This window comes from Pseudomonas sp. GW821-FHT09E12 (assembly GCF_059416085.1).
In genome coordinates this window covers 55,568-109,195 of record NZ_JBWKOM010000013.1, presented here as the reverse complement: position 1 = coordinate 109,195, position 53,628 = coordinate 55,568, and the positions used below count along the sequence as shown (strand labels likewise).

58 protein-coding genes (2 of these 58 only partly in view) are annotated in these 53,628 nt (G+C 63.7%); 32 read left to right on the top strand and 26 right to left on the bottom strand.

All coding sequences use genetic code 11. The features are described 5' to 3' along the window. The 4 genes from AC07PQ_RS29760 to glyQ form a co-directional block, all read right to left on the bottom strand. Positions 1-361: the beginning of a lysophospholipid acyltransferase family protein gene (locus tag AC07PQ_RS29760; RefSeq protein WP_493186714.1), read on the bottom strand. The gene continues 410 nt to the left of window position 1, outside the view; the window shows 361 of its 771 coding nt (coding positions 1-361); its start codon is at positions 359-361; its stop codon lies beyond the left edge, outside the window. An 83-nt stretch (positions 362-444) separates the two neighbouring features. Beyond that, entirely contained in the window at positions 445-978 is a 534-nt protein-coding gene (gene gmhB / locus AC07PQ_RS29755; protein ID WP_493186704.1) for a D-glycero-beta-D-manno-heptose 1,7-bisphosphate 7-phosphatase, read from the bottom strand. 8 nt (positions 979-986) lie between these two features. After that, the gene (gene glyS / locus AC07PQ_RS29750) at positions 987-3,041 is read right to left on the bottom strand and encodes a glycine--tRNA ligase subunit beta (RefSeq protein ID WP_007921024.1); all 2,055 of its coding nucleotides are present in this window, start codon (positions 3,039-3,041) and stop codon (positions 987-989) included. Then, positions 3,038-3,991: a glycine--tRNA ligase subunit alpha gene (gene glyQ, locus AC07PQ_RS29745; protein WP_003177094.1), complete on the bottom strand. Its 954-nt coding sequence runs from the start codon at positions 3,989-3,991 to the stop codon at positions 3,038-3,040. Before glyQ ends, glyS begins: the two co-directional genes overlap by 4 nt. Before the next feature lie 81 nt (positions 3,992-4,072). Between glyQ and tag the strand changes: the two genes are divergently transcribed. The 3 genes from tag (at position 4,073) to AC07PQ_RS29730 (ending at position 5,878) form a co-directional block, all read left to right on the top strand. Then, positions 4,073-4,636 (top strand): DNA-3-methyladenine glycosylase I, encoded by a 564-nt coding sequence (tag, locus tag AC07PQ_RS29740; RefSeq protein ID WP_007921021.1) that lies wholly within the window; start codon positions 4,073-4,075, stop codon positions 4,634-4,636. 44 nt (positions 4,637-4,680) lie between these two features. Next, a complete protein-coding gene (locus tag AC07PQ_RS29735) occupies positions 4,681-5,568 on the top strand; it encodes a lysophospholipid acyltransferase (RefSeq protein ID WP_007921020.1) in 888 nt (295 codons plus the stop codon). A 70-nt stretch (positions 5,569-5,638) separates the two neighbouring features. Further along, positions 5,639-5,878 (top strand): PilZ domain-containing protein, encoded by a 240-nt coding sequence (locus tag AC07PQ_RS29730; protein ID WP_007921019.1) that lies wholly within the window; start codon positions 5,639-5,641, stop codon positions 5,876-5,878. Between the two features lie 151 nt (positions 5,879-6,029). Here the strand turns inward: AC07PQ_RS29730 and AC07PQ_RS29725 are convergent, their stop codons facing one another. The 5 genes from AC07PQ_RS29725 to def all read right to left on the bottom strand — a co-directional run bounded on the left by AC07PQ_RS29725 (position 6,030) and on the right by def (position 10,673). Next, a complete protein-coding gene (locus AC07PQ_RS29725; protein ID WP_007921017.1) occupies positions 6,030-6,353 on the bottom strand; it encodes a tetratricopeptide repeat protein in 324 nt (107 codons plus the stop codon). Positions 6,354-6,417: 64 nt separating this feature from the next. Next, positions 6,418-7,791: a Trk system potassium transporter TrkA gene (gene trkA / locus AC07PQ_RS29720; protein ID WP_007932603.1), complete on the bottom strand. Its 1,374-nt coding sequence runs from the start codon at positions 7,789-7,791 to the stop codon at positions 6,418-6,420. A 24-nt stretch (positions 7,792-7,815) separates the two neighbouring features. Continuing rightward, a complete protein-coding gene (gene rsmB, locus AC07PQ_RS29715; RefSeq protein ID WP_493186703.1) occupies positions 7,816-9,141 on the bottom strand; it encodes a 16S rRNA (cytosine(967)-C(5))-methyltransferase RsmB in 1,326 nt (441 codons plus the stop codon). Then, positions 9,138-10,097, bottom strand: coding sequence for a methionyl-tRNA formyltransferase (gene fmt, locus AC07PQ_RS29710; protein ID WP_493186702.1), 960 nt, complete (start codon positions 10,095-10,097; stop codon positions 9,138-9,140). The genes rsmB and fmt overlap by 4 nt, the downstream gene beginning before the upstream one ends. A 69-nt stretch (positions 10,098-10,166) precedes the next feature. Next, positions 10,167-10,673, bottom strand: coding sequence for a peptide deformylase (def, locus tag AC07PQ_RS29705; protein ID WP_009041482.1), 507 nt, complete (start codon positions 10,671-10,673; stop codon positions 10,167-10,169). A 152-nt stretch (positions 10,674-10,825) separates the two neighbouring features. Here def and AC07PQ_RS29700 point away from each other — a divergent pair, with 152 nt between their 5' ends. The 3 genes from AC07PQ_RS29700 to tsaC all read left to right on the top strand — a co-directional run bounded on the left by AC07PQ_RS29700 (position 10,826) and on the right by tsaC (position 13,797). Then, entirely contained in the window at positions 10,826-11,851 is a 1,026-nt protein-coding gene (locus tag AC07PQ_RS29700) for a LysM peptidoglycan-binding domain-containing protein (RefSeq protein ID WP_493186701.1), read from the top strand. 81 nt (positions 11,852-11,932) lie between these two features. Next, a complete protein-coding gene (gene dprA / locus AC07PQ_RS29695; protein WP_493186700.1) occupies positions 11,933-13,042 on the top strand; it encodes a DNA-processing protein DprA in 1,110 nt (369 codons plus the stop codon). 197 nt (positions 13,043-13,239) lie between these two features. Further along, positions 13,240-13,797: an L-threonylcarbamoyladenylate synthase type 1 TsaC gene (gene tsaC, locus AC07PQ_RS29690; RefSeq protein ID WP_007926207.1), complete on the top strand. Its 558-nt coding sequence runs from the start codon at positions 13,240-13,242 to the stop codon at positions 13,795-13,797. Between the two features lie 80 nt (positions 13,798-13,877). Here the strand turns inward: tsaC and AC07PQ_RS29685 are convergent, their stop codons facing one another. Continuing rightward, positions 13,878-14,855 (bottom strand): NADPH:quinone reductase, encoded by a 978-nt coding sequence (locus tag AC07PQ_RS29685; RefSeq protein ID WP_101336377.1) that lies wholly within the window; start codon positions 14,853-14,855, stop codon positions 13,878-13,880. A gap of 168 nt (positions 14,856-15,023) precedes the next feature. Between AC07PQ_RS29685 and hemF the strand changes: the two genes are divergently transcribed. Further along, on the top strand, positions 15,024-15,941 hold the full coding sequence (hemF, locus tag AC07PQ_RS29680) for an oxygen-dependent coproporphyrinogen oxidase (RefSeq protein ID WP_009041486.1): 918 nt from the start codon (positions 15,024-15,026) through the stop codon (positions 15,939-15,941). Between the two features lie 115 nt (positions 15,942-16,056). Next, positions 16,057-16,878, top strand: coding sequence for a shikimate dehydrogenase (aroE, locus tag AC07PQ_RS29675; protein WP_007926203.1), 822 nt, complete (start codon positions 16,057-16,059; stop codon positions 16,876-16,878). 116 nt (positions 16,879-16,994) lie between these two features. Here the strand turns inward: aroE and AC07PQ_RS29670 are convergent, their stop codons facing one another. The 3 genes from AC07PQ_RS29670 to betC all read right to left on the bottom strand — a co-directional run bounded on the left by AC07PQ_RS29670 (position 16,995) and on the right by betC (position 21,207). Beyond that, positions 16,995-18,563, bottom strand: a complete 1,569-nt coding sequence (locus AC07PQ_RS29670; protein ID WP_493186699.1) for a SulP family inorganic anion transporter — start codon at positions 18,561-18,563, stop codon at positions 16,995-16,997. Between the two features lie 181 nt (positions 18,564-18,744). Next, complete coding sequence (gene choX, locus AC07PQ_RS29665) at positions 18,745-19,677, bottom strand: choline ABC transporter substrate-binding protein (RefSeq protein WP_493186698.1); 933 nt, start codon at positions 19,675-19,677, stop codon at positions 18,745-18,747. A 15-nt stretch (positions 19,678-19,692) separates the two neighbouring features. After that, positions 19,693-21,207, bottom strand: a complete 1,515-nt coding sequence (betC, locus tag AC07PQ_RS29660; protein ID WP_493186697.1) for a choline-sulfatase — start codon at positions 21,205-21,207, stop codon at positions 19,693-19,695. Positions 21,208-21,321: 114 nt separating this feature from the next. Between betC and AC07PQ_RS29655 the strand changes: the two genes are divergently transcribed. After that, complete coding sequence (locus AC07PQ_RS29655; protein ID WP_493186696.1) at positions 21,322-22,272, top strand: choline sulfate utilization transcriptional regulator; 951 nt, start codon at positions 21,322-21,324, stop codon at positions 22,270-22,272. Between the two features lie 95 nt (positions 22,273-22,367). On the opposite strand, the gene AC07PQ_RS29650 is transcribed toward AC07PQ_RS29655, so the two are convergent. After that, positions 22,368-23,018: an NAD(P)-dependent oxidoreductase gene (locus AC07PQ_RS29650; RefSeq protein ID WP_493186695.1), complete on the bottom strand. Its 651-nt coding sequence runs from the start codon at positions 23,016-23,018 to the stop codon at positions 22,368-22,370. Between the two features lie 80 nt (positions 23,019-23,098). On the opposite strand from AC07PQ_RS29650, the gene AC07PQ_RS29645 reads away from it, so the two are divergent. Next, the gene (locus AC07PQ_RS29645; RefSeq protein ID WP_009046239.1) at positions 23,099-23,425 is read left to right on the top strand and encodes a DOPA 4,5-dioxygenase family protein; all 327 of its coding nucleotides are present in this window, start codon (positions 23,099-23,101) and stop codon (positions 23,423-23,425) included. Positions 23,426-23,562: 137 nt separating this feature from the next. Here the strand turns inward: AC07PQ_RS29645 and AC07PQ_RS29640 are convergent, their stop codons facing one another. The 3 genes from AC07PQ_RS29640 to trpB all read right to left on the bottom strand — a co-directional run bounded on the left by AC07PQ_RS29640 (position 23,563) and on the right by trpB (position 26,198). Next, positions 23,563-24,030 (bottom strand): anti-virulence regulator CigR family protein, encoded by a 468-nt coding sequence (locus tag AC07PQ_RS29640; protein WP_053263229.1) that lies wholly within the window; start codon positions 24,028-24,030, stop codon positions 23,563-23,565. Between the two features lie 114 nt (positions 24,031-24,144). Further along, positions 24,145-24,963 (bottom strand): tryptophan synthase subunit alpha, encoded by an 819-nt coding sequence (gene trpA / locus AC07PQ_RS29635; RefSeq protein ID WP_007926182.1) that lies wholly within the window; start codon positions 24,961-24,963, stop codon positions 24,145-24,147. Next, positions 24,963-26,198 (bottom strand): tryptophan synthase subunit beta, encoded by a 1,236-nt coding sequence (gene trpB / locus AC07PQ_RS29630; RefSeq protein ID WP_009041495.1) that lies wholly within the window; start codon positions 26,196-26,198, stop codon positions 24,963-24,965. Before trpB ends, trpA begins: the two co-directional genes overlap by 1 nt. 128 nt (positions 26,199-26,326) lie before the next feature. On the opposite strand from trpB, the gene AC07PQ_RS29625 reads away from it, so the two are divergent. After that, positions 26,327-27,220 (top strand): LysR family transcriptional regulator, encoded by an 894-nt coding sequence (locus tag AC07PQ_RS29625; protein WP_124337469.1) that lies wholly within the window; start codon positions 26,327-26,329, stop codon positions 27,218-27,220. On the opposite strand, the gene AC07PQ_RS29620 is transcribed toward AC07PQ_RS29625, so the two are convergent. Continuing rightward, the gene (locus AC07PQ_RS29620) at positions 27,217-27,543 is read right to left on the bottom strand and encodes an ElaB/YgaM/YqjD family protein (protein ID WP_007926179.1); all 327 of its coding nucleotides are present in this window, start codon (positions 27,541-27,543) and stop codon (positions 27,217-27,219) included. The two genes, AC07PQ_RS29625 and AC07PQ_RS29620, sit on opposite strands and share 4 nt — an antisense overlap. 156 nt (positions 27,544-27,699) lie before the next feature. Between AC07PQ_RS29620 and AC07PQ_RS29615 the strand changes: the two genes are divergently transcribed. Together AC07PQ_RS29615 and AC07PQ_RS29610 are read left to right on the top strand one after the other, a co-directional pair. Further along, a complete protein-coding gene (locus AC07PQ_RS29615; protein WP_007926178.1) occupies positions 27,700-27,915 on the top strand; it encodes a dodecin in 216 nt (71 codons plus the stop codon). Positions 27,916-28,043: 128 nt separating this feature from the next. Beyond that, complete coding sequence (locus AC07PQ_RS29610; RefSeq protein WP_053263232.1) at positions 28,044-28,268, top strand: DUF1161 domain-containing protein; 225 nt, start codon at positions 28,044-28,046, stop codon at positions 28,266-28,268. 164 nt (positions 28,269-28,432) lie between these two features. Here AC07PQ_RS29610 and AC07PQ_RS29605 read toward each other — a convergent pair whose 3' ends face one another. Next, positions 28,433-29,434, bottom strand: coding sequence for an LLM class flavin-dependent oxidoreductase (locus AC07PQ_RS29605; RefSeq protein ID WP_009041499.1), 1,002 nt, complete (start codon positions 29,432-29,434; stop codon positions 28,433-28,435). Positions 29,435-29,676: 242 nt separating this feature from the next. Here AC07PQ_RS29605 and AC07PQ_RS29600 point away from each other — a divergent pair, with 242 nt between their 5' ends. Together AC07PQ_RS29600 and AC07PQ_RS29595 are read left to right on the top strand one after the other, a co-directional pair. Further along, positions 29,677-30,108, top strand: a complete 432-nt coding sequence (locus AC07PQ_RS29600; protein WP_007926175.1) for an OsmC family protein — start codon at positions 29,677-29,679, stop codon at positions 30,106-30,108. A 210-nt stretch (positions 30,109-30,318) separates the two neighbouring features. Then, positions 30,319-30,558, top strand: coding sequence for a DUF1161 domain-containing protein (locus AC07PQ_RS29595; protein ID WP_007926174.1), 240 nt, complete (start codon positions 30,319-30,321; stop codon positions 30,556-30,558). 4 nt (positions 30,559-30,562) lie between these two features. Here AC07PQ_RS29595 and AC07PQ_RS29590 read toward each other — a convergent pair whose 3' ends face one another. Both AC07PQ_RS29590 and AC07PQ_RS29585 read right to left on the bottom strand, forming a co-directional pair. Continuing rightward, positions 30,563-30,982, bottom strand: a complete 420-nt coding sequence (locus tag AC07PQ_RS29590; protein ID WP_007926173.1) for a PA0061/PA0062 family lipoprotein — start codon at positions 30,980-30,982, stop codon at positions 30,563-30,565. Between the two features lie 42 nt (positions 30,983-31,024). Then, positions 31,025-31,438, bottom strand: coding sequence for a PA0061/PA0062 family lipoprotein (locus tag AC07PQ_RS29585; protein ID WP_493186694.1), 414 nt, complete (start codon positions 31,436-31,438; stop codon positions 31,025-31,027). Positions 31,439-31,497: 59 nt separating this feature from the next. On the opposite strand from AC07PQ_RS29585, the gene AC07PQ_RS29580 reads away from it, so the two are divergent. Beyond that, positions 31,498-32,577, top strand: a complete 1,080-nt coding sequence (locus tag AC07PQ_RS29580) for an aminopeptidase (protein WP_493186693.1) — start codon at positions 31,498-31,500, stop codon at positions 32,575-32,577. A gap of 169 nt (positions 32,578-32,746) precedes the next feature. Beyond that, positions 32,747-33,205, top strand: coding sequence for an REP-associated tyrosine transposase (locus AC07PQ_RS29575; protein WP_087092823.1), 459 nt, complete (start codon positions 32,747-32,749; stop codon positions 33,203-33,205). A 65-nt stretch (positions 33,206-33,270) separates the two neighbouring features. On the opposite strand, the gene AC07PQ_RS29570 is transcribed toward AC07PQ_RS29575, so the two are convergent. Next, positions 33,271-33,921: an HAD family hydrolase gene (locus tag AC07PQ_RS29570; protein WP_150053049.1), complete on the bottom strand. Its 651-nt coding sequence runs from the start codon at positions 33,919-33,921 to the stop codon at positions 33,271-33,273. Between the two features lie 27 nt (positions 33,922-33,948). Then, positions 33,949-34,494: a gamma carbonic anhydrase family protein gene (locus AC07PQ_RS29565; RefSeq protein ID WP_037034753.1), complete on the bottom strand. Its 546-nt coding sequence runs from the start codon at positions 34,492-34,494 to the stop codon at positions 33,949-33,951. 102 nt (positions 34,495-34,596) lie between these two features. On the opposite strand from AC07PQ_RS29565, the gene prlC reads away from it, so the two are divergent. Together prlC and AC07PQ_RS29555 are read left to right on the top strand one after the other, a co-directional pair. After that, on the top strand, positions 34,597-36,648 hold the full coding sequence (prlC, locus tag AC07PQ_RS29560) for an oligopeptidase A (protein ID WP_493186692.1): 2,052 nt from the start codon (positions 34,597-34,599) through the stop codon (positions 36,646-36,648). Continuing rightward, on the top strand, positions 36,645-36,932 hold the full coding sequence (locus tag AC07PQ_RS29555; protein ID WP_007926162.1) for a YheV family putative zinc ribbon protein: 288 nt from the start codon (positions 36,645-36,647) through the stop codon (positions 36,930-36,932). The genes prlC and AC07PQ_RS29555 overlap by 4 nt, the downstream gene beginning before the upstream one ends. 135 nt (positions 36,933-37,067) lie before the next feature. Here the strand turns inward: AC07PQ_RS29555 and AC07PQ_RS29550 are convergent, their stop codons facing one another. After that, positions 37,068-37,724: a phosphatase domain-containing protein gene (locus tag AC07PQ_RS29550; RefSeq protein ID WP_007924331.1), complete on the bottom strand. Its 657-nt coding sequence runs from the start codon at positions 37,722-37,724 to the stop codon at positions 37,068-37,070. A 297-nt stretch (positions 37,725-38,021) separates the two neighbouring features. Between AC07PQ_RS29550 and AC07PQ_RS29545 the strand changes: the two genes are divergently transcribed. The 6 genes from AC07PQ_RS29545 (at position 38,022) to AC07PQ_RS29520 (ending at position 45,692) form a co-directional block, all read left to right on the top strand. Further along, the gene (locus tag AC07PQ_RS29545; RefSeq protein ID WP_009041509.1) at positions 38,022-38,765 is read left to right on the top strand and encodes a gluconate 2-dehydrogenase subunit 3 family protein; all 744 of its coding nucleotides are present in this window, start codon (positions 38,022-38,024) and stop codon (positions 38,763-38,765) included. A gap of 2 nt (positions 38,766-38,767) precedes the next feature. Next, a complete protein-coding gene (locus AC07PQ_RS29540; RefSeq protein WP_150053044.1) occupies positions 38,768-40,552 on the top strand; it encodes a GMC family oxidoreductase in 1,785 nt (594 codons plus the stop codon). Positions 40,553-40,564: 12 nt separating this feature from the next. Continuing rightward, positions 40,565-41,890 (top strand): c-type cytochrome, encoded by a 1,326-nt coding sequence (locus AC07PQ_RS29535; protein WP_493186691.1) that lies wholly within the window; start codon positions 40,565-40,567, stop codon positions 41,888-41,890. 106 nt (positions 41,891-41,996) lie between these two features. Beyond that, entirely contained in the window at positions 41,997-43,055 is a 1,059-nt protein-coding gene (locus tag AC07PQ_RS29530) for a PA0069 family radical SAM protein (RefSeq protein ID WP_053263239.1), read from the top strand. A gap of 243 nt (positions 43,056-43,298) precedes the next feature. Next, a complete protein-coding gene (locus AC07PQ_RS29525) occupies positions 43,299-44,033 on the top strand; it encodes a carbonic anhydrase (RefSeq protein WP_007924326.1) in 735 nt (244 codons plus the stop codon). Between the two features lie 90 nt (positions 44,034-44,123). Next, a complete protein-coding gene (locus tag AC07PQ_RS29520; RefSeq protein WP_493186690.1) occupies positions 44,124-45,692 on the top strand; it encodes a SulP family inorganic anion transporter in 1,569 nt (522 codons plus the stop codon). A gap of 124 nt (positions 45,693-45,816) precedes the next feature. On the opposite strand, the gene AC07PQ_RS29515 is transcribed toward AC07PQ_RS29520, so the two are convergent. Then, a complete protein-coding gene (locus AC07PQ_RS29515; protein WP_007924324.1) occupies positions 45,817-46,467 on the bottom strand; it encodes a hypothetical protein in 651 nt (216 codons plus the stop codon). Between the two features lie 372 nt (positions 46,468-46,839). Here AC07PQ_RS29515 and coxB point away from each other — a divergent pair, with 372 nt between their 5' ends. From coxB to AC07PQ_RS29495, 4 genes are all read left to right on the top strand, one after another. Then, positions 46,840-47,967 (top strand): cytochrome c oxidase subunit II, encoded by a 1,128-nt coding sequence (gene coxB / locus AC07PQ_RS29510; protein ID WP_053263243.1) that lies wholly within the window; start codon positions 46,840-46,842, stop codon positions 47,965-47,967. A gap of 82 nt (positions 47,968-48,049) precedes the next feature. Next, the gene (gene ctaD / locus AC07PQ_RS29505) at positions 48,050-49,651 is read left to right on the top strand and encodes a cytochrome c oxidase subunit I (protein ID WP_007924322.1); all 1,602 of its coding nucleotides are present in this window, start codon (positions 48,050-48,052) and stop codon (positions 49,649-49,651) included. Positions 49,652-49,700: 49 nt separating this feature from the next. Next, the gene (locus AC07PQ_RS29500) at positions 49,701-50,255 is read left to right on the top strand and encodes a cytochrome c oxidase assembly protein (protein ID WP_007924321.1); all 555 of its coding nucleotides are present in this window, start codon (positions 49,701-49,703) and stop codon (positions 50,253-50,255) included. 27 nt (positions 50,256-50,282) lie between these two features. Next, complete coding sequence (locus AC07PQ_RS29495) at positions 50,283-51,170, top strand: cytochrome c oxidase subunit 3 (protein ID WP_007924319.1); 888 nt, start codon at positions 50,283-50,285, stop codon at positions 51,168-51,170. Between the two features lie 8 nt (positions 51,171-51,178). On the opposite strand, the gene AC07PQ_RS29490 is transcribed toward AC07PQ_RS29495, so the two are convergent. Next, positions 51,179-51,382 carry a twin transmembrane helix small protein gene (locus tag AC07PQ_RS29490; RefSeq protein WP_007924318.1) on the bottom strand — a complete coding sequence of 68 codons (204 nt, stop codon included), beginning with the start codon at positions 51,380-51,382 and terminating at the stop codon, positions 51,179-51,181. Positions 51,383-51,451: 69 nt separating this feature from the next. Between AC07PQ_RS29490 and AC07PQ_RS29485 the strand changes: the two genes are divergently transcribed. The 3 genes in view from AC07PQ_RS29485 to AC07PQ_RS29475 are tightly spaced (at most 10 nt apart) and all read left to right on the top strand, a layout consistent with a single transcriptional unit that may run on beyond the window. After that, positions 51,452-52,192: an SURF1 family protein gene (locus AC07PQ_RS29485; RefSeq protein WP_493186689.1), complete on the top strand. Its 741-nt coding sequence runs from the start codon at positions 51,452-51,454 to the stop codon at positions 52,190-52,192. Further along, the gene (locus tag AC07PQ_RS29480; protein ID WP_493186688.1) at positions 52,158-52,751 is read left to right on the top strand and encodes a PA_0111/PP_0108 family redox-active disulfide protein; all 594 of its coding nucleotides are present in this window, start codon (positions 52,158-52,160) and stop codon (positions 52,749-52,751) included. Before AC07PQ_RS29485 ends, AC07PQ_RS29480 begins: the two co-directional genes overlap by 35 nt. Before the next feature lie 10 nt (positions 52,752-52,761). Beyond that, positions 52,762-53,628 carry the 5' portion of a COX15/CtaA family protein gene (locus AC07PQ_RS29475; protein ID WP_007924313.1) on the top strand. Its footprint extends 213 nt past the window's final position, so only the first 867 of its 1,080 coding nucleotides appear in the window; its start codon is at positions 52,762-52,764; its stop codon lies off the right edge, out of view.

Sequence of the window (53,628 nt, the reverse complement as noted above, 5' to 3'; positions counted from 1 at the left end):
GACGCAGCATGGCCATGGCCCAGCCGAAGAACGGCACATACAGCAGTTCACGCTTGAGCACCTGGCTCAGCGGTTCGAAATAGGCCGAGAGAAAGAACGTCTCCCAGGTGCTCTGGTGGTTCGAGACAATCACGCAAGGACGCTCGGGGATATTTTCCGCGCCCTTCACTTCTACGTTGATCTTGAGAAACACCTTGGTCAGCCACAATGCGCAGCGGCACCAATAGACGTTGATAAAGCGATAGCGCGCCTTGAACGGCAGGAAGGGCGCGATAAAAAAGCTCAGGGAGCACCACAGCAACGAACTGGTGCCCAGCAGCAGGTAAAAGAAGAAGGTTCTGATTGCCTGCAGGATCGACATAGCGGCGTTTACCGTTGCGGGCATTGCCCGCCTCTAAAAAAGCACACTCCCGAACAACCCTTGGTCAGGATCTCAGAAGGACTCTAATTGTGGATAAGTTCAGCGGCAACTGCCGCCAGGTCGTCAAAAATCAAGGTGCCTACCGGTAGGGTTTTCCCCAGGGTCTTTTCGCCTTTCCCGGTCTTTACCAAAACTGGCTGAGAGTCGACGGCTTTTGCGGCTTCCAGGTCACCGAGACTGTCGCCCACAAACCATAGACCAGCCAGATCCACTGCGTAGTGCCAGGCAATGGTCTGCAACATGCCGGGCTTGGGTTTGCGGCAGGCGCAACCTTCGTCCGGGCCATGGGGGCAGTACACGATGAGACCGAGTTCGCCGCCCTGCTCGGCCACCAGAGCGCGCAGGCGCTCGTGCATGGCGTCGAGGGTGGCGACATCGTAGTAACCGCGAGCGATGCCCGACTGGTTGGTAGCGACTGCTACCGTCCAGCCGGCCTTGCTCAACTGCGCGATGGCTTCGACCGAGCCGGGGAGCGGAATCCACTCCTCCACCGATTTGATGTAAGCGTCGGAGTCGTAATTGATCACTCCGTCCCGATCGAGAATCAGCAGCTTCACGGTACGCCTTACCCCAGCAACGAGATGTCGGCGACACCGAGGAACAGACCCCGCAGACGTGCCAGCAGCGCGTAGCGGTTGGCCCGCACGTTGGCGTCTTCGGCGTTGACCATCACCTTCTCGAAGAAGGCGTCGACCGGCTCGCGCAGGGCGGCCAGGCGGGCCAGGGTCTCGCTGTACTGACGCGCCGCGGCCATTGGCTGCACGGCCTGGTCCGCTTGCTGGATCGCCGAGTACAGGGAGAACTCGTTGGCGTTGTCGAAGTACTTGGCCTCCACGGTGGTCGGCACGCTGCCTTCGACCTTGCTCAGCAGGTTCGAGACGCGCTTGTTCACCGCGGCCAATGCGGCGGCTTCCGGCAGCTTGCGGAAGGCCTGCACGGCCTGCACGCGCTGGTCGAAGTCCAGGGCCGAACCCGGCTTCAGGGCACGGACCGACAGGTAGGTGGCGACATCCACGCCTTCGTCTTCGTAACGGGCACGCAGACGGTCGAAGATGAACTCCAGGACCTGATCGGCCAGGCCGGCGCTCTTGACCTTGCTGCCGAACGCGCTGACGGCGAACGCCACGGCTTCGGTCAGGTCCAGGTCGAGCTTCTTGTCGATCAGGATGCGCAGCACGCCCAGCGCGGCACGACGCAGCGCGTACGGGTCCTTGCTGCCGGTTGGCAGCATGCCGATGCCGAAGATGCCGACCAGGGTGTCGAGCTTGTCGGCGATGGCCACGGCGGCACCGGTGACGGTGCTTGGCAGCTCGGCGCCGGCGCCACGCGGCATGTATTGCTCGTTCAGCGCCAGGGCGACGTCTTCCGGCTCGCCGTCATTGAGGGCGTAGTAGTAACCGGCGATGCCTTGCATTTCCGGGAACTCGCCGACCATTTCGGTGGCCAGGTCGCACTTCGACAGCAGGCCCGCACGCGCGGCACGCTGGGCGTCGCCGCCGATGCGCGGGGCGATGAACGCGGCCAGTTTCGAGACGCGCTCGGCCTTGTCGTAGACGCTGCCCAGCTTCTCCTGGAACACCACGTTCTGCAGGCGCTGGTTGAAGTCTTCGAGCTTCTGTTTCTTGTCCTGCTTGAAGAAGAACTCGGCGTCGGTCAGGCGTGGGCGAACGACTTTCTCGTTGCCCTCGATGATCTGGCGCGGGTCCTTGCTTTCGATGTTGGCCACGGTAATGAAACGCGGCAGCAGCTTGCCGTCGACGTCCAGCAGGCAGAAGTACTTCTGGTTGTCCTGCATGGTGGTGATCAGGGCTTCCTGCGGCACTTCGAGGAAACGCTCCTCGAACGAGCACACCAGCGGCACCGGCCATTCCACCAGGGCGGTCACTTCGTCCAGCAAATCGGCTGGAACGATGGCGGTGCCTTCCTGCAGGCGCGCCAGTTCTTCGGTGCGCTTGCTGATCAGCTCGCGACGCTCGTTGGCATCGGCCAGCACATAGGCGGCACGCAGGTCGTCCAGGTAGTTGGCCGGCGAGGTGATGCGCACGCTTTGCGGATGATGGAAGCGGTGGCCACGGGAGTCGCGACCGGCTTTCTGGGCGAGGATGGTGCAGTCGATGACCTGGTCACCCAGCAGCATCACCAGCCATTGGGTCGGACGCACGAACTCTTCCTTGCGCGCGGCCCAACGCATGCGTTTCGGAATCGGCAGGTCGTTCAGCGAGTCTTCGACGATGGTCGGCAGCAGGCTGGCGGTCGGCTTGCCCTTGATGCTCTGGCTGTAGCGCAGCTTCGGCCCGCTCTGGTCGATTTCGCTCAGGTCCACGCCACATTTCTTGGCGAAGCCCAGGGCGGCCTGGGTCGGGTTGCCTTCGGCGTCGAAGGCGGCCTGGCGCGGTGGGCCGTCGAGGTTGATGCTGCGGTCCGGCTGCTGGGTGGCCAGGCCGCTGATCAGCACCGCCAGGCGGCGTGGCGCGGCGTAGACATGTTTGGTTTCGAAGTTCAGGCCGGCGGCCTGCAGGCCTTTTTCGATACCGCCCAGGAAGGCTTCGGCCAGGGTGTTCAGGGCTTTGGGTGGCAGTTCTTCAGTGCCCAGTTCAACCAGAAAATCTTGCGCACTCATTGTGCCGCCTCCAACTTAGCCAACACTTCATCACGCAGGTCCGGAGTCGCCATCGGGAAGCCCAGCTTGGCGCGGGCCAGCAGGTAGGCTTGCGCGACGGAACGCGCCAGGGTGCGCACACGCAGGATGTACTGCTGACGCGCGGTCACGGAGATCGCGCGACGGGCATCCAGCAGGTTGAAGGTGTGCGAGGCCTTGAGGACCATTTCATAGCTCGGCAACGGCAGCGGCTGATCCAGCTCGATCAGGCGCTTGGCTTCGCTTTCGTAGAAATCGAACAGTTCGAACAGCTTCTCGACGTTGGCGTGTTCGAAGTTGTAGGTCGACTGCTCCACTTCGTTCTGGTGGAACACGTCGCCGTAGGTCACCTTGCCGAACGGACCGTCGGCCCAGACCAGGTCGTAGACCGAATCCACGCCCTGCAGGTACATGGCCAGGCGTTCCAGGCCGTAGGTGATCTCGCCGGTCACCGGGTAGCACTCGATGCCACCGGCTTGCTGGAAGTAGGTGAACTGAGTCACTTCCATGCCGTTGAGCCAGACTTCCCAGCCCAGGCCCCAGGCGCCGAGGGTTGGTGATTCCCAGTTGTCTTCGACGAAACGGATGTCGTGCACCAGCGGGTCGAGGCCGACGTGTTTGAGCGAGCCCAGGTACAGCTCCTGGAAGTTTTCCGGGTTCGGCTTCAAGACCACCTGGAACTGGTAGTAGTGCTGCAGACGGTTCGGGTTTTCGCCGTAGCGGCCGTCAGTCGGGCGACGACTGGGCTGCACATAAGCGGCGTTCCAGGTTTCCGGGCCGATGGCGCGCAGGAACGTGGCGGTATGGAAAGTGCCGGCGCCTACTTCCATATCGTAGGGCTGAAGTACCACACAACCTTGCTCGGCCCAGTATTGCTGGAGGGCGAGGATCAAGTCTTGGAAGGTACGCACGGCTGGCGTAGGCTGGCTCACGAAATTCACCTGTTACTTGGGCTGCGATTTAAAGAGCGGGAGTATACCCGATTCAGTTGTGCGCACGCCCACTGGAGCCTTATGCCACGCTGCTTTTGGTGCAACGAAGATCCCCTGTACATGGCGTACCACGATCAGGAGTGGGGCGTGCCGCTACGCGACGCGCAGCGTTTGTTCGAGTTGTTATTGCTCGAAGGGTTCCAGGCCGGCCTGTCCTGGATCACCGTCCTGAAGAAGCGCGAGCGTTATCGCCAGGTGCTGTTCGGCTTCGATGTGCAGCGCGTGGCGCAGATGAGCGATGCACAAATCGATGAGTTGATGCTCGATCCCGGGATTATCCGCAACCGCCTGAAACTCTCTGCCGCCCGGCGCAACGCCCAGGCCTGGATGGCGCTGGAAGACCCAGTGGAATTCCTCTGGTCGTTCGTCGGCGGGGTGTCGAAAATCAATCATTTCAAAGATCGCAGCGAAGTCCCGGCGGTTACCCCAGAGGCCGAAGCGATGAGCCGCGGCTTGAAAAAGGCCGGCTTCACCTTTGTCGGGCCGACCATCTGTTATGCGCTGATGCAGGCTTCGGGCATGGTGATGGATCACACCCGCGACTGCGATCGCTACGCCATCCTGACAAACGGCCGGTTAGAATAGCCCGCTTGCGACAAGGTTCATGACCCGGATATCAGGAGTCACCTGTGGATAAGTTTAAAGGCGCCCTGCTGGTAGGCGCTCTGCGATTGTTTGCCCTGCTGCCCTGGCGCGCGGTGCAGGCGGTCGGTTCGGCCATCGGCTGGATCATGTGGAAGACCCCCAACCGTTCCCGCGATGTGGTACGGATCAACCTGGCCAAGTGCTTTCCGCAGATGGACGCTGCCGAACGCGAGCGTTTAGTGGGGCAGAGCCTGAAAGACATCGGCAAGTCCCTGACTGAAAGCGCCTGCGCCTGGATCTGGCCGGCCGAGCGCTCGATCGCCCTGGTGCGTGAAGTCGAGGGCCTCGAGGTGCTGCAAGAAGCGCTGGCGTCGGGCAAGGGCGTGGTCGGCATCACCAGCCACCTGGGCAACTGGGAAGTGCTCAACCACTTCTATTGCAGCCAGTGCAAACCGATCATTTTCTACCGCCCGCCGAAGCTCAAGGCGGTGGACGAACTGCTGCGCAAGCAGCGGGTCCAGCTGGGCAACCGGGTGGCGGCTTCGACCAAGGAAGGCATCCTCAGCGTTATCAAGGAAGTGCGCAAAGGGGGGGCGGTGGGCATTCCCGCCGACCCGGAACCGGCCGAATCCGCCGGGATCTTCGTGCCCTTCTTCGCCACCCGGGCGCTGACCAGCAAGTTCGTGCCGAACATGCTCGCCGGCGGCAAGGCGGTCGGGGTGTTCCTGCACGCGCTGCGCCTGCCCGACGGTTCGGGCTACAAGGTGATCCTCGAAGCCGCGCCGGACGCGATGTACAGCACCGACACCGAGACTTCCTGCGCGGCGATGAGCCAAGTGGTCGAGCGCTATGTGCGGGCTTATCCGAGCCAGTACATGTGGAGCATGAAGCGTTTCAAGAAACGTCCGCCCGGCGAAGAACGCTGGTACTGACCGCCTGGCACGATCTGTGGATAACCTTTCGCCCAAGGTTATCCACAAAGGCTGAAGCAGAGCACAGCATATGCCCGATTCGCGCAAATCCCTGAGGATCAAGATCCAGCACGAAAGCTTCGGCGAGTGCCTGGGCCAGACGCACAACCTGTCCGCCAGCGGGGTGTACGTCAAGCACCCGGCATTGGCGGCGCTGCCCAAGGGCGCGGTGGTCTACGGCCAGGTGCAAGGCCTGCCGATGAACGCGCCGCGGGTGAAGATGGAGGTGGTGCTGGTGGACGCCGAGGGCATCGGCCTGCGTTACCTGTGAAGCGTCCGGACATCGCCTCTGTAGCCGCTGCCGAGCTTGCGAGGCTGCGAAGCGGTCGCAAGACCAGGCGCTGCGATTCTCCTGACAATCCCGGTGTTCAGGTTTAGCGAGGACTACGTCCTCGTACGCAGCCTCGCAAGCTCGGCAGCGGCTACAGTGCGCCTTTGCCCTGGCGCTCGAGCTTCTTGAGGAACACCGTCATTTCCTTTTCCGCCTGCTTGTCGCCATGTCCGCGGGCTGCTTCCAGGCCCTGCTCCCAGGCCTGGCGCGCCGCCGCATAGTCCTCCAGGCCTTGATAGGCCTTGCCCAGCAGCTTCCACGCCGCCGAATACTTGGGGTCGAAACCGACGCAGCGCTGCAGGTGCTCGGCGGCCTTGGCGTATTCGTGCAGATCCAGATAACCCTTGCCCAGGCCGAAGCGCAGCAGCGAGTTATCCATGCCCTTGGCGAGCATTTTTTCCAGGGATTCGAGCATCGTTGTCACTCCTGTGGACTCTTGTAGCCGCAGCCTGCGGCAGCGGCTACAGGACGGCGTTGGATCAGAAAAAGCTCAAGCCCACGTGGAACAGCTTCTCCACATCGCGGATATGTTTTTTATCCACCAGGAACAGAATCACATGGTCGCCGGCTTCGATCACCGTGTCGTCGTGGGCGATCAGCACTTCCTCGTCGCGGATGATCGCGCCGATGGTGGTGCCTGGCGGCAGCGCGATGTCCTCGATGGCGCGGCCGATCACCTTGCTCGATTTGGCATCGCCATGGGCGATCGCCTCGATGGCTTCCGCCGCGCCACGGCGCAGCGAGTGCACGCTGACGATATCGCCACGGCGCACGTGGGCCAGCAGGGTACCGATGGTGGCCAGCTGCGGGCTGATGGCGATGTCGATATCGCCGCCCTGGATCAGGTCGACATAGGCCGGGTTGTTGATGATGGTCATCACCTTCTTCGCCCCCAGGCGCTTGGCCAGGAGCGAGGACATGATGTTGGCCTCGTCATCGTTGGTCAGGGCCAGGAAGATATCGGCGTCGGCGATGTTTTCCTCCATCAGCAGGTCGCGGTCCGAGGCGCTGCCTTGCAGGACCACGGTGCTGTCGAGGTTATCCGAGAGGTAGCGGCAACGCGCCGGATTCATCTCGATGATCTTCACCTGGTAACGGCTTTCGATGGCTTCGGCCAGGCGTTCGCCGATCTGCCCGCCGCCGGCGATGACGATGCGCTTGTAGGACTCGTCGAGGCGACGCATCTCGCTCATCACCGCACGGATGTTGGCCTTGGCGGCGATGAAGAACACTTCGTCGTCGGCCTCGATCACCGTATCGCCCTGGGGCAGGATCGGCCGGTCACGGCGGAAGATCGCCGCCACACGGGTGTCGACGTTGGGCATGTGCTCGCGCAGCTGGCGCAGTTGCTGCCCCACCAGCGGCCCGCCGTAATAGGCCCTGACCGCCACCAGTTGGGCCTTGCCTTCGGCGAAGTCGATCACCTGCAGGGCGCCGGGGTGTTCGATCAGGCGCTTGATGTAGTTGGTCACCACCTGTTCCGGGCTGATCAGCACGTCGACCGGAATCGCCTCGTTGTCGAACAGGCCGGCGCGGGTCAGGTAGGCCGCTTCGCGGACCCGGGCGATCTTGGTCGGGGTGTGGAACAGGGTGTGGGCGACCTGGCAGGCGACCATATTGGTTTCGTCGCTGTTGGTCACCGCGACCAGCATGTCGGCATCGTCGGCGCCGGCCTGGCGCAGTACCGTGGGGAACGAACCGCGGCCCTGTACGGTGCGGATGTCCAGGCGGTCGCCGAGATCGCGCAGGCGTTCGCCGTCGGTGTCGACCACCGTGATGTCGTTGGCTTCGCTGGCCAGATGCTCTGCCAGCGTGCCGCCCACCTGCCCTGCTCCGAGGATGATGATCTTCATCCAGTCACTCCCTTAGAACCTTTCTTAACCGCGCGCGGCGGCAATCTTGATCAGCTTGGCGTAGTAGAACCCGTCGTGGCCGCCCTCTTGCGCCAGTAGCTGGCGACCGTGGGGCTGCTTCAGGCCGGCCGGAGGCTGACCCAGTTGCCCGGCGATGTCCAGTTCGCGAGCACCCGGGGTACGGGCCAGGAAAGCCTCGATGACCTCGGTGTTTTCGGTCGGCAAGGTCGAGCAGGTGGCGTACAGCAGGATGCCGCCGACTTCCAGGGTCGACCACATGGCGTCCAGCAGTTCGCCTTGCAGGCTGGCCAGGGCGGCGATGTCGTCGGCCTGACGGGTGAGCTTGATATCCGGGTGGCGGCGGATTACCCCGGTGGCCGAGCATGGCGCGTCCAGCAGGATGCGCTGGAACGGCTTGCCGTCCCACCAGGCGGCGGTGTCGCGGCCGTCGGCGGCGATCAGCTCGGCGCTCAGGCCCAGGCGGTCGAGGTTTTCCTGGACGCGCACCAGGCGCTTGGCTTCCAGGTCCACCGCGACCACGCCGACCAGCGCGGGCTCGACTTCGAGGATGTGGCAGGTCTTGCCGCCGGGCGCGCAGCAGGCGTCCAGCACCCGTTGTCCCGGCGCCAGTTCCAGCAGCTCGGCGGCCAGTTGCGCGGCTTCGTCCTGCACGCTGATCCAGCCTTCGGCGAAGCCCGGCAGGGCGCGCACGTCGGCGGCTTCATCGAGCACGATGCCGTCCTGGCTATAGACGCAAGGCTTGGCGGCAACGCCGGCCTCGCTCAGCAGCTGGAGATAGGCGGCGCGGGAATGATGGCGGCGGTTGACCCGCAGGATCATCGGCGGGTGGGCGTTGTTGGCGGCGCAGATGGCTTCCCACTGCTCGGGCCAGAACGCCTTGAGGGACTTTTGCAGCCAGCGCGGATGGGCGGTACGCACCACCGGGTCGCGTTCCAGCTCGGCGAACAGTGCTTCGCTCTCACGTTGGGCGCGGCGCAGCACGGCATTGATCAGTGCCTTGGCCCAGGGCTTTTTCAGCTTGTCGGCGCAGCCCACGGTTTCGCCGATGGCGGCGTGCGCCGGGACGCGGGTGTAGAGCAATTGATAAAGGCCTACCAGCAGCAGCGCCTCGACGTCGGCATCGGCCGCCTTGAACGGCTTCTGCAACAGTTTGGCGGCCAGCGCCGCCAGCCGTGGCTGCCAGCGCGCGGTGCCGAAAGCCAGGTCCTGGGTGAAGCCGCGATCGCGCGCTTCGACCTTGTCCAGCAGGGTTGGCAGCGAGCTGTTGAGCGAGGCTTTGCCGTTGAGGACCGAGGTCAGGGCCTTGGCGGCGGCCAGACGCGGGTTCATTGGGCGTCCGCCGCTTGTCCGAGCACGGTGCCGGTGGCGAATTTCTCGCGACGGCTGTTGAACAGGTCGCTGAAGTTCAGCGCCTTGCCGCCGGGCAATTGCAGGCGGGTCAGGCACAGCGCCTGCTCACCGCAGGCGACGAGCAGGCCGTCCTTGCTGGCGCCGAGGATGGTGCCCGGCACGCCCTTGCCTTCGGCGAGGCTGGCGGCCAGCACCTTCAGCGCTTCGCCGTTCAGCGTGCTGTGGCAGATCGGCCAGGGGTTGAAGGCTCGCACCAGACGCTCCAGCTCCAGCGCCGGGCGGCTCCAGTCGATCCGCGCTTCGTCCTTGTTCAGTTTGTGGGCGTAGGTGGCCAGGCTGTCGTCCTGCACTTCGCCTTGCAGGGTTGCGGCGGTGAGGCCGGCGATGGCCTGCACCACGGCGGGCGGGCCCATTTCGGCGAGACGGTCATGCAGGCTGCCGCCAGTGTCGGTGGCGCTGATCGGGGTGCTGACCTTGAGCAGCATCGGCCCGGTGTCCAGGCCGGCTTCCATGCGCATCACGGTCACGCCGCTCAGCGCGTCGCCGGCTTCCACGGCGCGCTGGATCGGCGCCGCCCCGCGCCAGCGTGGCAGCAGCGAGGCGTGGCTGTTGATGCAGCCCAGGCGCGGAATATCCAGTACCGCCTGCGGCAGGATCAGGCCGTAGGCGACCACCACCATCAGGTCCGGCGCGAGGGCCGCCAGTTCGGCCTGGGCCTGCGGGTCGCGCAGGGTCGGCGGTTGCAGCACGGGGATGTCGTGCTCCAGCGCCAGCTGCTTGACCGGGCTCGGCATCAGCTTTTGCCCGCGCCCGGCCGGGCGGTCCGGCTGGGTGTAGACCGCGACGATCTCGTAAGGGCTGTCGAGCAGGGCCTTGAGGTGTTCGGCGGCGAATTCCGGGGTGCCGGCAAAGACGATGCGCAGTGGCTCAGTCATGGGAGTTCTCGGTAATAAACACGCGGAAAAGAAAAAGGCTTGCCGCTGCAAGCCTTTGGAAGAAGGGAATCAAGCTTGCTGACGATGCTGCTTTTCCAGCTTCTTCTTGATCCGGTCGCGTTTGAGCGTGGACAGGTAATCGACGAACAATTTGCCGTTGAGGTGGTCGCATTCGTGCTGGATGCACACCGCGAGCAGGCCTTCGGCGATCAGTTCGTAAGGTTGGCCGTCACGGTCCAGGGCCTTGATTTTCACGCGTTGCGGACGATCGACGTTCTCGTAGAAGCCCGGTACCGACAGGCAGCCTTCCTGGTACTGGCCCATTTCGTCGGTGAGCGCTTCGAACTCGGGGTTGATGAACACCCGTGGCTCGCTGCGGTCTTCGGACAGGTCCATGACCACGATGCGCTTGTGCACGTTGACCTGGGTAGCGGCCAGGCCGATGCCGGGCGCCTCATACATTGTTTCAAACATGTCGTCGACCAACTGACGCACTTCGTCGTCCACTACGGCCACTGGTTTGGCGATAGTGCGCAGGCGCGAGTCGGGGAATTCGAGGATGTTTAAAATGGCCATAAGCGTAATTGCTACACGTGTGAAGTAAATTCGGAGTCGGAGGCCTTGCGGGTTCTGGAAGGGCAACCGTTGTAAAACGTGCTCGGTCAGGAGCAGGGAGCGCACAGGCGCTGGCGTTTCACGCGAATACACATAATAAAGGGATTCACCGCATGAGGAAATCACTACTCGCCTTGCTGCTCGTGGGCTGGGCCGGTTTCGGCCAGGCGCAGGTGCCGCTCCGGGAGGGTTATCCACAGCGCTACACCGTAGTGGCGGGCGATACCTTGTGGAGCATCGCCAATCGCTTCCTGCGCGATCCCTGGCAATGGCCGGCGCTCTGGCAGGCCAATTCCAGCCTCGCCGACCCCGATTTGATCTACCCCGGCGACTCCCTGGCGCTGGTCCGGGTCGATGGCGAACCACGCCTGACCCTGGAGCGCGGCGCTTCCCGGGGCACCGTCAAGCTCTCGCCCCAGGTGCGTCGCACGCCACTGGTCGAGGCGATCCCGAGCATTCCACTGCAGGCCATCGACAGCTTTCTGCTGAGCAACCGCATCCTCGACCGGGCCGACGCCTTCGACAGCGCGCCCTACATAGTCGCCGGCGATGCCGAACGGGTACTCAGCGGCACCGGCGATCGGATCTTCGCGCGCGGCCGCTTCGACCCGGAGCAATCGGTCTTCGGCATCTTCCGCCAGGGCAAGACCTACACCGACCCGCAGAGCGGCGAAGTGCTGGGAGTCAACGCCGACGAAATCGGCGGCGGCGAGGTGGTTGCGGTCGAGGGCGATATCGCCACCCTGCAATTGCAGCGCACCACCCAGGAAGTGCGTCTGGGCGACCGTTTGTTCAGCGGCGAGCTACGGACCATCAACTCGACCTTTGTCCCCAGCGCGCCGAGCCGGGCGGTCGAGGGCCTGATCATCGACGTGCCACGGGGTGTCACCCAGATCGGTGCGCTGGATGTGGTGACGTTGAACAAGGGACGGCGCGATGGCCTGGCTGAAGGCAACGTGCTGGCGGTAATGAAAACCGGCGAAACCGTGCGCGACCGGGTGGCCGGTGGACAGGTGAAAATGCCGGATGAGCGGGCCGGTCTGCTGATGGTTTTTCGCACCTACGACAAGCTCAGTTACGGCCTGGTGCTCAACGCTTCCCGTTCCCTGGCGATCATGGACAAAGTCCGTAACCCGTAAAAACCCTCAACAAGTTACCAACAGAGTTATCCACAGCTTATTCTTGCTACGACCGGGCTTATAACGATCAAGGATGATCCCATGTCACTGTCTGTCCAGGCTCCGGTTTCCCCCGCGGAACTGGAAGCCCGCCTACGTTTGCACCGCTTGCCCGACCTCGGCCCGAAGCGTTTTCAGCTGCTTCTCGAAGCCTTCGGTTCGGCCTCCAAGGCCATCAGCGCACCGGCCAGTGCCTGGCGCGCGCTGGGCCTGCCGGCGAGCGCGGCCGAGGCCCGGCGCAATGCCGAAGTGCGTGATGGCGCCAGCCATGCATTGGCTTGGCTGGAGCGTCCGGGCCAGCATTTACTGATGTGGGACCAGCCTGACTACCCGCCGCTGTTGAATGAAATTGCCGATGCGCCGCCGCTGCTGTTTGTTGCCGGCGACCCACGCATCCTGGAAAAACCGCAGTTGGCGGTGGTCGGCAGCCGTCGTGCTTCGCGGCCCGGGATGGACACCGCCGCGGCCTTTTCCCGCAGCCTGGCCGCGGCCGGTTTTGTCATCACCAGCGGCCTGGCACTGGGGATCGATGGCGCGGCGCACCAGGCCGCCCTGGAGGTCGGCGGGCAGACTGTCGGCGTGCTCGGCACCGGCCTGGAAAAATTTTATCCACAGCGCAACCGGCGCCTGGCCGATGCCATGATCGCCCAGGGCAGCGCGCTGGTTTCCGAGTTCCCGCTGGAGACCCGGCCCCACGCCAGCCACTTTCCCCGGCGCAACCGGATCATCAGCGGCCTGTCCCTTGGCGTGCTGGTGGTGGAGGCCAGCGTCGCCAGCGGTTCGCTGATCACCGCCCGGCTCGCCGCCGAGCAAGGCCGCGAGGTGTATGCGATACCCGGGTCGATCCATCATCCGGGAGCCCGGGGTTGTCATCAGCTGATTCGCGATGGCGCGGTGCTGGTGGAAACCATCGAACATATCCTCGAAGCCCTGCGTGGCTGGCAACGGCTGCCGTTATCCACGGCCCCGCCAACAGCCGCGCCCGCTCACCCGTTGCTGGCGCTGTTGCATGCCGCGCCGCAGACCAGCGAGGGCCTGGTGCAGACCAGTGGCTGGAGCCTGCCCAGGGTGCTGGCGGCGCTCACCGAACTGGAGCTGGAGGGCCATGCGACGTGTGAAGGCGGTTGCTGGTTTGCCCGGGCAAAAGGCTAAGGCTCTGTACGAAAAGTGGCTGCGCTCGGCCATGCTGCGTTAAAAACAGGCTCGGAATGCTCATTTAGGCCCCTAAACTCCGCTTCCTCGCCTGTTTTTGCCTTGCCTGACCTTCGCTCGCCGACTTTTCGTACAGACCCTAGGCTTTATAGGCAGGATCGGTAAACTGCGCACAGCCTTAATCCGGAGAGTCAGCAATGGTCAGCAGTTGGCGTGTGCAACAAGCCGCACGAGAAATTCGCGCAGGGGCGGTGATTGCCTATCCAACCGAAGCAGTCTGGGGGTTGGGTTGCGACCCGTGGAACGAAGAGGCGGTGGACCGGTTGCTGGCCATCAAGTCGCGCTCCGTGGACAAGGGCCTGATCCTGATCGCCGACAACATCCGCCAGTTCGATTTTCTCTTCGAGGATTTTCCCCAGGAATGGCTCGATCGCATGGCCAGCACCTGGCCGGGCCCGAACACCTGGCTGGTACCCCATCAGAATCTGTTGCCGGAATGGGTCACCGGGGTCCACGACACCGTGGCCCTGCGAGTCAGCGATCATCCACTGGTGCGTGAGTTGTGCGCCTTGGTGGGGCCGCTGATTTCCACCTCGGCCAACCCCCAGGGGCGCCCTGCGGCCCGCACGCGGATTCGCGTCGAGCAGTATTTCCGCGGGCAGTTGGACATGGTTCTGGGCGGCAGCCTGGGCGGGCGCAAGAACCCGAGCCTGATCCGCGACCTGGTGACCGGCAAGATCGTGCGTCCGGCCTGACACCGCGTCGTCGTTTATCGCGGGCAAGCCTCGCTCCTACGACCCACATCCGTAGGAGCGAGGCTTGCCCGCGAAGTATTTCAAGGCAACAGAATGGTCGAACCCGTCGTGCGTCGCGCCGACAGCTCGGTCTGCGCCTTCGCCGCTTCCGCCAGCGGATAACGCTGGCCGATCTCGATCTTCAGCTTGCCGCTGGCGATCATGGCGAACAGGTCGTCGGCCATGGCCTGCAGGTTCTCGGCGTTGTTGGCGTAGGTGCCCAGGGTCGGACGGGTGACGTACAGCGAGCCCTTGGCCGCCAGGATGCCCAGGTTGACCCCCTCCACTGCTCCCGAGGCATTGCCGAAGCTGACCATCAGGCCCCGTGGCTGCAGGCAGTCCAGCGAAGTCAGCCAGGTGTCCTTGCCCACGCCGTCGTAGACCACCGGGCATTTCTTGCCGTCGGTCAGCTCCAGCACGCGCTTGGCCACGTCTTCATGGCTGTAGTCGATGGTTTCCCAGGCACCGAGGGATTTCGCCAGCGCGGCTTTCTGCGGCGAGCTGACGGTACCGATCAGCTTCACCCCCAGGGCCTTGGCCCACTGGCAGGCGAGCAGCCCGACCCCGCCGGCGGCGGCGTGGAACAGCACGGTCTCGCCGCCCTTGAGCTCGTAGGTCTGGCGCAGGAGGTACTGCACAGTCAGGCCCTTGAGCATCACCCCGGCCGCCTGTTCGAAGCTGATGCTGTCCGGCAGGTGCACCAGGTTGTCCGCGGGCAGTACATGCACTTCGCTGTAGGCACCCAGCGGGCCGCTGCCATAGGCCACGCGATCGCCGACCTTGAAGCGGGTCACGGCGCTGCCCACCGCCTCGACCACCCCGGCCCCTTCGGCGCCCAGGCCTGATGGCAAGGCCGGTGGCGCGTAGAGGCCGCTGCGGTAGTAGGTGTCGATGAAGTTCAGGCCGATGGCCTTGTTACTCACGCGGACCTGTTGCGGGCCCGGTTCGGCGGGTTGGTAATCCACATACTCAAGCACTTCCGGGCCGCCATGGGCCCGGAACTGGATACGTTTGGCCATCTGCACTCTCTCCTCGGTCGTGTCGCGAAAGTGCCTTATCGGACTCCTATGCTTGACCGCCGTCAACTGCGGCCGGCCCCTGTGCGGTGTTATGCTACGCGCCCATTTGCGCAGGCCCCCCGCTGTATCCCTGGCGCCGCGTAGCTTTGCCCGATTCAAGGTGATGCCATGACTACCCGCACCGAGGCCGTAAAAGCCTACCTGCTCGACCTGCAAGACCGTATTTGCGCCGCCCTGGAAGCCGAAGACGGCGGTACGCGCTTCGTCGAAGACGCCTGGACCCGACCGGCCGGCGGTGGCGGGCGCACCCGGGTGATTGCCGACGGCACAGTGATCGAGAAAGGCGGCGTCAACTTCTCCCACGTGTTCGGCAGCGGCTTGCCGCCGTCCGCCAGCGCCCACCGGCCGGAACTGGCCGGTCGTGGTTTCGAGGCACTGGGCGTGTCGCTGGTGATCCACCCGCACAACCCGCATGTGCCGACTTCCCATGCCAACGTACGGTTCTTCATCGCCGAAAAGGCAGGCGAAGAGCCGGTCTGGTGGTTCGGCGGCGGTTTCGACCTGACCCCCTACTACGCCAACGAGGAAGACTGCGTGCACTGGCACCGCGTCGCACAAAAGGCCTGCGCGCCCTTCGGCCCGGACGTCTACCCGCGCTACAAGGCCTGGTGCGACAGCTACTTCCACATCAAGCATCGCAATGAACCGCGCGGCATCGGCGGCCTGTTCTTCGACGACCTCAACGAGTGGGACTTCGACACCAGCTTCGCCTTCATGCGCGCCATCGGCGACGCCTACCTCGAGGCCTACCTGCCGATCGTCCAGCGCCGCAAGGCCCTGGGCTATACCGAGAAGCAGCGCGAGTTCCAGGAATACCGTCGCGGCCGTTATGTCGAGTTCAACCTGGTCTACGATCGAGGCACCCTGTTCGGCCTGCAATCGGGCGGGCGTACCGAGTCGATCCTCATGTCCCTGCCGCCGCAGGTGCGCTGGGGCTACGACTGGAAAGCCGAGCCGGGCAGCGAAGAAGCGCGCCTGACCGAATACTTCCTGCAAGACCGCGACTGGCTGGCGGGCTCGGCGTAAAGCGTTGCAGCCGGCTGGCCGGCGCTGGACGATAATGCGATTGAACAGAACAGCGCAGCGTCCCTGTCGCCAGCAAGCTGGTTCCTTACAGGGATGTGCATGAGGGTTTTATTGGATGGATCAGTACGTCGTTTTTGGTAACCCGATCGGCCACAGCAAATCGCCGCTGATTCATCGGCTGTTCGCCGAGCAGACGGCGCAGCGGCTGGTCTACACCACCTTGCTGGCGCCCCTCGACGATTTCGCCGGCTGTGCCCGCGGGTTCTTCGTGGACGGGCGTGGCGCCAATGTCACGGTGCCGTTCAAGGAGGAGGCCTACCGCCTGGCCGACAGCCTGACTGCCCGCGCCCAGCGCGCCGGCGCGGTGAATACCTTGAGCAAGCTCGCCGATGGCAGCCTGTTGGGCGACAACACCGACGGCGCCGGCCTGGTGCGCGACCTGACGGTCAACGCCGGCTTCAGCCTCAAGGGCAAACGCATTCTGCTGCTGGGGGCCGGCGGTGCGGTGCGTGGCGCGCTGGAGCCGCTGCTGGCGGAGCAGCCGGCATCGGTGATCATCGCCAACCGCACGGTGGAAAAGGCCGAGCTGCTGGCCGAGCTGTTCAGCGACCTGGGGCCGGTGTCGGCCAGTGGTTTCGACTGGTTGCGCGAGCCGGTGGACCTGATCATCAACGCCACCTCGGCCAGCCTCACCGGCGACGTGCCGCCGATCGCCGCCAGCCTGATCGAGCCGGGCCAGACGGTGTGCTACGACATGATGTATGGCAAGGAGCCGACCGCCTTCTGTCGCTGGGCCAGCCAATACGGTGCGGCGATTTCCATGGATGGCCTGGGCATGCTCGCCGAGCAGGCGGCGGAAGCCTTCTTCCTGTGGCGCGGCGTGCGTCCGGACACCGCGCCGGTGCTGGCGGAGCTGCGGCGCCAGCTGGCGCTCTGACAGATCGCGTCATCGTTGATCGCGGGCAAGCCTCGCTCCTACAGAAACGCTTGCTTGCGTAGGAGCGAGGCTTGCCCGCGAACGCTTCGCCGCTATAACCGCGCTGCAACCGGCAATCAATCCTCAAACCGGATCGGGCATTTCTCCACGCCTTCGAGCTTTCTCAACTCTTCGATCACCGAGGCCCGCGCGCGACGCAAGGTCAGGCTGCGGTTCTGCCGCAGCAGGCGGCGGGCTTCCTGGTGCAGCATGGCCACCCCGGAATAGTCGATGAAGTTGATCTGCCGGGCGTCGATCACCAGGCGCGGCGCATGGCAGCGTTGCATGCGCACTTGCAGGTAATGGCTGGCGCCGAAAAAGATCGAGCCGCCGACCCGCAGGATGTCCTCGTCGCCTTCGCGTCCGTGCTGCACGCGCGGTTGCGAGGTGCGCTTGAGGTAGAAGAACAGCGACGCCAGGACCCCGGCGTAGATCGCCGTCTGCAACTCCAACAGCAAGGTGGCGACACAGGTCAGGCCCATCACCACGAACTCGGCGCGGCTGACCCGGAACAGCGCGCGAATGCCGCGGTGGTCCACCAGGCCCCAGCAGATCAGCAGAATGCTCCCGGCCATGGCCGGGATCGGGATGTGCGCGATCAGTGCCGCGCCGGCCACGGCGAACAGGGCCACCCACAATGCTGAGAACACTCCGGCCAGCGGCGAACAGGCGCCGGCCTCGTAGCTCAGGCCGGAGCGGGTAAAAGAGCCGGACGACAGATAGCCGGAGAAAAACGCGCCGACGATATTCGACAGGCCCTGGGCGCGGACTTCCTGGTTGGCATCGAGCAACTGTTCGGAGCGTGCCGACAGCGAGCGGGCGATCGACAGGCTGGTCACCAGCCCCAGCATGCCCACCGCCACGGCGCTGGGCAGCAGGCGCAGGATCATGTCCAGGTCCAGCGGCAGCGGGCTGAACGGCGGCAGCCGGCCGGTAAAGGCGCTGACCAGTTTTACCTGGCCGAACAGCGCCGGCCACAGCCACACCACCAGAGCACTGAGGATCAGGCTGATCAGCAGCGAGGGCCAGCGCGGCACCAGCAGCTTCAGGGCCAGGCCGACGACCAGCGTGCCCAGGCCGAGGATCAGCGAGGGTTTATCCACGGCATCGAGATGGGTGAACAGCGAGGTCAGGCTGTTCAGCGCGGTGGCTTCGCTCGGCAAGTCCAGGCCCAGCAGGTTGGGCAACTGCCCCAGGGCGATCACCACCGCGGCGCCGAGGGTGAAGCCGAGCACCACCGAATGGGACACGAAGTTCACCAGCGCACCGAAGCGCAACAACCCCAGCAGCCACTGGAACAGGCCGGCGAGCAAGGTCAGCAGCAGAATCAGGGTGATGTAGTCCTGGGACGCCGGCACCGCCAGGGGGCTGACGCTGGCGTAGAGGACGATGGAAATCGCCGCGGTCGGGCCACAGATCAGGTGCCAGGAAGAACCCCACAGGCAAGCGATCAGCACCGGGACGACGGCGGCATACAGGCCGTATTCCGGTGGCAGGCCGGCGATCAGGGCATAGGCGATCGATTGCGGCAGCGCGAGGATGGCGCCGCTCAGGCCCACCAGCAGGTCGCGCCCGACGCTGGCGCGGGTCTGCCGGGGCAGCCAGCTCAGGAAGGGCAAGAGTGAATGGCGATTGGGCCAGGCCATGGGTCCTCGCGGTCGGGATGGGGCGAAAGGCGTCAGGGTAAAGCATTGCCGGCAAGCTTACCTGTAGGAGCGAAGCTTGCTCGCGATGCCGGCGACTCGGTTTTCCAGATGGACCGCGTGCACAGGTTTTTGGGGCTACTGCGTAGCCCATCGCGGGCAAGCCTCGCTCCTACCATGGGTATTACAGCTTGGCCTGCACCGCCGGCAGCGCATCCTTGCCGTCGAGGGTCTTCACTCCGTCCAGCCACTTGCCCAGCACTGCCGGATTGGCCTTGATCCAGGCCTTGGCTGCGTCAAAGTTGCTGACCTTCTTGTTGGCCACCTCGGCCATGATGCTGTTCTCCATTTCCTGGGTGAAGCTCAGGTTGCTCAGCAGTTTGCCGACGTTCGGGCAGGCCTGTGCATACCCCTTGCGGGTCAGGGTGTAGACGCTGCCGGTGTCGCCGAAGTACTTCTCGCCGCCCTTGAGGTAATGCATTTTCAGCTGCACGTTCATCGGGTGCGGGGTCCAGCCGAGGAAGGTGACGAACTTCTGCCGTTTCACCGCCCGCGAGACTTCGGCGAGCATCGCCTGTTCGCTGGACTCGATCAGTTTCCACTGGCCAAGGTCGAAGTCGTTCTTCTTGATGATCTCCTGCAACGACAGGTTGGCCGGGGCCCCGGAGCCGATGCCGTAGAGCTTCTTATCGAACTTGTCTGCATACTTATTCAGGTCGTTGAAGTCATGCACGCCGGCGTCCCAGACATAATCCGGCACCGCCAGGGTGAACTCGGTGCCGTCCAGGTTCTTCGCCAGCTGGATGACCTCGTCATTGGCCACGAACTTGTCGTAGAAGCCCTGCTGCGCCGGCATCCAGTTGCCCAGGAACACATCCACCTGGCCGTCCTTGAGCCCGCCGAAGGTGATCGGTACCGCCAGGGTGTCGATCTTGGCCTTGTAGCCCATGCCGTCCAGCAGGAAACCGGCGATGGCGTTGGTGGCGGCGATGTCGCTCCAGCCCGGGTCGGCCATCTTCACCGTCTCGCAACCCTGTTCGGCCCAGGCCAGGGCCGGGACCGAAACACTGCCCAGCGCCAGAAGCACGGCCGTCACTGCTGTGGATAACCTTTGCATGCTCTTCCCCTTACGTTATTGGTTTTGGCAGGGTTGTGGATAACGAGCCTTGCGCTCCAGATCGTCGAGGTCGATGTGGTTGCGCATGTATTGCGCACTGGCGTCGACCAGTGGCTGGTGGTCCCAGCTCTTCAGTTTGCCGAGGCTCAAGGCGCCCGCGACGAAGCGACGGCGGCGCTGGCTGGCGAGTACCTGTTGATGGATGGCCGGGATATCCCACTTGGCCCGCGCCTCGCGGAGAAAATCCTCGAATAGCGGGCGATGTTGCGGCGATTGGCTGAGTTCTTCCTGCTCGCGCGGGTCGTTGGCCACATCGAACAGCAGGCACGGGTCGTCTTCGCTGTAGATGAACTTGTAGCGGCCGCGGCGAATCATCATCAGCGGGCTGATGGTGCCTTCGGCCATGTACTCGCCGAAGACTTCGTCATGCCCGCCCTGCCCTTGCAGGTGCGGCACCAGGGAGCGGCCATCCAGCGCCAGGCCAGGTTGCAGTTGGCCTCCGGCCAGTTCCACCAGGGTCGGCAGCAGGTCGGCGGTCGAGACCGCCTGGCTTACCCGGCCGGCGGCGAACTGCCCCGGCGCGCTGACCAGCAGCGGCACCCGCGCGGCCATTTCGAACCAATGCATTTTGTACCAGAGGCCGCGCTCGCCGAGCATGTCGCCGTGGTCGCCGGAGAAGACAATGATGGTGTCGTCGCTCAGCCCGGTTTCCTCCAGGGTTTCCAGGAGTTTGCCGACGTTGCTGTCGATATAGCTGCACGCACCGAAATAGGCACGACGCGCATCGCGGATCTTATCCACAGGCAGCGGCTTGTCCCACAGGTCATAAACCTTGAGCAGGCGCTGGGAGTGCGGGTCGAGCGCGTCCTGGGCCGGGGTCTGTGGCAGCGGAATATCTTCGTCGCGGTACAGGTCCCAGAAGGCCTTGGGAATGGTGTACGGGTCGTGCGGGTGGGTCATCGACACGGTCAGGCAGAACGGTTGGTCGCCGTCTTCGCGAACGTGATCGAACAGGTACTGGCGGGCCTTGAACACCACCTCTTCGTCGAAATCCAGCTGGTTGGTGCGCACGCATGGCCCGGCCTGCAGTACCGAGGACATGTTGTGGTACCAGCTCGGGCGCACGTCCGGTTCGTCCCAGTTCACCGCCCAGCCATAGTCGGCCGGGTAGATATCGCTGGTCAGGCGTTCTTCGTAGCCGTGCAGTTGGTCCGGGCCGCAGAAATGCATCTTGCCTGACAGCGCGGTGCGGTAGCCCAGGCGGCGCAGGTAATGGGCGTAGGTCGGGACGTCGGCGGGGAAGTCGGCGGCGTTGTCATAGGCGCCGATCTTGCTCGGCAACTGGCCGCTGACCAGGGTGAAACGCGAGGGCGCGCACAACGGGCTGTTGCAGTAGGCGGCGTCGAATACCACGCCCTGGGCGGCGAGACGGCTCAGATGCGGCAGCTTGATGGGCGATTGACCGTAGAACGGCAACATTGGCGCGGCCATTTGATCGGCCATGATGAAAAGAATGTTCTTGCGCTTCATGTATTCGCGGCATTCCATAGTGGGCAGTTATGCGAAAGTGCTGCGATCGAGGATGTAACCCGTGGCTTTCACGGTAAAGCCCCTGTACGGCAATGACTAGGATAAGCACAGCTTATGTATGAAGCGCTTGGCGATCTATCCCTGGACCTGTTCCGCGTCTTCGAGGTGGCGGCGCGCCAGCGCAGCTTTACCGCGGCGGCGGTGGAGCTGGGCACCACCCAACCGGCTATCAGCCAGCAGATCAAGCGGCTGGAGGACCAGCTCGGTACCCGGCTGTTCGACCGCATCTACCGGGGCATCGAACTGACCGAGGCCGGCAGCCAGTTGTTCGAACAGGTGCAGGCTGGCTTGCAGAGCATCGACAGCGGCCTGAGCGCCATCACTGCCCAGCACCAGCACGAGGTGTTGCAGGTGGCCACCGATTTCGCCTTCGCCGCCTACTGGCTGATGCCGCGCCTGCATCGCTTCCACGCCGCCAATCCACAGGTGGATGTGAGCCTGGTCACCAGCGAGCGCAGCCACAACATGCTGCGCACCGATATCGACGTTGCCGTGCTGTTTGGCGATGGGCGTTTCAAGCAGGGTGAAAGCCATTGGCTGTTCAATGAGGAAGTGTTTCCGGTGTGCAGCCCGCTCTTGCTCAAGGAGCGGCCGCTGCCTCTCGGCGCCCAGTCGCTGCTGGAGTTTCCGCTGCTGCATTTGAAGGGGGAAAACAGCAGCCACTGGTTCGACTGGAGCGGCGTGTTCCGCGAATTGGGGATCGCCACCCCGCCGGCGCCGGGGCAGCTGCGTTTCGACAACTACACCCTGCTGATCCAGGCGGCGATCGGTGGCCAGGGCGTGGGCATTGGCTGGCGCCACCTTGTGGATAACTTGCTGGCGCAAGGTCTGTTGTGCCGACCGATCAGCGAAACGCTGATCTCCCGCTACGGCTATTACGTGGTCCTGCCCCAGCGCAAACGTCGCGGGGCGCTGATCCAGCGGTTTTTCGACTGGCTGATGGCCGAGCAGGCCGACAGTGCGCAATCTTTGACCGGGCTGGGCCTGCCGTCGATTGCCATCTGAGGTTTGGGGTTGGCGTGGAAGCCATCGCGAGCAAGCTCGCTCCTACATGGGATCGCATAACCTTCTGTAGGAGCGAGCTTGCTCGCGATAAGGATTCAACATACGAAGTTCACATGTTCGCCCACGTGCAGGTTCAGCTGCTGTTCATCGGCAATGCCGGCAGCCACCCGGGCGAGTCGCTGCACTGGCTCGTCCAGCTTCGGCGGGAGGCTGCCGGCGGGCTGGCTGAAATGCTCCAGGGTCAGCCCGGGCGTGCTTTGCGGTGCATTCACCAGGGTCCAGCGCAAGGTGTTGCCTTGCAGCGCGTCGAGGATGGCTTCGGCCGTCTGGCGGTGTGGGTAGCCTTCCATCTCCGGCTGGTCCAGCACCTCGAAATGCCCCACCAGGAACAGGCGCCGGACGCCCGCGGCCTGCATGCCAGCGATCAGCGCTTCGACCGCGCGAAGTTGCTCCCGGGGTTCGAGCAGCAGGTTTTCCTGCTGTTCAAGGCCCATGGGCAGCCCCGGAGCATCCAGCAGGCAGGCCACCACGTCGCCTCCGGCCACGCTTTGCCTGACCCGTTCGGCATCGAACAGGTCACCGCATTTGGTGCGCAAACCGGGAAGGGGGGCGAGGGCCGTCAGGTCGTCGAGAATGGCGATGACTTCATACTGGCGTCGCAGGAATTCCGCCATCAGCGCGCTGCCCAGGCTGCTCATGGCACCGTAGAGCACCAGTTTGACCACCGGGGTTTCGGCATTTTTCATGGCGCGGCTCGTTTCTTTACACTGGTAAGGTTATGACCTGTGGGCTGTCGCCAGGGTTCGACTTTGTCATGAGAGGTTCCATGCAACGCATCAAGGGCTATCACGCCCATGTCTATTTCGACGCCAGCACCATCGACCAGGCGCGGGCCCTGTGCGAGCAGGCGGCGCAATTGTTTCCGTTGAAGATGGGGCGGGTGCATGAACGGCCGGTCGGCCCGCACCCGGACTGGAGCTGCCAGCTGGCGTTCGAGCCGCAATACCTGGGCGAGGTGTTGCCGTGGCTGGCGCTCAATCGCAACGGGCTGGTGGTATTCCTGCACCCCGATACCGGCGACGACCTGAAGGATCACACGGAGCATGCGGTCTGGATGGGGGCGATCCGGCCGCTGGACCTGTCGATTTTTTGAGTTTTTTCGCGAGCAAGCTTGTTTCCCGTAGGAGCGAGCGGGCGGCGATCCGACTTGCCCGCGATGAACGCTGATGCGGTCCGGGGGGCTGCATCGTCTCCTTCGCACGCAAGCTGTGCTCCTACATCATGGCGTGATCAATACAACACGCCATCGAGGATCTCGTAGACGATCCCCGTGCCTACCGCGATCAGCACGATATCGGCGCCCATGCGCCGCCATTCATAACCCGGGTAGTACGGCAGGTGCGCCAGGGCGCGGTTGTCCAGGCGTTCGCCGTAGTAGCCGCGGGGCAGCGGCTGGCCGCGCACCAAATGGATGCCGTGGGGCGGTGGCGCGCCGCGTACGAAGTAGGCGTGGTTGTCGCGAATGGTCTCGCGCACCGGGCCGAAATCCCGAGGCGGGCCACCACGGCGGTCGGCCTGCGGGCCGCGATGTTCATCGCCCCGATTATCCCCGCGATTGTCTCCTCGATTGTCGTAGCGACCCGGTTGCGGGCCGCCGCGGTCGTGGTCGTCACGTGGGTCCGCGACCGCGTGCAGCAGCGGGCTGGCGCTGAGCATCAGCACACCGAGACCGGCAATCAGGCGTTTGGGCATTTTCATCGGGTCTTCCTCAGAGCACGAACAACAAAAAGGGGCTCAGAACCTGGTTCTGAACCCCTTGGTCTTGCTGGTTAGTCTGTGGACTCTGAGGCGAATTCCTCTGTATCAGGAACTTTACCCTTGGTTGACACGGGCTTGACGCACCCCTTCGGCGAGGGAGGCGCAGAGGCTCAGCACACCCTCCACGGCCTGCTCGGAACTGCTGGCATTGGCGATCTGGTCGATCAGCGCCGAACCCACCACCACACCGTCAGCCAGGCGGGCGATGGCCGCGGCCTGCTCCGGGGTGCGGATGCCAAAACCGATGCTGATCGGCAGGTCGGTGTGGCGACGCAGGCGGGTCACCGCCTCTTCCACGTGCTCCAGGGTGGCGGAACCGGCACCGGTCACACCGGCCACGGAGACGTAGTAGACGAAGCCCGAGCTGCCGTTCAGCACCTTCGGCAGGCGCGCGTCGTCGGTGGTCGGCGTGGTCAGGCGGATGAAGTCGATGCCGGCGGCCTGGGACGGGTCGCACAGCTCGGCGTTGTGCTCGGGCGGCATGTCGACCACGATCAGGCCGTCGACCCCGGCTTCCTTGGCTTCGGCGATGAAGCGCGGTACGCCGTAGTGGTGGATCGGGTTGAAGTACCCCATCAGCACCAGCGGCGTGTCGTTGTTGCCGGCGCGGAACTCGCGAACCATTTGCAGGGTTTTCGCCAGGTTCTGCTTGGCCTCCAGGGCGCGGATGTTGGCCAGCTGGATCGCCGGGCCGTCGGCCATCGGATCGGTGAAGGGCATGCCCAGTTCGATCACGTCGGCGCCGGCGGCCGGCAAGCCCTTGAGGATCGCCAGGGAGGCGTCGTAGCCCGGGTCGCCGGCGGTGACGAAGGTCACCAGGGCGGCGCGGTTCTGTTGCTTAAGCTCGGCAAAGCGCGTTTGCAGGCGGCTCATCAGTGTTTCTCCTGCTGGGATTGCTCTTGTTGAGAGTGTTCCATGTGGTGCATCACGGTTTGCATGTCTTTGTCGCCGCGGCCCGAGAGGTTGACCACCATCAGGTGATCCTTGGGCAGGTTCGGCGCGCGCTTGAATACTTCGGCCAGGGCGTGGGCGCTTTCCAGGGCCGGGATGATGCCTTCCAGGCGGCAGCACTGGTGGAACGCGGCCAGGGCTTCGTCGTCGGTCACCGAGGTGTATTCGACGCGGCCGATATCGTGCAACCAGGCGTGTTCAGGGCCGATGCCCGGGTAGTCGAGGCCGGCGGAAATCGAGTGGGCGTCGATGATCTGGCCATCCTCGTCCTGCAGCAGGAAGGTGCGGTTGCCATGCAGCACGCCAGGCAGGCCGCCGTTCAGGCTGGCCGCGTGCTTGCCGGTCTCGATGCCGTAGCCGGCGGCTTCGACGCCGATGATTTGCACGCTCTTGTCGTCGAGGAACGGATGGAACAGGCCCATGGCGTTGGAGCCGCCACCGATGCACGCCACCAGGCTGTCCGGCAGGCGGCCTTCCTGGGCTTGCAGCTGTTCGCGGGTTTCCTTGCCGATCACGGCCTGGAAGTCGCGGACCATGGCGGGATAAGGGTGCGGACCGGCCACGGTGCCGATCAGGTAGAAGGTGCTGTCGACGTTGGTCACCCAGTCACGCAGGGCTTCGTTCATCGCGTCCTTCAGGGTGCCGGTGCCGGCGACCACCGGGATCACTTCGGCGCCCAGCAGCTTCATGCGGAACACGTTGGCCTGCTGGCGCTCGATGTCGGTGGTGCCCATGTAGATCACGCAGTCCAGGCCGAAACGGGCCGCCACGGTGGCGGTGGCCACGCCGTGCATGCCGGCGCCGGTCTCGGCGATGATGCGTTTCTTGCCCATGCGCCGCGCCAGGAGGATCTGGCCGATGCAGTTGTTGATCTTGTGCGCGCCGGTGTGGTTCAGCTCTTCGCGCTTGAGGTAGATCTTGGCGCCGCCGCAGTGCTCGGTCAGGCGTTCGGCGAAATACAGCGGGCTGGGACGGCCGACGTAGTCGCGCTGGAAGTAGGCCAGTTCCTTGAGGAACTCCGGATCTTCCTTGGCCGCTTCGTATTCGCGGGCCAGGTCGAGGATCAGCGGCATCAGGGTTTCGGCGACGTAACGGCCGCCGAACGCGCCGAACAGGCCGTTGGCATCAGGACCGTTGCGCAGGTTGGTCTGGTTCATGGGGCGCTCCCGGTGATTCGTCAAAAGGGTGAATGCTGGAAAGACAATGGCGTTCACTCTACCCCCTGACGTCCCAGACTGAAAACCGATAAGATCGCCACAACCTGTCAGGAAAACTCACATATTCCATGAGCCACGACCTGCCCCCGCTGAACGCCCTCCGGGCCTTCGAAGCCACCGCCCGCCTGAACAGCGTCAGTCAGGCGGCCGAACAGCTGCACGTCACCCATGGTGCGGTCAGCCGCCAGTTGAAGGTGCTCGAAGAGCATCTTGGGGTGAGCCTGTTCGTCAAGGAAGGGCGCGGCCTTAAACTCACAGATGCCGGTGTGCGCCTGCGCGATGTCAGCAGCGATGCCTTCGAGCGCCTGCGCACGGTCTGCGCCGAGCTGAGCCAGAGCACCGCCGATGCGCCCTTCGTGCTCGGCTGTTCCGGCAGCCTGCTGGCGCGCTGGTTCATTCCGCGCCTGGGGCGGCTGAATGCCGACCTGCCGGACCTGCGCCTGCACCTGTCGGCCGGCGAAGGCGATCTCGACCCGCGCCGTCCGGGGCTGGACGCCTTGCTGGTATTCGCCGAGCCGCCGTGGCCGGCGGACATGCAGGTCTTTGAGCTGGCCAGCGAGCGCATCGGCCCGGTGCTCAGCCCGCGCTACAGCCGTTACGAGCAACTGCGCGAGGCGCCGGCCAGTGCGCTGCTCAACGAGACGTTGCTACAGACCACCTCGCGCCCGCAGGCCTGGCCCAGCTGGGCACGGCAGAACGGCATCGACGCCGGGGCGCTGAAGTTCGGCCAGGGTTTCGAGCATTTGTATTATTTGCTGGAGGCCGCGGTGGCCGGGCTGGGCGTGGCGATCGCACCGCAGCCGCTGGTGGCCGAGGACCTGCGTGCCGGACGCCTGGTTGCCCCATGGGGCTTCTGTGAAACCCCGGGGCAACTGGCGTTGTGGCTACCCAAGCGCGCCGCGGACGGGCGTGCCCGGCAACTGGCGCAGTGGCTCAGCAACGAGCTGCGCCAGACGCCTTAATTGCCGCGCTTGCACAGCAGGTAAGCGGCCAGCAGGCCCAGCGCGCCCACGGCGACGCCGGCGGTGGTCCAGGGGTGCTGCTGGGCGTAGTCGCGGGTGGCGATCCCGGTTTCACGGGTTTTCACTTTGACTTCTTCATAGGCATCGCTGAGCAGGCTACGCGAATGTCTCAGCGCGCTCTCGGCGTTGCTTTTCAGCGCCTTGAGGGTTTTGCGTGATTCGTCCGAAGCGTCGTCCTTGAGGCTCTCCAGGGACTTGAGCAGACTTTCGATCTCGGCTTCCATGCTTTCCAATGAGGCTTTGCGTAACGAAGTGTTGGCCATGGTGGCTCTCCTGCATTGTTGATTGAGGGTCTGTAGGGTCCGACTGCGCGGCCTGGCGAAAGTGCATTAAATCTGCATGACGATGGGCCGGGGCTTATTCCAGTGTTGCTGGTAATCGCTGCTAGGCTTTGATCTACCTCATAAGGAGAGCGCGCCATGTCTGATCATCACACCTACAAGAAAGTCGAACTGGTCGGTTCGTCCCCTAGCAGCATCGAAGACGCCATCAACAATGCGCTGGCCGAAGCCAGCAAAAGCATCAAGCACCTGGAGTGGTTCGAGGTCACGGAAACCCGTGGGCATATCAAGGATGGCAAGGCCGCGCATTTCCAGGTCACGCTCAAAGTCGGTTTCCGCATTGCCAACAGCTGAACCTGGGCTAGGCTGTTGAACTTGTGCGCTGGCCGATTGCCATAGGGAATGGCAAAGCGCTATATCTGCCTCGATGCCGAGCAAGCCGGGGCTTGACGCTTATTTGATTCGACCAGGGAATGTGACCGATGAAAAAACAGGTAATGGCTTTAGTGTTGTTGAGTGTCGCGGGAACAGCCCTTGCTGCCGGCAAGCCATGCGAAGAGCTGAAAAGCGAAATCGCCGCGAAGATCGACGCCAAAGGCGCGTCGGGTTATTCGCTGGAAATTGTCGAAAAAGGCAGCGCGACTGACGGCAAAGTGGTCGGTACCTGCGAAGGCGGTACCAAGGAAATCGTCTACAAGCGTGGCTGAGCCCTTGTAGCAATGAACAAAGCCGACGCGCTGCGTCGGCTTTTTTGTGCCCGGCGTTTAGCCAGGCCAGGCGTGCCCCTGTAGCCGTTGCCGCAGGCTGCGATCGCGACCTAAGGGCGCGCAAGGCCTCTGGATCACCCAGTCCCTTCGGCCCGATTGCAGACTCAACCCTTCATCACTTGCGCCAGCAGTTCGTAGGAATGCAGGCGGTCGGCGTGCTCGTACAGGTCGCAGGTGAAGATCAGCTCATCGGCGCCGGTCTGTTCGATCAGCACTTCGAGCTTGGCGCGGATCTTCGCCGGGCTGCCGATCATGGCCAGGCCGAGGAAGCTGCCCACCGCCTCTTTTTCATGGGGCAGCCACAGGCCGTCCATGCTCTTCACCGGTTTGCGCTGCACCAGGCTCTGGCCGCGCATCAGCGCGAGGATCCGCTGGTACACCGAGGTCGCCAGATAGTCGGCCTGTTCGTCGGTATCGGCCGCCACCAGCGGCACGCCGAGCATCACGTAAGGCTTGTCGAGCACGGCCGAAGGCTTGAAGTGATTGCGGTACACGCGAATCGCCTCGTGCATGTAGCGCGGTGCGAAATGTGAGGCGAAGGCGTAAGGCAAGCCGCGCTCGCCGGCCAGTTGCGCACTGAACAGGCTCGAGCCCAACAACCACACCGGCACCTGGGTACCTGTTCCTGGCACCGCGATCACCCGTTGTTCCGGGGTGCGTGGGCCGAGGTAGGCCATCAGTTCGGCCACGTCTTCAGGGAAGTCGTCGGCGCTGCCGGAACGTTCGCGGCGCAGGGCGCGGGCGGTCATCTGGTCCGAACCCGGCGCGCGGCCCAGGCCCAGGTCGATACGCCCCGGGTACAGGCTTTCCAGGGTGCCGAACTGCTCGGCGATCACCAGCGGCGCATGGTTGGGCAGCATCACGCCGCCAGAGCCGACGCGAATGCTCGAGGTGCCGCCGGCCAGATAGCCCAGCAGCACCGAGGTCGCGGAGCTGGCGATACCGTCCATGTTGTGGTGTTCGGCGACCCAGAAGCGGGTGTAGCCGAATTTCTCTACATGGCGGGCCAGGTCCAGGGAATTGCGCAGCGATTGCGCCGGGCTGCCGTCCTCGCGCACGGGGACCAGGTCGAGGGTGGAAAACTTAACGTCGGACAGTGGTTTCATGAACCTGCTTCTCCTTTGATGTGCAGGCCTTTGTCATGAGCCAAAACCTGCCGAATGCTGTAAGCCTGTCTCATGCAATGTGGGCATATACCCGAGTTTCAATAGCCAGGCTGAATTCGCTGTCCGGATAAACGGCGGATTCAGACAGGATGAACTTCGCCGGGCCTTCTATCCTCTAGAACCCTGAGTAGCAGAAAACCACAAGGGCGCGGCCTTTCGCGCCCGTTCTCGAGGAGACAGACATGAGCATCATCAAGAAAGCATCGGCTCACTGGGAAGGCGACCTGAAAACCGGCATTGGCTCGATTTCCACGGAAACCGGGGTACTGCGCGATGCACCTTACGGCTTCAAGGCGCGTTTCGAGGGCGGCAAGGGCACCAACCCGGAAGAACTGATCGGCGCCGCGCACGCGGGGTGTTTTTCCATGGCCTTCTCGATGATTCTCGGCGAGGCCGGGCTCAAGGCCGACAGCATCGACACTAATGCCGAAGTGACGCTGGACCAGGTCGATGGCGGTTTTGCGATCACCGCGGTGCACCTGATCCTCAAGGCGAAGATTCCCGGCGCCAGCCAGCAGCAGTTCGATGAGCTGAGCAAGAAGGCCAAGGAAGGTTGCCCGGTGTCCAAGGTGCTGAATGCCAGGATCAGCCTGGATGCGACGCTGCTCAGCTGACGGTGTTTTAACCTGCCCTGTCGCTTCGCGAGCCAGCTCGCTCACGCCTTCGAACCCATCGGCGCGAACTGGCTCGCGATTGCACTCCTGCCGAAACTCCCGCACCCGATATGCGCGGCGTCAGAACTCGATTCATGAAAATGTGGTCGAATGCACGACTGCAGGCTCAGCCCATGACCATGGGCGCTGCATCAAAGGGAGCTCCACATCATGAAACGTTTTGCCCTGGCAGTTGTTTGTTGCGCGCTGGCCACCTCGACCCTGGCGGCTCCGAAGGATTGCGAAGAACTCAAGAAAGAGATTGAAATCAAGATCCAGGCCAACGCCGTGCCCTCCTACACCTTGGAGATTGTCAGCAAGGAGGAGGCCGAAAAGCACGACGTGGCCATGGTGGTCGGTACCTGTGAAAACGGCACCAAGGCAATCATCTATCAGCGCAACGACAGCTGATCGTTCAGATCACGCAGTTGACCCTATGGTCTTCGGCCAGCAGCTCACGCTTGGCGTTGTACAGCCGGGCACTGGGAGTGAAACCCAGCGAGCGGGCTTCCAGCAGGTAACGCTGGCCGGCTTCGAAATGGTCGTAGCGCACGCTCAGGTAGCACAGGCGCTCGGCCGGATCGTTCATCATGCCGAGGCGCCCGCTGAACACCTCGAAATCGAAACGCACCATCAACTCATGACTGCCCGGGGTGACCTGGAAATAGCGGCCGTCGGTCAGGCGCTGGTTGTCCAGGCGCTCGGCCATCAGCAGCTTGCCGCCCGGCGTCGGGGTGGCGAAATCGACCCAGGCCTGTTGCGGGTCCACCGCCGGCAGGGGGCTGGAGCAGGCAACGAGGCCGGTCAGGGCAAGCAGCAGCAAGGGTTGGCGCATGAGGTCGGGCCGTCCGGGGAAAGGCCTCAAGCATAGCGCCGATCAGGTGCGCTGGCAGCCCGCCGGTTGGCCGGTACCCACCAGATTGCGCTGCTGGTCATAGAGCTTGGCCCAGGGCCGGAAGCCGATATTGCCGGTCTGCAACTGATAGCGCTGGCCGGCGTTGAAGTCCTTGTATTTCACATTCAGCTGGCAGTCGCGCCACAGCGGTTTGCTGTCCGGGCCGATGTTGGTGGGCTCCACGGCGAACTGGTAGCGCACCTTCAGCTCATGGTTGCCGGGCTGGACCTCGAAATATCGACGGTCCACCCAGGCCTTTTCGTCGACCTCCAGCGCCTGCAGGGCGGTGTCCTGGTGGGTGTCGAGGTCGATCCAGGCTTGCGTCGGATCGGGGGCGGGCAATCCGGCACAGCCGCTCAAGGTCAAGAGTCCGGTGGTCAGCAGCAACACGCGCATAGCGAAACTCCAGGCAGGCGAGATAGTCTTGGGGGCAGACTCTCGAAGGATGATTCGATTTGATTAGGCCGCGTTCAAGCCATGGGTTACTTGATCATCTTTTGCGCTTTTTGTTTCCGGGCTTGCTGCTTTTGTCGCTCAACGGTTGTTCCAGCGTGGGTTACTACGGCCAGCTGGCCAGTGGCCAATGGCAGCTGTTGCAGGCCCGCACGCCGGTCGAGCAGGTCATCGCCGACCCGGCTCGCGACCCGTTATTGCGTGCCCATCTGGCCCAGTCGCAGAAAGCCCGGCTTTTTGCCAGCCAGCACCTGCACCTGCCGGACAACCAGAGCTATCGCCTCTACGCCGACATCGGCCGGCCCTACGTGGTGTGGAATGTGTTCAGCACCCCCGAGTTTTCCCTGAGCCCCAAGACCCACTGCTTCCCGATTGCCGGCTGCGTGGCCTATCGCGGCTACTACAGCCAGGGCGCGGCCCGGGGCGAGGCGGCCTTGCAGAAACAGCAGGGCATGGATGTGGCCATCGGTGGGGTGGAGGCCTACTCGACCCTGGGCTGGTTCAATGACCCGATCCTCAGTTCGATGCTGCATTGGGGCGACGAGCGCCTGGCGACCCTGATCTTCCACGAGCTGGCCCATCAGCGCTTTTATGTGAAGGACGACACCGAGTTCAACGAATCCTTCGCCACCTTCGTCGAGCAGGAAGGCACCCGGCAATGGCGCGCGGCCCGCGGCCTGGCGCCGGCCAGCGATGCCCTGGTGAAGCAGAAGGACCAGTTCATCCAGCTGATCCTCGATACCCGCCAGCGCCTGGAACGCCTGTATGCCCTGCCACTGCCAACCGAGCAGATGCGCCAGCGCAAGGCCGCCGAATTCGAACAGCTGCGCCGGGATTACCGGCAGCTGAAGGACAGCCAATGGCATGGCGACTCGCGCTACGACTTCTGGATCAATATCCCGCTGAACAATGCCAGGCTGCTGCCTTTTGGCCTGTACGACCAGTGGGTGCCGGCGTTTGCCGCGTTGTTCAAGCAGGTGAACGGGGATTGGCCGGCCTTTTACCAGGCCGTGGAGAAGCTCGGCGCGCTGCCGGCTGAAAAGCGCAAGGCGGCGTTGCAAGCCTTGATGGGCGGCGCCTGAAAGCAAGCCTTCGCGGGCAAGCCTCGCTCCTACACCAAACTCTGCATATCGGCGTAGGAGCGAGGCTTGCCCGCGAAGGCGTCTCGCCAGACACATCCCGAACAACAGCCAACCACCGTCCCCTCCTTCTTCGATCTAGCCTTGAAAGCACGATCAAGGAGGATCGCCCATGCCCCGCAAATATCACGCTCACCGCCTGCGCAGCGGACGTTACTCGCAGCCTGGTCAAATCTATGTCCTCACCTCCGTCACGCAAAACCGGGAACCGCTATTCAGCGACTTCCACTCGGGCCGCCTGGTCGTGGCTGCGTTCAAGCAGGCCGAACGGGAGCAGTTCGTCTGCTCACTGGCCTTTGTCGTCATGCCCGATCATTTTCACTGGTTGGTCGAGCTGCGTGACACGACGTTGCCCGTGTTAATGGGCAGGACCCGCTCGCGCATTTGCGTATCGGTGAACCGCCAGCGACAACGCAAAGGGGCGGTGTGGCAACGTGGCTACCATGATCGGGGCATTCGCAAGACGGAGGATCTGCAGGCCGTGGCGCGGTATATCGTGGCCAACCCGTTACGCGCGGGGTTGGTGAGGAGGGTGGGCGATTATTCGCTTTGGGATGCGATCTGGGTTTGACGTTCTGGCCTCTTCGCGGGCAAGCCTCGCTCCTGTGGGAGGAGAAGCCCGCGATGGCCGGTGGCTCAGCGCTGCAGGAATGCCTGATGCAGCTCATCCAGGGTCTGGAAGTGGTAGGCCGGGGCCTCGGCGCTCAGTTCTTCGTGGCTGCCGAAGCCATAACCCACCGCCGCCGCATCCAGCCCGTTACGGCGGGCGCCGATCAGGTCGTGTTTGCGGTCGCCGATCATCAGGGTATCGCTCGGGTCCAGGCCTTCCTCGCTGACCAGGTGGCGGATCAGCTCGACCTTGTCGGTGCGGGTGCCGTCCAGTTCGCTGCCGTAGATCACCTTGAAGTGCCGGGCGAAGTCGAAGTGCCGGGCGATCTCGCGGGCGAACACCCATGGCTTGGACGTCGCGATGTACAGCTGGCGGCCCTGCCCACTGAGGGTTTCCAGCAGGGGCGTGACGCCGTCGAACACACGGTTCTCATACAGGCCGGTAACCTTGAAACGCTCACGGTAGAAATTCACCGCCTCCCAGGCCCTGGCTTCGTCGAAGCCGTAGAACTGCATGAACGCCTGCAGCAGCGGCGGACCGATGAAGTGTTCCAGCTTGCTCAGGTCGGGTTCGTCGATGCCCAGCTTGCCGAGGGCGAACTGGATCGAGCGGGTGATGCCTTCGCGCGGGTCGGTCAGGGTGCCATCGAGGTCGAACAGAACGGTTTGGTAATGCATGGGAATTCCTGGGCAGTGGGTCGGGGCTCAAGCCTGGTCGTAGCCTTCGGCCAGGTGCAGGTCCTTGAGCTTCACGTAGTTGGCGGCGCTGTAGGTGAAGAAGGCGCGTTCCTTGTCGGTCAGCGGGCGGGCCTGTTTCACCGGGCTGCCCACATAGAGGAAGCCGCTTTCCAGGCGTTTTCCCGGCGGCACCAGGCTGCCGGCGCCGACGATCACATCGTCTTCCACCACCGCGCCGTCCATGACGATGCTGCCCATGCCGATCAGCACCCGGCTGCCGACGCTGCAACCGTGCAGCATCACCTTGTGGGCGATGGTCACGTCGTCGCCGATCAGCAGCGGGAAGCCGTCCGGGTTGAAGGGGCCAGCGTGGGTGATGTGCAGCACGCTGCCGTCCTGCACGCTGGTGCGGGCGCCGATGCGGATGCGATGCATATCGCCGCGGATCACCGTCAGTGGCCAGACCGAGCTGTCGGCGCCGATTTCGACGTCGCCGATCACCACCGCCGAGCGGTCGACGAAGGCCCGCGGGCCAAGGATGGGCGTGTGGTGCTGATAGCTGCGAATGGCCAAGTTGGATACCTGCTCTGACATTTATTAATGGGGTCGATAGCTGCGGTGGGCGTCGATTGTAATTAAGATGGCCCAATGTTTCTTCCAGCCAAGGTGCCAACCGTGAGTGTGAACAACCCTCTTCTGCAGCCCTACGACCTGCCGCCGTTTTCGGCGATCCGCGCCGAGCACGTACAGCCGGCCATCGAACAGATCCTGGCTGACAACCGCGCCGCCATCGCTGAAATCCTCAAGAACCAGGGCGCGCAACCGACCTGGGCCGGCCTGGTTCTGGCCATGGACGAACTCAACGACCGCCTGGGCGCGGCCTGGAGTCCGGTCAGCCACCTCAATGCCGTGTGCAACAGCGCCGAATTGCGCGAGGCCTACGAGTCCTGCCTGCCGGCCCTGAGCGCCTATTCCACCGAGCTGGGGCAGAACCGCGAGCTGTTCCAGGCCTTCGAAGCCCTGGCGAGCAGCCCGCAAGCCGCCGGTTTCGACATGGCGCAGAAAACTATCCTGGAACACTCCCTGCGTGACTTCCGCCTGTCGGGTATCGACCTGCCGCCAGAGCAGCAGAAGCGCTACGCCGAAGTGCAGAGCAAGCTTTCCGAGCTGGGCAGCCGCTTCTCCAACCAGCTGCTCGACGCCACCCAGGCCTGGACCAAGCACGTCACCGACGAAGCGGCCCTGGCCGGCTTGACCGCCTCGGCCAAGGCGCAGATGGCTGCCGCGGCCCAGGCCAAGGACCTGCAAGGCTGGCTGATCACCCTGGAATTCCCCAGCTACTACGCGGTAATGACCTACGCCGAAGACCGCGCGCTGCGCGAAGAAGTCTACGCTGCCTACTGCACCCGCGCCTCGGACCAGGGCCCGAACGCCGGCCAGAATGACAACGGCCCGGTCATGCAGGAAATCCTCGACCTGCGCCAGGAACTGGCCCAGCTGCTGGGCTACGCCAACTTCGCCGAGCTGAGCCTGGCCACCAAGATGGCCGAGTCCAGCGACCAGGTGCTGAGCTTCCTGCGGGACCTGGCCAAGCGCAGCAAGCCGTTCGCCGCCCAGGACCTGCAACAGCTCAAGGCCTACGCCGCCGAGCAAGGCTGCGCGGACCTGCAAAGCTGGGACAGCGGTTTCTACGGCGAGAAGCTGCGCGAGCAGCGCTACAGCGTGGCCCAGGAAACCCTGCGCGCCTACTTCCCGATCGACAAGGTGCTCGGCGGCCTGTTCGCCATCGTCCAGCGCCTGTACGGCATCGAGATCGCCGAACTGAAAGGCTTCGACAGCTGGCACCCGGACGTGCGCCTGTTCGAGATCAAGGAAAACGGCCAGCACGTGGGCCGCTTCTTCTTCGACCTGTATGCCCGCGCCAACAAGCGTGGCGGTGCCTGGATGGACGGCGCCCGCGACCGTCGCCGCACCATTGATGGTGTACTGCAAAGCCCGGTGGCCAACCTGGTGTGCAACTTCGCCCCGGCCGACAGCGGCAAGCCTGCCCTGCTGACCCACGATGAAGTCACCACCCTGTTCCACGAATTTGGTCACGGCCTGCACCACCTGCTGACCCGCGTCGAACATGCCGGCGTTTCCGGCATCAACGGCGTGGCCTGGGACGCGGTGGAGCTGCCGAGCCAGTTCATGGAGAACTGGTGCTGGGAGCCGGAAGGCCTGGCGCTGATCTCCGGTCACTATGAAACCGGCGAGCCGCTGCCCCAGGACCTGCTGGAAAAAATGCTCGCGGCGAAGAACTTCCAGTCCGGCCTGATGATGGTGCGCCAGCTGGAATTCTCGCTGTTCGACTTCGAACTGCATGCCACCCATGGCGACGGCCGTAGCGTGCTGCAGGTGCTCGAAGGCGTGCGCGACGAGGTCTCGGTGATGCGTCCGCCGGCCTACAACCGTTTCCCCAACAGCTTCGCGCACATCTTCGCCGGCGGTTACGCGGCGGGTTACTACAGCTACAAGTGGGCCGAAGTGCTGTCGGCCGATGCCTTCTCGAAGTTCGAGGAAGAAGGCGTGCTGAATGCCGAGACCGGTCGCGCGTTCCGCGAGGCGATCCTGGCCCGTGGCGGTTCCCAGGAGCCGATGGTGCTGTTCGTCGACTTCCGCGGACGCGCACCGTCGATTGACGCACTCTTGCGCCACAGCGGCCTCACCGAGGACGCAGCGGCATGAGCGAGGGGCCAGTGAAGACGAAAAAACGCTTTATCGCCGGGGCGGTCTGCCCGGCGTGCAGCGAGCAGGACAAGTTGATGATGTGGAGCGAAGACGACGTTCCCCATCGCGAGTGCGTGGCCTGCGGTTATTCCGACACCCTGAATGAACAGGGGCTGTCGGTGCCCAAGGAACTGGGCACGCGGGTCAACACCACGGCCCTCAAGGCGCCGGACGCCAAGGTCCAGTCGGTGCAGTTTTTTCCCAACCCCAAGTTGAAGAAAAAGACCGACGAGCCCAAGTAACTGCAAATCCCCTATAGGAGCGCAGCTTGCGCGCGATAGCGGTGTATCAGAGACACCGCGGTGCTTTGATCGCCAGCAAGCTTGGCTCCTACCGGGAGGCGGTCGAAGCTCAATTCTGCAGCCCCACGCAGCCGGTCAATTCGCCGGCTTGCTGGCGCTCACCGTCTCGAACCAGCTTTTCACCGAACAGGTGGCGAACACGCTGGTGCTGCAATCGCCATTGGCCAGGGCAGTGCGCAATTTGTCGACATCGGCCTGCATCATGTAGCGAATGCCGTCCTTGAAGTGGGAACTGTCGCCAAACCCGCCTCCGGTCATTTCATTCAGCGCCTCCTCCTTGCTCCAGCCCTGAATCACCACCCGATACATCGCCGACATCAGCCCGGTGCGGTCCGAGCCGTGCTTGCAGTGCATCAGCACCGGGCCCTCGCTTTCGGCGTTCTGGATCGCGCGCAAGGCCGCCAGCACATCGGCGTCATCCACGTGATTGGTCCGGTAAGGCAATTGCACCTGCTTGATTGCCGGGGCCTGCAGCCAGCTGGCGTCGGACTCCGGCAGAAAGTTGATTACCGTGCCCACCTTGAGCTTTTCCAGCAAAGGCACGGCGCCGCCGTCCGGCAAGGCGCTGCGGTAGAGCGTCGGTGACATCTGGTACAGGTTGTAGTGGGTTTCCACCGGCTGGGCCCACTGGGCCGGGCGGGTCGCGCCGGTTTCGGCGGCCTGGGCCTGGGGCCAGGCAAGCAGCGTCAGCAGGGACAGGCAGAGGGCGGGAAGGCTACGAAAGTTGTGCATGCGCAAGGCCGTGACCGGAAATGGGAATGGATGGAGCCTAGCTTCCATCCGGGCCGGTCAACGCCCTGTGAGGCGCTCGTCAAAGAAACGTGAAGCCGCTGCGATAGAGGTTTTTTCTCGGCAATCGCGACTTTTTTCCCGCGCAAACGATTTATTCGAATGCTTAGCCTGCTACCATTTGTAACCAAAGTTTGCTGAACTGTGTTTCCCCGGCGCTCCCAATCGCCGCCAGAACGACAAGCCACGCCATGACGCGGCTGCCCAACCCGTGAATGCCTAGTGTGAGGTGCACCCCCCATGTCTGATCACGATCAAGACAACCCGCGGCGTGAGTTTCTGCGCAAATCCCTGACCTTGATCCCGGTGGTCACGGTCGCCAGTACCGGTCTTGGCAGCTCGATGCTGATGGCCGCCCCCGAAGCGCCCAAGCCAGTGGAGCCGGCCCGAACCCCGGTCAGCACCGAGGCTTACCAGCCGACCTATTTCACCGCCGAAGAGTGGGCCTTTGTCCAGGCCGCGGTAGAGCGCCTGATCCCGGCCGACGAACAAGGCCCGGGCGCCCTGGAAGCCGGTGTGCCGGAATACATCGACCGGCAGATGAACACCCCCTACGCCGCGGGTGCCCTGTGGTACATGCAAGGCCCGTTCAACGCCGACGCCGCGCCGGAGATGGGCTGGCAGAGCAAGCTGGTACCCAAGGAGATCTATCGCCTGGGCATTGCCGCGACGGATGCATGGTCGAAAGCCTTCAACGGTAAAACATTTGCCGCGCAAGACAGCGCTACCCGAGACGATTTGCTCAAGCAGCTCGAAGCGGGAAAGCCCCCATTCGACAGCGTTCCGCCGAAGATTTTCTTCAACCTTTTGCTGCAAAACACCAAGGAAGGGTTCTTCTGCGACCCGATCCACGGCGGCAATAAAGGCATGGTCGGCTGGACCTTGATTGGCTTCCCCGGCGCGCGCGCCGATTTCATGGACTGGGTGGAACGCAACGAGCAATACCCTTTCCCGGCAGTGTCGATTCGCGGCGAGAGGGCTTGAGCATGGCAACGGTAATGAAGAAGGTCGACGCGGTGATCGTCGGGTTTGGCTGGACCGGCGCGATCATGGCCAAGGAGCTGACCGAGGCCGGGCTCAACGTGCTGGCGCTGGAGCGCGGGCCGATGCAGGACACCTACCCGGACGGCAACTACCCGCAGGTGATCGACGAACTCACCTACAGCGTGCGCAAGAAGCTCTTCCAGGACATCTCCCGGGAGACGGTGACCATTCGCCACAGCGTCAACGACGTGGCCCTGCCGAACCGCCAGTTGGGCGCGTTCCTGCCGGGCAACGGCGTCGGCGGTGCCGGCCTGCACTGGTCCGGCGTGCATTTTCGCGCCGACCCGATCGAGCTGCGTATGCGCAGCCACTATGAAGAACGCTACGGCAAGAACTTCATCCCCAAGGACATGACCATCCAGGACTTCGGCGTCACCTACGAAGAGCTGGAGCCGTTCTTCGACTACGCGGAAAAAGTCTTCGGCACCTCGGGCCAGGCCTGGACAGTGAAAGGCCAGCTGGTCGGTGAAGGCAAGGGCGGCAACCCTTACGCGCCGGACCGTTCGGAGCACTTCCCGCTGGAGTCGCAGAAGAACACCTACTCCGCCCAGCTGTTCCAGAAAGCTGCCGGCGAAGTCGGCTACAAGCCCTACAACCTGCCGTCGGCCAACACCTCGGGGCCGTACACCAACCCCTATGGCGCGCAAATGGGGCCGTGCAACTTCTGCGGGTTCTGCAGCGGCTACGTCTGCTACATGTACTCCAAGGCTTCGCCGAACGTGAACATCCTGCCGGCCCTCAAGCCGCTGCCGAATTTCGAGTTGCGCCCCAACTCCCACGTGCTCAAGGTCAACCTCGACAGCACCAAGACCCGTGCCACCGGCGTTACCTACATCGACGGCCAGGGCCGGGAGATCGAGCAGCCGGCGGACCTGGTGATCCTCGGTGCCTTCCAGTTCCATAACGTGCGCCTGATGCTGTTGTCCGGCATCGGCAAGCCCTACGATCCGATCACCGGTGAAGGCGTGGTGGGCAAGAACTTCGCCTACCAGAACATGGCCACCATCAAGGCCTACTTCGACAAGGACGTGCACACCAACAACTTCATCGGCGCCGGCGGCAATGGCGTGGCGGTGGACGACTTCAACGCCGACAACTTCGACCACGGCCCCCACGGCTTCGTCGGCGGTTCGCCGTTCTGGGTCAACCAGGCCGGCAGCCGGCCGATCGCCGGCACCTCCAACCCGCCGGGCACTCCGGCCTGGGGCAGCGCCTGGAAGAAGGCCACCGCCGACTACTACACCCACCAGGTGTCGATGGACGCCCACGGTGCCCACCAGTCCTATCGTGGCAACTACCTCGATCTCGACCCGGTGTACCGCGATGCCTACGGCCTGCCGCTGCTGCGCATGACCTTCGACTGGCAGGAAAACGACATCAAGATGAACCGCTTCATGGTCGAGAAGATGGGCAAGATCGCCGAGGCGATGAACCCCAAGGCCATCGCGGTGCTGGGCAAGAAGGTCGGCGAGCACTTCAACACCGCGTCCTACCAGACCACCCACCTCAACGGTGGCGCGATCATGGGCACCGATCCGAAAACCAGTGCCTTGAACCGTTACCTGCAGAGCTGGGACGTGCACAACGTGTTCGTCCCGGGCGCTTCGGCCTTCCCCCAGGGCCTGGGCTACAACCCGACCGGCCTGGTGGCCGCGTTGACCTACTGGTCGGCCCGCGCGATCCGCGAGCAGTACCTGAAAAACCCCGGCCCGCTGGTCCAGGCATAAGGAGCGATGACCATGAAAACCCTCGTTATCGCGACCCTGGCGCTGCTCGGCAGCGCTTCCCTCTGCGCCGCCGAAACCGATCGGCAAGCCTTGATCAAACAGGGCGAATACCTGGCCCGTGCCGGTGACTGCGTGGCCTGCCATACCGCCAAGGACGGCAAGCCGTTCGCCGGCGGCCTGCCGATGGAAACCCCGATCGGCACGATCTACTCCACCAACATCACCCCGGACAAGACCGGCATCGGCGAGTACAGCTTCGACGACTTCGACAAGGCCGTGCGCCATGGCGTGGCCAAGAGCGGCAGCAGCCTGTACCCGGCCATGCCCTACCCGTCCTATGCGCGGGTCAGCGACGCCGACATGCAGGCGCTGTATGCCTACTTCATGCAAGGCGTGGCGCCGGTGGTCCAGGAGAACCGCGACAGTGACATCCCCTGGCCGCTGAGCATGCGCTGGCCGCTGGCCGGCTGGCGCTGGATGTTCGCGCCGAGCGTAGCGAGCGCGCAAGGCAGCGGCCTGGCGCAGGCTGCGCAAGACCCGGTGGTCAGCCGCGGTGCTTACCTGGTGGAAGGCCTCGGCCATTGTGGCGCCTGTCACACGCCGCGCGCCCTGACCATGCAGGAGAAAGCCCTGAGCGCCAGCGAAGGCAGCCACTTCCTGGCTGGCAGCGCGCCGCTGGAAGGCTGGATTGCCAAGAGCCTGCGCGGTGACCACAAGGACGGTCTCGGCAGCTGGAGCGAAGAGCAGTTGGTGCAGTTCCTCAAGACCGGTCGCAGCGACCGCGGCGCGGTGTTCGGCGGCATGAGCGATGTGGTGGTGCACAGCATGCAGTACATGTCCGCGGACGACCTGACGGCCATCGCCCGTTACCTCAAGTCGCTGCCGGCGGTGGACGCCAACGACCAGCCGCACCAGTACGACAAGGCGGTGGCCGAGGCGTTGTGGAAAGGTGACGACAGCAAGCCGGGGGCGGCGGTGTACATCGACAACTGCGCGGCGTGCCACCGTACCGACGGCCATGGCTATACCCGGGTGTTCCCGGCGCTGGCGGGCAACCCGGTGCTGCAAAGCGCCGATGCCACGTCGTTGATCCACATCGTGCTCAAGGGCGGTACCTTGCCGGCGACCCATACCGCGCCATCGACCTTCACCATGCCGGCCTTCGCCTGGCGCCTGTCGGACCAGGAGGTGGCCGATGTGGTCAACTTCATCCGCACCAGTTGGGGCAACCAGGGTTCCGAGGTGAAGGCCGCGGATGTGGCGGGACTGCGCAAGGGCGACCTGCAAAGCACCTCGAACGATGACCTGGGGCAGGTGACCGCGCACAGCGGTGGCTGATCGACCGCTATGCAATCAGCGCCAACGGCGTGCTCCGCCCGACGGCGCTTTGCAACAGCTCAAACCTCCATTACTGTATATAGATACAGTAATGGAGTGCCTCCCCATGTCCAGCCCCCTGCCCCCACGCGGCCGTGGCACCGCGACCAACCCGCACAACCGTTTTGCGCCCCAGCGCTCGGTGGCCTTCGACGACGGCTGGTACCAGGAAGCCCCGCTGACCCAGGGCACCGAGGTGCGCCTTGAGACGGCGAAATCCATCATCACCCGCAACAGCTCGCCGGACCTGCCTTTCGACCGCTCCATCAACCCCTATCGCGGTTGCGAGCACGGCTGCATCTACTGTTATGCGCGGCCCAGCCACGCCTATTGGGACCTGTCGCCGGGGCTGGACTTCGAGACCAAGCTGATCGCCAAGACCAATGCCGCGGCGATGCTCGAACAGCAGCTGTCCAAGCCCGGTTATAAATGCGCGCCGATCAACCTGGGTTCCAACACCGACCCCTACCAGCCCATCGAACGCGAACACCAGCTGACTCGGCGTACCCTGGAGGTGCTGCTGCGCTACCGGCACCCGGTGACCATCGTCACCAAGGGCTCGTTGATCCTGCGCGACCTCGACCTGTTGGTCGAACTGGCCGAGCAGCGGCTGGTGGCGGTGATGATCAGCCTGACCACCCTGGACGACGAGCTCAAGCGCATCCTCGAACCCCGGGCGGCGGCGCCCAAGGCGCGGTTGCGGGCGATCCGGGTGATGCGCGAGGCGGGAATTCCCGTGGGCGTGTTGTGTTCGCCGATGATTCCGATGATCAACGACAGCGAGCTGGAAAGCCTGCTCGCCGAGGCCCATGCCGCGGGCGCGCAAAGCGCCGCCTACATGATGCTGCGCCTGCCCCTGGAAGTGGCACCGCTGTTCGAGGAATGGCTCAACGCCCACTATCCGCAGCGGGCGGCCCATGTCCTGAGCCTGATCCGCCAGTGTCGCGGCGGCGAGCTGTACGACAGCCGTTTTGGTGCACGGATGCGCGGCGAAGGCCCCTTCGCGGCCCTGCTGGCGCAGCGTTTCGCCAAGGCCAGCAAACGCCTGGGGCTCGATCGGCGCGAAGGCTACAACCTCGATTGCACGGCGTTCTGTCCGCCGGGTGGGCAGATGTCGTTGCTCTAGGACGTATTGGCCTATGGTGGAGTAGAGCCGGTGCACCGTCGTCTATACGCTGGTCATCTTTTGCATCGCCAATAGTGGCGTTTTAGAGCGGCCGGTTCAGTTTGAGTTAAGTTTGGAAGGCTACCTTGTTCACCAAGTGACCGATGGGTCGCTGTCAGCGGGCTGGTTGTTTTTTAATCAATCGCTGGCGTCGTGCCGGATAAAACTGGAAAATTCACCTAATCCGTCAAAAGAGGATGAATCATGAGTGACAAGGATAAACAGCCGTTGGCTGCGTCGGCTTCAGCGTCCCCGGAGGTCGCCGAAAGCGCCGATGCAGCGCTGCAGATAATCGTTGACGGCTTTTTGCATTTTCATCACGAGGTCTTCCCACAGCAGGAAGAACTGTTCAAGAAACTCGCCACGGCCCAGCGGCCGCGGGCGATGTTCATTGCCTGCGCGGATTCGCGCATCGTCCCCGAACTGATTACCCAGAGCGCCCCGGGCGACCTGTTCGTGACCCGCAACGTCGGTAATGTGGTACCGCCTTACGGGCAGATGAACGGCGGTGTGTCCACGGCCATCGAATACGCGGTCATGGCCCTGGGTGTGCACCACATCATCGTTTGCGGCCATTCCGACTGCGGTGCCATGCGCGCGGTGCTCAACCCGCAGAGCCTGGAAAAGATGCCGACGGTCAAAGCCTGGCTGCGCCACGCCGAAGTGGCCAAGACCATGGTCCAGGAGAACTGCGACTGTGCCGATGAGAACGCCAGCATGCATGTGCTGACCGAAGAGAACGTCATCGCCCAGTTGCAGCATTTGCGCACCCACCCTTCGGTGGCTTCGCGCATGGCCAACGGCCAGTTGTTCATCCATGGCTGGGTGTACAACATCGAAACCAGCGAAATCAAAGCCTACGACGCGGATCAAGGGTGTTTCCTGCCGTTGGACGGACGCCATCCGATCCCGGTTGCGACGCCTAAAGCGCGCTTCTAAATCCTCCTAAATCCCAGTGGGGTTCAGCCATGACTGCCGTCTGCGCGGTCAGGCTTTGCCACGCCTGAAGAAAGCTTCGGGAGAATCGTCATGCGTGCAGCACAATTGAAAGCTGTTTTGCCACGGGAGCTGCTCGCTTCCGTGGTGGTGTTTCTGGTGGCCCTGCCCTTGTGCATGGGTATCGCCATCGCTTCCGGCATGCCGCCGGCCAAGGGGTTGATCACCGGGATCATCGGTGGCCTGGTGGTGGGCTGGCTGGCCGGCTCGCCCTTGCAGGTCAGCGGTCCGGCCGCGGGGCTGGCGGTCCTGGTGTTCGAGCTGGTACGCCAGCACGGTATCGCCATGCTCGGGCCGATCCTGCTGCTGGCGGGTTTCCTGCAACTGGTGGCCGGGCGCCTGCGCCTGGGTTGCTGGTTTCGGGTCACGGCGCCAGCGGTGGTCTACGGCATGCTTGCCGGGATCGGGGTGTTGATCGTGCTCTCCCAGGTGCACGTGATGCTCGACGCCCAGCCCCAGGCGTCCGGCCTGGATAACCTCGCGGGCTTCCCCGAGGCGATGGCCCAGGCCTTGCCCAGCCTGGGCGGTGGCTTTGGCTGGCAGGCCGGGCTGCTCGGCCTGTCGACCATGGCGGTGATGTTCCTGTGGGAAAAACTGCGCCCGCATTCGCTGCGCTTCATCCCCGGCGCCCTGTTGGGCGTCGGCCTGGCGACCTTTGCCAGCCTGGCCCTGGCGCTGCAGGTCAAGCGGGTCGAGGTGCCGGCAAACCTTGCCGAGGCGATCGACTGGCTGCGTCCGGCCGACCTGCTCAACCTGGCGGACCCGACACTGCTGATCGCGGCCTTTGCCGTGGCCTTTATCGCCAGCGCCGAAACCCTGCTGTCCGCCGCCGCGGTGGATCGCATGCACAGCGGTACGCGCTCGGATTTCGACCGTGAACTGTCGGCGCAAGGGATCGGCAACATGCTCTGCGGGTTGCTCGGCGCCCTGCCGATGACCGGGGTGATCGTGCGCAGCTCGGCCAACGTCCAGGCGGGCGCAACCACGCGGTTGTCGGCGATCTTCCACGGCTTATGGCTGCTGGCGTTCGTGCTGTTGCTGTCCAGCGTGCTGCAAAGCATTCCGGTGGCCAGCCTGGCGGGTGTGCTGGTGTACACCGGATTCAAGCTGGTGGACCTCAAGTCGTTCCGCAAGCTGGGTCGTTATGGGCCGATGCCGATGCTGATCTACGGCGTGACCGCGCTGGCGATTGTCTTCAGCGACCTGCTGACCGGTGTGCTGATCGGTTTCGGCCTGACCCTGGTGAAGCTGGCCTGGGGCGCTTCGCGGCTGAAGATCAGCCTGGTGGACCTGCCCGCCGAAGGCGAAATGGAACTGCGCCTGGTGGGCGCCGCGACCTTCCTCAAGGTGCCGGCCCTGACCCAGGCGCTGGGCAGCATCCCGCCGGGCACCACGGTGCATGTGCCGCTCAATAACCTGGGCTATATCGACCATGCCTGCCTGGAGCTGCTCGAGGAGTGGGGACGGGCCAATGCGGCCAAGGGCTCGAAGCTGGTAATCGAGTCGCGCGGGTTGAAGCGCCGGCTGGAGGGGCGCTTGCACACCAATGTGGGCGTGAGCCCGGCCTCGAAGCTGGGGGCCAAAGGCCTGAGCCGGGCGTAAGTCTGTAGCCGCTGCCGAAGGCTGCGATAAGGTCCGAAGGACCTTCAGCGTCGGTGATATCGCTGCGACCTTGCCGGTCGATCGCAGCCTGCGGCAGCGGCTACAGGGCCGCCACCTGCAATCCTCAGGCAGCCGGCTGGTCGAGTTCCAGCTCCACGCCCAGTTGGCGCGACAGGCACGGCCAGCGTTTCCAGGCGGCGTCGGTGTCGGGGCTGTTGAGCTTTTCCCGGTAGGCCTCGACCGACTCCAGGGCGAAGCTCTCTTCGTCGAGCATCGCGTCGACCGCATGGTGCACCGCTTCGTCCAGCTGGTTGGCGAAGGTTTCGCCGATCAACTGGTGGGCGATCAGGTTGGCCACCGTGGTGTCCAGGGGAATCAGCGGCTGGCCGAAATGGGTGATGTACAGGTCGTTGACCTCTTCCACCAGGCGATGGGCCAGATAGGCTTCGTCCAGCAGACTGTCCAGGCCTTCGTGACCGGCCATGATGGCGGGCGGCTGGAGGAAGAACTGCTCGGCGATCTTCAGCACCGGCTTGATCTGCGACTCGATACCGGCTTCGCGCGCGACTTCGTTGGCGGCGTCCAGCAGGTCGGGAACCTGATCGATATAAGCGGCGACAAAACGGGTCATCACCCCCTGGGCGTCCACTTCAGGGAGCTGGATGGCGGGGTGCAGGTGTGGCAATTGGGTTTCCAGCTGGCGGCGCAATTGCCCGGTGCCGGACTCATGTTGATGGGCTCGTTGGATCTGCTCGCGCAATGCGGCGGTGTTCATGAATACTCCAGGAAACAAGGGCAATTAATTAGGGAAGACATAAGTTAGCCTGCTCACGAAATCGCTTAAGACGTATTTTTCATAATTATTTCATGGTTAGTCGTCTGGGTTATATCGCTTCGCCATCATTCACCCCCTATCCCTTTCCAACCGTGGCCTATAAGGCAGCGGCAAACTGTTTCAGTGGATTTACGGCACCGCGTTGCGAGGTCGAAGTCGCTGTCTATACTCGGGTCTGAATGAAGTTAGCTGATGACGCCCGACTGCATGCGCAGCGAAGGCTCGGCGGTTTAAGTTCGTAGTCTAGGCAGCCGCTCCCTTGGCCGCAGGTGCAAGCCGGCGGGATAACAAGAACGATAAGGGGAACCCGCAATGATGCGACATCCACAAGTCTGGATGGGCCTCCTGTTGTGGTCGGTATTCAGCCAGGCGCATGGCGCCTGGACCGTGAATATGGCGCCTGGAGCGACTGATATAAGTCACGCGGTATTCGACCTGCACATGACCATCTTCTGGATCTGTGTGGTGATCGGCGTCATTGTCTTTGGCGCCATGTTCTGGTCGATGATCCTGCACCGCCGCTCCACCGGCCAGGTGGCCGCCAAGTTTCACGAAAGCACGACGGTGGAAATCCTCTGGACCGTGGTGCCGCTGCTGATCCTGGTGGCCATGGCCGTTCCCGCCACCGCGACCCTGATCAAGATGTACGACGCCAGCGAACCGGATGTGGACATCCAGATCACCGGCTATCAGTGGAAGTGGCACTACAAATACCTGGGCCAGGACGTCGAGTTCTTCAGCAACCTGACCACTCCCGCCGAACAGATTCATAACCAGAGCGCCAAGGGCGAGCATTATCTGCTGGAAGTCGATCAGCCGCTGGTGCTGCCGATCGGCGCCAAAGTGCGCTTTCTGGTGACCTCCGCCGACGTCATCCATTCCTGGTGGGTCCCGGCCTTCGCGGTCAAGCGCGATGCGATCCCCGGTTTCGTCAACGAAGCCTGGACCCGGGTCGACAAGCCCGGCCTGTATCGCGGCCAGTGCGCCGAACTGTGCGGCAAGGACCATGGCTTCATGCCGATCGTGGTCGACGTGAAGACCCAGGCCGACTACGACACCTGGCTGGGCGAACGCAAGGCCGAAGCCCTCAAGCTCAAGGAACTGACCAGCAAGGAATGGACCCTCGAAGAGCTGGTGGCCCGTGGCGACAAGGTCTACCACACCACCTGCGTGGCCTGTCACCAGGCCGAAGGCCAGGGCCTGCCGCCGATGTTCCCGGCGCTCAAGGGCTCGAAGATCGCCACCGGGCCGGTGGCGGATCACTTGAACATCGTCTTCCACGGCAAGCCCGGCACCGCCATGGCGGCGTTCGGCAAGCAGTTGTCGGAAGTCGATCTGGCAGCGGTGATCACCTACGAACGTAACGCCTGGGGCAACAACAAAGGCGACATGGTGACGCCCAAGGATGTCCTGGCTCTGAAACAGGCGCAAAGCAAATGACCCGGTCCATTGCGTGTTCCCGCAGCCGCTCGGGGCGTGTCGCCCTCGATCGTCCAGCCCAACCGTTTACAGGAGACAGGCCATGAACGCTGTGAGCGATGAGCACGGTCATGCAATCGTTGGCGATCATGACCACACCCACGGCCCCGCCAAGGGCCTGATGCGCTGGGTGCTGACCACCAACCACAAGGACATCGGCACCCTGTACCTGTGGTTCGCCTTCTCCATGTTCCTGCTCGGCGGCTCGTTCGCCATGGTGATCCGCGCCGAGCTGTTCCAGCCCGGCCTGCAGATCGTGCAGCCGGAATTCTTCAACCAGATGACCACCATGCATGGCCTGGTGATGGTCTTCGGCGCGGTGATGCCGGCCTTTGTCGGCCTGGCCAACTGGATGATCCCGCTGATGGTCGGCGCGCCGGACATGGCTCTGCCACGGATGAACAACTTCAGTTTCTGGTTGCTGCCGGCGGCGTTCCTGCTGCTGGTCTCGACCCTGTTCATGCCCGGTGGCGGACCCAACTTCGGCTGGACCTTCTACGCCCCGCTGTCCACCACCTACGCGCCGGAAAGCGTGACCTTCTTCATCTTCGCCATCCACCTGATGGGCATCAGCTCGATCATGGGCGCGATCAACGTGATCGCCACCATCCTCAACCTGCGTGCTCCCGGCATGACCCTGATGAAGATGCCGCTGTTCGTCTGGACCTGGCTGATCACCGCGTTCCTGCTGATCGCGGTGATGCCGGTGCTGGCCGGCTGCGTGACCATGATGCTGATGGACATCCACTTCGGCACCAGCTTCTTCAGCGCCGCCGGCGGCGGTGATCCGGTGCTGTTCCAGCATGTGTTCTGGTTCTTCGGTCACCCCGAGGTGTACATCATGATCCTGCCGGCCTTCGGTGCCGTCAGCGCGATCATCCCGGCCTTCTCGCGCAAGCCGCTGTTCGGCTACACCTCGATGGTCTACGCCACGGCGAGTATCGCCTTCCTGTCGTTCATCGTCTGGGCGCACCACATGTTCGTGGTCGGCATTCCGCTGGTGGGCGAGCTGTTCTTCATGTACGCCACGATGCTTATCGCGGTGCCGACCGGGGTCAAGGTCTTCAACTGGGTCAGCACCATGTGGCAGGGCTCGCTGACCTTCGAGACGCCGATGCTGTTCGCCGTGGCCTTCGTGATCCTGTTCACCATCGGCGGCTTCTCCGGGCTGATGCTGGCCATCGCCCCGGCGGACTTCCAGTACCAGGACACCTATTTCGTGGTCGCGCATTTCCACTATGTGCTGGTGCCGGGCGCGATCTTCGGCATCTTCGCCTCGGCCTATTACTGGCTGCCGAAGTGGACCGGGCACATGTACGACGAAACCCTGGGCAAGCTGCACTTCTGGCTGTCCTTCATCGGTATGAACATGGCGTTCTTCCCGATGCACTTCGTCGGCCTGGCGGGGATGCCGCGGCGGATCCCGGACTACAACCTGCAGTTCGCCGATTTCAACATGGTGTCGTCCATCGGCGCGTTCACCTTCGGCGCGACGCAGATCTTCTTCCTGTTCATCGTCATCAAGTGCATCCGTGGCGGCCAACCCGCACCGGCCAAGCCCTGGGACGGTGCCGAAGGGCTGGAGTGGAGCGTGCCGTCGCCGGCGCCGTACCACACCTTCACCACGCCGCCGGAAGTGAAATGAACAGCCTGGTGCGATGCCCGCTCGCCTCTGAAACAGCAGGAGGTCGCTGATGGCCGAGGTTTCGATGAAGAAGCTGGTCACCCGCCTGTTGCTGGTGGTGGCGGCGATGTTCGTCTTCGGTTTTGCCCTGGTGCCGATCTACGACGTGATGTGCAAGGCGCTGGGCATCAACGGCAAGACCGGCGGGCAGTATTCCGGCGAGCAACAAGTGGATGTCTCGCGCCAGGTGCGCGTGCAGTTCCTGTCGACCAACGCGATCGACATGGTCTGGGACTTCTATCCCAAGGCCGACGACATCGTGGTTCATCCCGGCGCAGTGAACGAGATGATCTTCATTGCCCGCAACCCCAGCGACCGGCCGATGAGCGCCCAGGCGATCCCGAGCATTTCGCCGAGCAGCGCCGCGATGTATTTCCACAAGACCGAATGCTTCTGTTTCACCCAGCAAGTGCTGCAACCCGGTCAGCAGATCGAGATGCCGGTACGTTTCATCGTTGACCGCGACATGCCCAAGGATGTGAAGCACCTGACGCTGGCTTACACGCTGTTCGATATCACCGCGCGTCATCCACCGGTGGCCGTGAGCACCAACACCGGCGGTTAAGACGGTGCCCGATAAGGAGAACAATAAATGGCAACTCATGAGCATTATTACGTTCCCGCCCAGAGCAAGTGGCCGATCATCGCCACGGTGGGTATGTTCGTTACGGTGTTCGGCCTGGCCACCTGGTTCAACGACCTCAAGGCCGCGCGCCCGGAATCCCATGGCCCGCTGATTTTCTTCGTCGGGAGCCTGCTGCTGGCCTACATGCTGTTCGGCTGGTTCGGCGCGGTGATCAAGGAAAGTCGCGCCGGCCTGTACAGCGCCCAGCTGGATCGCTCGTTCCGCTGGGGCATGAGCTGGTTCATCTTTTCCGAAGTGATGTTCTTCATCGCCTTCTTCGGCGCGCTGTTCTACGTGCGCCATATTGCTGGCCCGGCCCTGGGCGGCGAAGGCAGCAAGGGTATCGCGCACATGCTCTGGCCGAACTTCGAGTTCGTCTGGCCATTGCTCGAAAACCCCGATTCCAAGCTGTTCCCGCCGCCCAAGGAAGTCATCAGCCCCTGGGGCCTGCCGCTGCTCAACACCGTGCTGCTGGTGAGTTCCAGCGTCACCGTGACCATCGCCCACCACGCCCTGAAGAACGGCCACCGCGGCGCGCTGAAAATCTGGCTGGCGATCACCGTGCTGCTGGGCTGTGCGTTTCTCGGCTTCCAGGCCGAGGAATACCTGCACGCCTACCACGAGCTGGGGCTGACCCTGGGTTCGGGCATCTACGGCGCCACGTTCTTCATGCTCACCGGCTTTCACGGCGCCCACGTGACCATCGGCACGCTGATTTTGTTCGTGATGCTGATGCGCATCATGAAGGGGCACTTCGACGCCGAGCATCAGTTCGGTTTCGAGGCGGCCAGTTGGTATTGGCACTTCGTCGATGTGGTGTGGATCGGCTTGTTTGTCTTCGTCTACGTGCTCTGAGCGCGGCGTTACCAGGGCGCGTGCGACACCAGCTGGCCGCTGAAGAAACCCCAGGCGATCAAGCCGACGGTGAGCGCGGCCAGGCACACACGAACGGTCAGCGACCTGAGCAGGCGATGGGAGCTGCTGTCGTCCTTGACCAGAAAGAACAGGCCGCTGAACAGGCTGATGAGCGTGGCGATCAGCAACAGGACGATGGCCGCTTTAAGCATGGTGGGCTCCGGGAGAAACGCGATGCGCTTGAGTATAGCCAGTCGATCTCGCCACTTTCGGGCGCTGCCATGAACGGTTTTCGTCCGGGCGTGCTGCCGACCCTGGTGGTGTTGGCGTTGTTGCCGGTGCTGGTGACGCTCGGGTTCTGGCAACTGGGGCGGGGCGAACAGAAGCGCGAGCTGCTGGCCAGCTACGCCGAACGGCGGGTGGCCGAGCCTTTGACCGTGGATGAACTGCAGGCTGCCAGCGATCCGGCTTTCCGTCGGGTGCAATTGCATGGCCGCTTCGATGCGGCCCACAGCCTGTTGCTGGATAACCGCATGCATGAAGGCAAGGTCGGGGTCGAGCTGCTGCAACCCTTTCTCGACCAGGCCAGCGGCCAATGGCTGCTGCTCAACCGTGGCTGGCTGCCCTGGCCGGACCGGCGTACGCCACCCGAATTCAACACCCCGGAACAGTCGTTGAGCCTCGATGCCTGGGTCTATGTCGCCTCCGGCGCGACCTTTCAACTGCACGCCGACCCACTGAATGCCCAGTGGCCGCGGCTGGTGACGACGATCGATCCGGCCAGGCTCTGGAGCGAACTGGGACGCAGCGGTTTTGCCTACGAGCTGCGCCAGGAGGCTGGCCCGGGCGCCTACATGACCGAATGGCCGGTGGTGGCCATGGGGCCGGAAAAACACCTGGGCTACGCCGTGCAGTGGTTCGCCATGGCGCTGGCCCTGTGCGCTTTGTACCTCTATCTCGGATGGCATAACGCAAGGGAGAAACACCATGGGAGCGGCCATGAATCCACCCAACATTTCTGAGGCCCAGGCGCCGCACAACCGGCGTCGCGGACGCTGGCAGCTGCTGCTGATCGTGGCCATGGTGATCGGTCCGATGATCCTCGCCACCGGCATGTACAAGTTGCAGTTCTGGGTGCCGGAAAGCCGCAGCTACCACGGCGATCTGATCGGCAATGGCCAGAGCCGCGCCGACATCGGGGTCCAGGCCGACGAGACGCGCTGGCAGATCCTGGTCACCGCGCCCAGGGACTGCGCCGTGGATTGCCAGCAACTGGTGTACCTGGCGCGGCAGATCCAGATCTCCCTCGGCCGCGACGCCTCCCGGGCCAGCCACGCCCTGGCCGCCGCCCAGCCGCTGGGCGCCGACTACCAGGCCAAGCTGCAGCGCGAGTACCCGCAACTGCAACGCTACCCACTGGATCTGCCGACCTTTACCAAGGGCGCCAGCGACCAGGGGGCGCCGCTGCTGTGGATCGTCGACCCGCACGGCAACCTGGTCCTGCGCTACGACGCCCGGGTCAAGGGCAAGGACTTGCTCAACGACCTGCGCCATCTGCTGAAACTGTCGAACATCGGATAAGGGCATCGTCATGGCCAAACCTGGATTTCGCCTCGCCTTGTTTGCCACCTTGCTGGCGCTGATCGTAGTACTGCTCGGCGCCTACACCCGGCTGACCCACGCCGGCCTCGGCTGCCCGGACTGGCCGGGTTGCTACGGCTTCATCAGCGTGCCGAAAAGCGAAGCCCAGTTGGCCCACGCCGAGCTGCATTTTCCTGACACTCCGGTGGAAGCCCACAAAGGCTGGAACGAGATGATCCACCGCTATTTCGCCGGCACCCTGGGCCTGTTGATCGTGCTGTTGGCGGCACGCTCCTGGACCCACCGGCATCATCCCGGGCAACCGCTGAAACTGCCGCTGTTCCTGCTCTCGGTGGTGTTCGCCCAAGCCTTGTTCGGCATGTGGACGGTGACCCTCAAGCTATGGCCGCAAGTCGTCACCGCGCACCTGCTGGGCGGCTTCGCCACCCTGAGCCTGCTGTTCTTGCTGACGCTACGGCTGTCCGGGGTGCTGCCGGCGCTGATCGTGCCGCGGCGCCTGCAATACTGGGCCACGGCCGGGCTGGTGCTGGTGATCGGGCAGATCGCCCTGGGCGGCTGGGTCAGCTCCAACTACGCGGCGGTGGCCTGCATCGACCTGCCGACCTGTCACGGCCAGTGGTGGCCGGCGGCGGATTTCGCCAATGGCTTTCACCTGACCCAGCACATCGGCCCCAACTACCTGGGCGGGCAGCTCGACAGCGACGCGCGCACGGCCATCCATCTGACCCATCGCATCGGCGCGTTGCTGGTGACCCTGGTGTTGCTCGGCCTGGCCTGGCAACTCAAGCATGTGGGCATGACCCGCCTCGCCGGGCTGGTGCTGGTGGCACTGGCGGCGCAGATCGGCCTTGGCATC

What these genes read in the sequence shown, in the direction of transcription:
- rsmB (WP_493186703.1), bottom strand. Translation starts at nt 9,141, where the DNA reads ATGAACCCGCGTCTGGCCGCCGCCAAGGCCCTGACCTCGGTCCTCAAC.
- AC07PQ_RS29600 (WP_007926175.1), top strand. Translation starts at nt 29,677, where the DNA reads ATGAGCATCATCAAGAAAGCATCGGCTCACTGGGAAGGCGACCTGAAA.
- trkA (WP_007932603.1), bottom strand. Translation starts at nt 7,791, where the DNA reads ATGAAGATCATCATCCTCGGAGCAGGGCAGGTGGGCGGCACGCTGGCA.
- AC07PQ_RS29575 (WP_087092823.1), top strand. Translation starts at nt 32,747, where the DNA reads ATGCCCCGCAAATATCACGCTCACCGCCTGCGCAGCGGACGTTACTCG.
- dprA (WP_493186700.1), top strand. Translation starts at nt 11,933, where the DNA reads ATGTCACTGTCTGTCCAGGCTCCGGTTTCCCCCGCGGAACTGGAAGCC.
- tag (WP_007921021.1), top strand. Translation starts at nt 4,073, where the DNA reads ATGCCACGCTGCTTTTGGTGCAACGAAGATCCCCTGTACATGGCGTAC.
- AC07PQ_RS29520 (WP_493186690.1), top strand. Translation starts at nt 44,124, where the DNA reads ATGCGTGCAGCACAATTGAAAGCTGTTTTGCCACGGGAGCTGCTCGCT.
- AC07PQ_RS29515 (WP_007924324.1), bottom strand. Translation starts at nt 46,467, where the DNA reads ATGAACACCGCCGCATTGCGCGAGCAGATCCAACGAGCCCATCAACAT.
- AC07PQ_RS29725 (WP_007921017.1), bottom strand. Translation starts at nt 6,353, where the DNA reads ATGCTCGAATCCCTGGAAAAAATGCTCGCCAAGGGCATGGATAACTCG.
- AC07PQ_RS29585 (WP_493186694.1), bottom strand. Translation starts at nt 31,438, where the DNA reads ATGCGCGTGTTGCTGCTGACCACCGGACTCTTGACCTTGAGCGGCTGT.
- aroE (WP_007926203.1), top strand. Translation starts at nt 16,057, where the DNA reads ATGGATCAGTACGTCGTTTTTGGTAACCCGATCGGCCACAGCAAATCG.
- AC07PQ_RS29605 (WP_009041499.1), bottom strand. Translation starts at nt 29,434, where the DNA reads ATGAAACCACTGTCCGACGTTAAGTTTTCCACCCTCGACCTGGTCCCC.
- AC07PQ_RS29670 (WP_493186699.1), bottom strand. Translation starts at nt 18,563, where the DNA reads ATGGCCTGGCCCAATCGCCATTCACTCTTGCCCTTCCTGAGCTGGCTG.
- AC07PQ_RS29545 (WP_009041509.1), top strand. Translation starts at nt 38,022, where the DNA reads ATGTCTGATCACGATCAAGACAACCCGCGGCGTGAGTTTCTGCGCAAA.
- AC07PQ_RS29525 (WP_007924326.1), top strand. Translation starts at nt 43,299, where the DNA reads ATGAGTGACAAGGATAAACAGCCGTTGGCTGCGTCGGCTTCAGCGTCC.
- glyS (WP_007921024.1), bottom strand. Translation starts at nt 3,041, where the DNA reads ATGAGTGCGCAAGATTTTCTGGTTGAACTGGGCACTGAAGAACTGCCA.
- AC07PQ_RS29495 (WP_007924319.1), top strand. Translation starts at nt 50,283, where the DNA reads ATGGCAACTCATGAGCATTATTACGTTCCCGCCCAGAGCAAGTGGCCG.
- AC07PQ_RS29530 (WP_053263239.1), top strand. Translation starts at nt 41,997, where the DNA reads ATGTCCAGCCCCCTGCCCCCACGCGGCCGTGGCACCGCGACCAACCCG.
- AC07PQ_RS29620 (WP_007926179.1), bottom strand. Translation starts at nt 27,543, where the DNA reads ATGGCCAACACTTCGTTACGCAAAGCCTCATTGGAAAGCATGGAAGCC.
- AC07PQ_RS29615 (WP_007926178.1), top strand. Translation starts at nt 27,700, where the DNA reads ATGTCTGATCATCACACCTACAAGAAAGTCGAACTGGTCGGTTCGTCC.
- trpB (WP_009041495.1), bottom strand. Translation starts at nt 26,198, where the DNA reads ATGAACCAGACCAACCTGCGCAACGGTCCTGATGCCAACGGCCTGTTC.
- AC07PQ_RS29645 (WP_009046239.1), top strand. Translation starts at nt 23,099, where the DNA reads ATGCAACGCATCAAGGGCTATCACGCCCATGTCTATTTCGACGCCAGC.
- AC07PQ_RS29610 (WP_053263232.1), top strand. Translation starts at nt 28,044, where the DNA reads ATGAAAAAACAGGTAATGGCTTTAGTGTTGTTGAGTGTCGCGGGAACA.
- AC07PQ_RS29640 (WP_053263229.1), bottom strand. Translation starts at nt 24,030, where the DNA reads ATGAAAATGCCCAAACGCCTGATTGCCGGTCTCGGTGTGCTGATGCTC.
- AC07PQ_RS29625 (WP_124337469.1), top strand. Translation starts at nt 26,327, where the DNA reads ATGAGCCACGACCTGCCCCCGCTGAACGCCCTCCGGGCCTTCGAAGCC.
- AC07PQ_RS29555 (WP_007926162.1), top strand. Translation starts at nt 36,645, where the DNA reads ATGAGCGAGGGGCCAGTGAAGACGAAAAAACGCTTTATCGCCGGGGCG.
- AC07PQ_RS29570 (WP_150053049.1), bottom strand. Translation starts at nt 33,921, where the DNA reads ATGCATTACCAAACCGTTCTGTTCGACCTCGATGGCACCCTGACCGAC.
- fmt (WP_493186702.1), bottom strand. Translation starts at nt 10,097, where the DNA reads ATGACTGAGCCACTGCGCATCGTCTTTGCCGGCACCCCGGAATTCGCC.
- AC07PQ_RS29595 (WP_007926174.1), top strand. Translation starts at nt 30,319, where the DNA reads ATGAAACGTTTTGCCCTGGCAGTTGTTTGTTGCGCGCTGGCCACCTCG.
- AC07PQ_RS29480 (WP_493186688.1), top strand. Translation starts at nt 52,158, where the DNA reads ATGGGAGCGGCCATGAATCCACCCAACATTTCTGAGGCCCAGGCGCCG.
- AC07PQ_RS29650 (WP_493186695.1), bottom strand. Translation starts at nt 23,018, where the DNA reads ATGAAAAATGCCGAAACCCCGGTGGTCAAACTGGTGCTCTACGGTGCC.
- ctaD (WP_007924322.1), top strand. Translation starts at nt 48,050, where the DNA reads ATGAACGCTGTGAGCGATGAGCACGGTCATGCAATCGTTGGCGATCAT.
- AC07PQ_RS29500 (WP_007924321.1), top strand. Translation starts at nt 49,701, where the DNA reads ATGGCCGAGGTTTCGATGAAGAAGCTGGTCACCCGCCTGTTGCTGGTG.
- betC (WP_493186697.1), bottom strand. Translation starts at nt 21,207, where the DNA reads ATGAAGCGCAAGAACATTCTTTTCATCATGGCCGATCAAATGGCCGCG.
- AC07PQ_RS29655 (WP_493186696.1), top strand. Translation starts at nt 21,322, where the DNA reads ATGTATGAAGCGCTTGGCGATCTATCCCTGGACCTGTTCCGCGTCTTC.
- AC07PQ_RS29685 (WP_101336377.1), bottom strand. Translation starts at nt 14,855, where the DNA reads ATGGCCAAACGTATCCAGTTCCGGGCCCATGGCGGCCCGGAAGTGCTT.
- hemF (WP_009041486.1), top strand. Translation starts at nt 15,024, where the DNA reads ATGACTACCCGCACCGAGGCCGTAAAAGCCTACCTGCTCGACCTGCAA.
- AC07PQ_RS29730 (WP_007921019.1), top strand. Translation starts at nt 5,639, where the DNA reads ATGCCCGATTCGCGCAAATCCCTGAGGATCAAGATCCAGCACGAAAGC.
- choX (WP_493186698.1), bottom strand. Translation starts at nt 19,677, where the DNA reads ATGCAAAGGTTATCCACAGCAGTGACGGCCGTGCTTCTGGCGCTGGGC.
- AC07PQ_RS29485 (WP_493186689.1), top strand. Translation starts at nt 51,452, where the DNA reads ATGAACGGTTTTCGTCCGGGCGTGCTGCCGACCCTGGTGGTGTTGGCG.
- AC07PQ_RS29700 (WP_493186701.1), top strand. Translation starts at nt 10,826, where the DNA reads ATGAGGAAATCACTACTCGCCTTGCTGCTCGTGGGCTGGGCCGGTTTC.
- def (WP_009041482.1), bottom strand. Translation starts at nt 10,673, where the DNA reads ATGGCCATTTTAAACATCCTCGAATTCCCCGACTCGCGCCTGCGCACT.
- AC07PQ_RS29490 (WP_007924318.1), bottom strand. Translation starts at nt 51,382, where the DNA reads ATGCTTAAAGCGGCCATCGTCCTGTTGCTGATCGCCACGCTCATCAGC.
- AC07PQ_RS29535 (WP_493186691.1), top strand. Translation starts at nt 40,565, where the DNA reads ATGAAAACCCTCGTTATCGCGACCCTGGCGCTGCTCGGCAGCGCTTCC.
- coxB (WP_053263243.1), top strand. Translation starts at nt 46,840, where the DNA reads ATGATGCGACATCCACAAGTCTGGATGGGCCTCCTGTTGTGGTCGGTA.
- trpA (WP_007926182.1), bottom strand. Translation starts at nt 24,963, where the DNA reads ATGAGCCGCCTGCAAACGCGCTTTGCCGAGCTTAAGCAACAGAACCGC.
- AC07PQ_RS29590 (WP_007926173.1), bottom strand. Translation starts at nt 30,982, where the DNA reads ATGCGCCAACCCTTGCTGCTGCTTGCCCTGACCGGCCTCGTTGCCTGC.
- AC07PQ_RS29540 (WP_150053044.1), top strand. Translation starts at nt 38,768, where the DNA reads ATGGCAACGGTAATGAAGAAGGTCGACGCGGTGATCGTCGGGTTTGGC.
- AC07PQ_RS29550 (WP_007924331.1), bottom strand. Translation starts at nt 37,724, where the DNA reads ATGCACAACTTTCGTAGCCTTCCCGCCCTCTGCCTGTCCCTGCTGACG.
- tsaC (WP_007926207.1), top strand. Translation starts at nt 13,240, where the DNA reads ATGGTCAGCAGTTGGCGTGTGCAACAAGCCGCACGAGAAATTCGCGCA.